Consider the following 57,671-nt stretch of genomic DNA (forward strand, 5'->3'; position numbering starts at 1 on the left):
GAGCTACGGCTATATGATCATGGCCGTCGGCATGGCGTTCTTCTTCATCAACGTCATCTGGTCGCTGGCCGCCGGCAAGAAGGCTCCGGCCAATCCCTGGGGCGAAGGCGCGACGACCTTGGAATGGACCCTGTCCTCGCCGCCGTCCTTCCACCAGTTCGAAACGCTGCCGAAGGTCGACTGATATCCTTCGGAGCGACGCTCGGCTCAGTCCCCTCCGCTCCGAATTTCGAGAATGAGCTGGTCCGTCTCGGCTATGTTCTCGACATGGCTGTCCGCCATCTCGCGCAGGTCCGCGCGGAGCACCTCATCCTTTACGCGCGGAATCATCGCGTCGAGCTTGCGGACGACCCAGCCCTGGCCGCGATTCAGCAGGGCCAGTCGTTCGACCGGCTCGTCGAGCGCCATGACCTTGTCGTAGAAGGCGCCGCACGCGCCGGACGGCGAGCCGCCGAGCCTTTTGATCTGGCCGGCAAGCATGGCGCACCAGCGCGCCTCATCGTCGCGGAGCCCGGTCATAAAGGCGCCCATCGTCTCCGTTTCGGCGGCCTTCCTGCCGGCGAGCGCGACCTTCACCCCGGCGCGCTCGGCTTCGAGCAAATCGTTGAGCGCGGCCAGCAGCTCGTCGGGGCTCATGAGGGCGTCATTCGTTTCCACGACAGGTCTTGTCCTCCGAGCATTGGGAGACGCTTTCAAGGAGGAGCTCGTCCTCCAGGTTTTCCCGGTCCCTCCCGATGGAGGCGGAGGCGCGGAGCTCGCCGGCCTCGAAATAGCGCGCCGTGAAGGCACCGCTCTGGACGTCCCCGTCGATGCGGATTTCGTCCCACCGGAGGGCGTGGCCGACATAGCGTATCGCGACGCCATACTGCTCGCTCCAGAAGAAGGGCAGATGGGTAAAACGTCTGCCGAGACCGAGCATGTTGGCGGCGGCGATCCGCCCCTGCTCGAGGGCTGTCACCCAATGCTCGACGCGGACAGGCCGGCCGGAGCGCGCATCCGGATAACGGGCGATGTCGCCGGCGGCGTAGATGCCGGGCACGCTTGTCTCCAGATATTCGTTAACCAGGAGGCCGTCTTCCACCGAAATATTGGCGGACTTCGCCAGCGACGTCCGCGGCCGCACGCCGATGCCGACGACGATCAAGTCGGCTTCGAGCGTGTCGCCGTTGTCGAGCGTCAGGGTGCGGCCGTCGAACTCGAACGCCGTCCGGGCGAGATGGAAGAGGACGCCGTTTTCTTCATGCAGCTTCTGGAGGAAGCCGCCCACTTCGGGACCGAACGTCCGTGCGAAGGGAATCACGTCGTTCGATATGACGGCGACTTCGACGCCGCGCGCGCGGAGAGCGGCCGCGGCTTCGAGGCCGATGAAGCTCGAGCCGATGACCACGGCGCGCGCACCTGACTGCGCCTGCGCGATGATCCGGCGGGCGTCCGCCAGCGAACGCAGCGTATGGACGTTGGGACGATCGAAACCCGGCGCGGCGAGCGTGACCGGTTCGGACCCCGTCGCCAGCAGCAGCCGGTCGAAGGGAAACGCTTCGCCGGAGCCGGAAATCGCCGTGCGCCGAGCCGCATCGATCGCCCGTATCTCGATGCCGAGCCGCAGGTCGATCGACTGGTCGCGATAATAGGCTTCGTCGCGCAGCGGTATCCATGCCTCCGGCGCGGTGCCGGCAAGATAGTCCTTGGAGAGGTTCGGGCGGTCGCAGGGCGGATCGCCGTCCTGGCTGACCACCGTCATTCGGCCGTCATAGCCCAGGCGGCGGAGCGAATGAGCGCAGGAGAAGGCGGCTCCGCCGCCGCCGACGAGGACGATCGAGCGCACGTCGGACGGCGCCGCCACGGCTTCCGTCGGCTCCGGCGCCTGGTCCCTCTCCCGCACGAAGACGAGGGGGCCCTCGACCTCCACCCGCCATCGGTCGAGCGGCTCCAGGGCAGGCGAGCGAAGCACCGCTCCGGTACGCAGATTGAAGCAGGCATGGTGCAGGGGGCAACGAACGGTCTCGCCTGCCACCAGGCCGGACGCGAGCTGGCCGCCATAATGGGTGCAGGTGCCGCCTATCGCGAAGAGCTCGCCGTCGATCCGGGACAGGAGCACGGCCTCATCCTTCACTCTTCCGCTCAGCGTGCCTTGGAGGGGAATGTCGGCAAGCCCTACGCCCTCCGAAAAATCCGGCCCCGATATGGCGGTTGTTTCACCCACGACTGTCTCCGTCCTGCCTTTATCGATTGGATGATCGGATCGGGCAAAGGTTCCCCGGCGCTGCGGGGCGGGGAACCGGCATTGGCATCCTCCCGTTCGGAGAACCGGAAGAACGGAGAATGTGATGGCCGGGCTCAAGCGGGGCGAGATCGTGGTGGTGACGGGAGGGTCGGCCGGGGTGGGCCGGGCCACCGTGCGGGAGTTCGCGCGCCACGGCGCGGACGTGGCGGTGCTGGCGCGCGGAAAGGCGCGGATCGATGCTGCTTGCGCGGAGGTCGAGGCGATGGGGGGCCGGACGGTCGGTATCTCGGTCGATGTCGCCGACGGAGGGGCGGTGGAGGCGGCGGCGGAGCGGATTGAGACCGAGCTGGGGCCGATCGATATCTGGGTCAACAACGCCTTCGCGGGCATCTTCTCCCCGTTCATGAAGATAGCGCCGGAGGAGTTCGTCCGCGTCACCGACGTCACCTATATGGGGCAGGTCCACGGCGCCCGTGCGGCGCTGAAGCGCATGCTGCCGCGCGACAGCGGCATGATCGTGCTGGTCGGCTCCGCCCTCGCCTATCGCGGCATCCCGCTCCAGTCGGCCTATTGCGGCGCCAAGCACGCCGTCCAGGGCTTCCTCGATTCGGTTCGGCCCGAGCTCGACCATCAGGACAGCAAGGTCAGGATGTGCATGGTCCAGCTTCCCGCGCTCAACACCCCCCAGTTCGATTGGGCGCGCACGCACATGGGCAAGAAGCCCCGGCCGGTCGGCAAGATCTACCAGCCCGAGGTCGCGGCGCGGGCGATCCATTTTGCGGCCCATTCCAACCGCAAGGAGATCTGGGTCGGATCGACGACGGTGGAAGCCATCCTAGGCGACGAAGCCGCCTCTTTCCTGCTCGACGAATACTTGGCCGAAACCGGTGTGGAGGGGCAATCCGCCAAGGCTGAGGTCTCGCCCGATCGCAAGGACAATCTATTCGAGCCGGTACCGGGCGATTTCGCCGCCCATGGCCGGTTCGACGACGTCGCCCACGACCGCAGCACCCAGATGTTGCTTAACCGCCATCGCGGGACGATCGCCGCATCCATCGCCACCGTCGCCGCCGGCGCCTGCCTGGGCTTCATACTGAAGCGAGACGCGGCCGGCTGAACGAAGAATCAGGAGAAAACGGACCGGAGCTGGGGAAGACCGCCGATCAGGATGCCATAAACGCCCTGCGCCGCCAGCATGGCCAGTGGCGTTCCGCTGCCATAATTCAGAGCCAGGAAGCCGGGTGGCTCCAGCACCGGCCTCGCGATCGGCGCGTCGAAGTCCGAAGCCATGCGAGGATGGATCAGAGGAAAGAGGGGCAGCGCGGCGACGAGCAGCACTAGCCCGTGCACCAGCCCGAGCAGGCCGCCGGCCCACCAGGTCAGCAGGTTCAGGCTGGTCAGCATGAGGAAATACAGGAACGCAAAGGCCCAGCCGCCCAGGATGTAGAGGGCCACGCCAACCACCGTCGCCATGCGCCTGTTCCCGCTGAACATCGCACCGACCATGAACGGGATGCTGAGACGCGACAGACCCAGGCCCAACGCGCCTTGCATCATGCCCGTCATCGCCGCCGTGGCGAGCGCGCCCCACAGGACCATCTCCAAAATGCCCGGCAGGTCAGACAGCGCCATCGCCGCGCTCCTTGCGCGCTTTGCCTATCGCCACCGCCGCATTGATGAGGCCGATATGTGTGAAGGCTTGGGGGAAATTGCCGAGAGCCTCGCCGTTTTCGGGATCGATCTCCTCCGCGAACAGGCCGACGTCGTTGGCGTGGCCCAGCATCCCTTCGAACAGGCGCTCGGCTCGACCCAAATCGCCGCGGCGCGCCAGGTTCTCGATCGCCCAGAAGCTGCAAATACCGAACGCCCCTTCGGGTGCTGCGACGGCGTCGAACTGGGGTTCGTATCGATAGAAGAGTCCGTCCCGCCCGAGGCGCGCCTCGATTCTCTCGAACGTAGTCCGCATCCTCGCATCCTCGGGATTGCCATAACCGAGGCAAGGCATGAGGAGCAGCGAGGCATCCATGCGGTCTCCATCCAGCTCACCGACGTAGGCGGCCAAGTCGCCATTGAACCCCCGCGCCTCGATCGCTTCCGCGATGGCCGAACGCTCCTCTTCGAACCGGTTTCGCGGGATGCCCAGGCCCTCAATTGGATCGATCTCGAGCAGGCGGTCGAGAGCGACCCAGCACATCAGCTTGGAAAAGGTATAGTGGCGCTTGCGATCCCTGATTTCCCAGATGCCATGATCCGGCTCCCGCCAATAGTCGCAGACCATTCGCCCGAAACCCGCGAGGAGCTTCTTTTGATCGTGCTGCAACGACCCGCCAGCCGCGACGAACTCCGCCGCCGCGGTGACGACGGCGCCATAAACGTCGAGCTGCATCTGCTTATGGGCCGCGTTGCCCACGCGCACGGGTTTCGAAGCGCGATAGCCCGATAGATTCTCCACCTCCCATTCCGATAGATTCGCGCGTCCGAAAACATCGTAGACGACACCGAGGCGCGGCTGCGTTAGCGCCGTCGCGTGCAACAGCCATCGAAGGAACGCCGCGGCTTCCCGTTGCCGGCCGAGGCCGGTGAATGCGCGCATCGTCAGCGCCGCGTCCCGCAGCCAGCAATAACGGTAATCCCAGTTCCGGCTTCCGCCGATCCATTCCGGCAGCGACGTCGTCGGAGCGGCGACCACGGCGCCCGAAAGCGCGAAGGTCAGCAGCTTCAGGGTGACCCCGCTCCGGAGCACCGCGTCCCGATAGGGTCCGTCGCAGCGGCAATCGTTCGCCCATTCCTCCCACCAGCCGGACGTACGGCGCAGCCGATCGAACGCGTCCTCTCCTAGGGGCAGGAGAATGGCGATGTCTCCCGTCTCGTAAGAGAGCGAGAAATACAGCTTTTCACCCGCCTTGATTTCAAGTTCCGCGCCGACCCCGCCGCCGCGCGGCTGAAGCTCGCGCTCGGATCGAAGCCGGATGATCTCGTTTCCCCAGGTGCAGACCCAATCGCGGCCGCGGGCGAACGTCCGCCCCGGAGTCCGCGCGTAATTTGGTCGGGGTTCGAAGGCCAGGTCGAAAAGAACCGTGCCGTCGAGGCCCTCCACGACGCGGATGATTTCGCGCATCGGCTCGAAATTCCGGGCGGATCGCCCGAGGATCATCCCGTCGGTCAGCCGTGCCGTTCCTTCCGCCGTCTCGAAAGTCGTCTCGAGGATGGCGGTCGTACCTGCGTAACGCCGTGTCGTCGAAAACTGGCCTCGCGGCGTGATCGAGAACCGCCCGCCGCGTTCCGGATCCAGTATCGATGCGAAGACGCTCGGGCCGGAGAAATTCGGCAGACACAGCCAGTCGATCGATCCGGCGTTCGACACGAGGGCAGCCGATCGGCAATCGCCGATAATCGCATAGTCGCCGATCGAAGGAGCCAGATCCTTCCGGTGCGATTCCTCCCCGCGTGCCGCGCTCGCGCTCACCCGTCGCGGCCGGAAACTCCGACCCCATTCCGAAGAAGATCGTGTCCGCGCAACGCGAGCGTCGTAGACCGAAGCCGCTGCCCGGAACGCATAGAGCGCCCGCCAGAAAACGATGGCGGATGATCGGCGATTCGGGCCGCACGCCGGGGGCGGATATGGTTCATGGCGATCTCCCAGACGTTGGACGCCATTGCCTCACGAAGGTTCCTGCGGGGCAGGTCGAAACTGGCCCACCGGCGCGGCAGGAGCACCCAGCCAGTCATCTTCGAAGCGGCCGGGGGCCCTCGCAGCCGCTGGTCCGGAAGCCTGCATTTCCCTCAGCGCGAACGCGGACCCGGTGGGGCGGTTCCGCCGAACAAGTCGTCGTGGCTAGCCGGCTGCTGGGGAATGAGGATCGCCGGCAGCCCCTGCCACAGCACGGCCAGGAACGAGAGCAGGCAGAGCAGCGCGCCGGCCTTGCGCCAGAGGCCGATGAGGTCCCTCTGCGGCGTCTCCCAGCGCGGCAGGCGCCCCGCCCAAAGGCTCCATCCGATCCAGGCCGTCGCGGCGAGACAGACCAAGGTCGCGAGGCCGATCAGGACACGCGAGACGAGTCCCGCCTCGCCGGTCAGGGTGATCGCGACCGTGGCGACGGCATAGACGAAGCCGAGATGGGCCGACCAGATCAGCGGCCCGCCCAGCAGCACGGCCCATTTCGCCAGGGTCGGAAGACTTCGCCGCGCCATGTCAGGACACCAGCCGGGGAAAGCCATGAGCGAAAACCACGCTCACCGCCGTCTGGCCGATCGTGTAGAGCCAGAGCAGCCGGGTCGTGTCGAAGCTCAGCCGCCGAACCGGATCGGTGCGCCCGACGAGGAGGCGCGCCGTGACGAAAAGCACCATCAGCGCGACGGTGAACAGATTGAGGCTGTTCAGGAAGCCCAAGGTGAAGACGCTCGCGCCATAGCTGCTCTCGCCGGGCCTCAGACCCGTCGCGGACCACTGCCAGATGTCGCCCGCAATGGCGAGGATGAGGAACATCAGCGCACCGAGAAAAGGCGTCAGGACGATCGCCTTGCCCCGCGCTCTCGTGAGCATCCAGTCGGCCACGGTCAGCAGGCCACCGCTGGCGGCGAGCAGGAGCAGCGTCGTGCCGGTATGGAGCGGGCTCGGCAGCGTCGTGCCCGCCGGCGGCCAGCGGTCCGGCTGGACGCTCCAGAGGTAGAGATAGCTGAACACCATGCAGGCGAAGATCATGCCTATGACGACGATCAGCACCCACACCGCCCAGATGGCGTGGCTACGGTTGCCGAGCATGTAGACCGGGAGCTTGAGACCACCGCCGACGTCGACGGGCTCGTGGTCCGGTCCCTTGTCCAGCTCCCATGCCCAGCGCAGCATGGCGCCGATGGCGATGACGCCGAATAGGGCGGCGGGGAGCGTCAGCTTGACGGTCAGCGACAGGAACAAGGCGGCAGTGAAGGCGGCGGCGATAACATGCCACCAGCTTGGGCCGGGGATAATGACGAGATATTGCGGGATGGCCTTAAGCGGCGAGGTGACGATCGTCTCGCGTCGGTGCGTGGGCGCGCCGGGAAGGAACCACTGCCCTTGCTCGACCTGGTCGCCGAGCTCCGGATTGTCCCACAGCGGCTCGCGGCTCTTGACGATGGGAATGCTGCGGGCGGCGTAGGAGCCGTTCGGGAGCCATTCGAGGGTGCCGCCGCCATAGACGTTGCCGGCATTCTCCTCCTGGGTCATGCGGAATTTACGCGCCATGTCGAACACAAACAGCGCCACGCCCGCGCCGATGGTGAAGGCGCCAATCGACGACAGGAGGTTGAAGCCGTCGAAACCCATGTTCGGCAGATAGGTATAAACGCGGCGCGGCATCCCCGCGAAGCCGGTCCAGTGCATCGGCAGGAAGGTGAGGTGCATGCCGGTGAACATCAGCCAGAACACCCATTTGCCGAGCCGCTCCGACAAGGCGAAGCGGCTCACCATCGGCACCCAATAGTAAATGGCCGCGAACAGCGGGAAAACCATGCCGCCGATGAGGACGTAATGGAGGTGGGCGACGACGAAATAGGTGTCGTGCGCCTGCCAATCGAACGGCACCATCGCCACCATCACGCCCGTGAGCCCGCCCATGGTGAAGATGATGAGGAAGCCGACGGTGAAAAGCGTCGGCACGTTCCAACGCGCCCGCTCCCCCGCCATGATCGTGGCGATCCAGGCGAAGACCTGGATGCCCGCCGGAATGGAGACCGCCATCGACGCGGCCGAGAAGAAGCCGGTCGAGATGGGCGGAAGGCCGGTGGTGAACATGTGGTGGACCCACAGGCCGAAGCTGATGAAGCCCGTCGCCACCAAGGCCGCCACCACCAGCCGGTAGCCCACCAGCCGCGCCCGCGCGACCACCGGCACGATCATCGACATGAACCCGGCGGCGGGGATGAAGATGATGTAGACCTCCGGATGGCCGAAGAACCAGAAGAGGTGCTGCCACAGCAAGGGATCGCCGCCTTTTTCCGCGACGAAGAAGGGCCAGTGGAAGGCGCGTTCCAGTTCCAGCAAAATGGTGCCGAGGATGATCGCCGGAAAGCCGACGATGATCATGCCGGCGAAGACCAGCATCGCCCAGCCGAACAAGGGCAGCTTGTCGAGGCTCATGCCCGGCGAGCGGGTCTTGAGCACGCCGACGACGATCTCGATGGCGCCGGCGATGGCGGAAATCTCTATGAAGCCGATGCCGAGCAGCCACCAGTCGGCGTTCGAGCCTGGCGAATAGACGTAGCTGGTGAGCGGCGGATACATGAACCAGCCGCCGTCCGGCGACGCGCCGAAAAAGATGGTCGTGAAGAAAACGAGCCCGCCGACCAGATAGGCCCAGAAGGCAAAGGCCGAAAGCCGCGGGAACGGCAGGTCCCTCGCCGCCAGCATCTGGGGGAGGAGAAGGACGCCCATCGCCTCCACCGCCGGCACGGCGAAGAGGAACATCATCACCGTGCCGTGCATGGTGAAAAGCTGGTTGTAGGTCTCCTGCCCGACGATCTCCGCCATCGGCGTCGCCAGCTGGCTGCGCATCAGCAGCGCGAGGCACCCCGCCAGCACGAAGAAGAGCAAAGCCGCCCCGACATAGGCGGAGCCCACGATATTGTTGTTGACCGCCGTCGGCAGCCTCCAGCCGGTGGGCTGGCGCCATACCTCCTCCAATATCTTCAGTTCCTCCTCCGGCCGCGGTCGCGGGTCGGGAAGGTTTTTCGCGGCGGCGTGAAAGGCGGCTTCTTCTTCGGTCATTCGAGACCGTCCATGTACGTGACGAGGGCCCTCAGTTCGCGGGCGGAGAGGGCGGAATAAGCGGGCATCTTCACGCCGGGCTTCAGGCGCTGCGGGTTGGCGACCCAGCCTCCCAGCGTTCCTTTGTTGTTGGGGAGGATTCCGGCTCCGAGGTGCAGGCGCGAGGCGACATGGGTGAGGTCGGGGCCGGCAAGGCCACGCGAGCGAGTACCGCGCACCTGGTGACAGCCACCGCAGCCCAAGGTCTGGAACAGCGCCGCGCCCTCGGCGGCGAGCGACTCCGAGGGCGGCATGGCTGACCCCGACTCCCGCCGCACCCAGCGCGCATAATCGGCCGGTGGCAGGGCGCGCACCCGGAACAGCATCAGCGCGTGGGGGCCGCCGCAATATTCGGCGCAGGCGCCGAAATAGACGCCGGGTTCCTCGGCGAGGAGGCGGATGCGGTTCGTCTTGCCGGGGATCATGTCGAGCTTGCCTGCCAGCTCCGGCACCCAGAAACTGTGGATGACATTGTCTGAAGCGAGGTCGATCAGCGCGGGCCGGCCGACCGGAATCACGATCTCGTTGGCCGAAGTGAAGCGCGCCGGCTCCAGATATTCGACGCGCCACCACCATTGTTCGCCCGTCACATGGATGCGGACGGGGTCGGCGTCCTCGGTCCCGACGAGGCCAGCGGTGAGGCCAAGGCCGTAGGTAAGCAGGCCGGTAAGGGTGACGACGGGAAACAGAATGCCGCCGATGATCACCATCCTCTCCCCCGCAAACTTGCGTCGCCACGCGCCGCCGAACAGGGCGATGCCGAGCGCGACGAGGATGATGAGGAGGATCACCCCCCCGCCGACGATGAGAACCCAGCTCAGGGTCGCGATCGGGTCTGCCTGCGGGCCGGCCGTGTCGAGCACCGGGGGAAGCCCCTTCCCGCTCATCCGCACGACATCCTGACCGGCAAGCTCGCCTCCCTCTGGCTCCGCCGTGTTCAACCGATGCCCTGCCGGGCCGTTCCACAGCCGTTTCGTGAGCGAGCGGAACGCCTCCGGAATGTCTTCGTTGGGAATCGGGAGCTGACGGCGATGGGCGAGGTATGGCGCAGATCTTCTCTGCACGAACGGACCGGCGCCTCAGGCGACTGCTCCTGGCCTTGCCGGTCCTGTTCATCGTCCTCCTGGCACTCGGATTCTATCAGTTCCGTTCCAGCGCCCATTGGGGCGTCGGCGGGACGGCCGACCAGCCGATCGGCTTTCGCCACGATATCCATGTCAGCGAGCTCGGGCTCGATTGCGGCTTCTGCCACACCGGCGCGGAGCACGAAGCGGCCGCCGGAATGCCGTCGGCGAGCACGTGCCTCGTCTGCCATTCGCAAGTCTGGCGCGGCGTCGAGGCGCTCCGACCGCTCTTCACCAGCATCGAGCTCGACCAGCCGATCGAATGGAAGTCGCTCTATCGCCTGCCCGGACACACCCGCTTCCACCACGGCGCCCATGCCGCCTCGGGCGTCGCCTGTGCCGCCTGCCACGGCGACGTCGCGACCATGGTGAAGACCGAAAAGGCCGAGCCCATGTCGATGGCCTGGTGCCTCGATTGTCACCGGCAGGTAGGGGAGCGCCGGCAGAGGAAGCGGATAGAGGCGCTCTTCTCTCTCGGTCATACCCGCGAAAGCGGGAGCCGAAGACGACCGCAGGTCAATCCCGCTTCTCCTCTTTTCGAGGCAAGGCAAGAACAGCGGGACTCCCGCTTTCGCGGGAGTGACGGATCAAAGGCTTTGGCGGCCGAGGATATCGCCTTCGCCAGTCCCCGTCTCACCGACTGCTCGACCTGTCACTACTGATGGGCGGCGACACCCCCGGAACGCTTTGGCGCGGCATCGAGGAACTGACGGCCGATCGCATCGAAGCCTTGCTCGAAGCCGAGTTTCCCGTCCTCCACCAGATGGGCACGATGGATCGGCGCGACCTGATACGGCTGATGGGCGCATCGCTGGCGCTGGCCGGGCTCACCGCCTGCGAGCAGCGAAAGCCGCCCCTGCTGTCGCAGCCGAGCAGTCCGGAGGGACAAGCCGCCGACAAGCCCCTTTATTTCGCCACGTCGCTTGGGCTCGACGGCTATGGCCGGGGCGTTCTCGTCAAGTCGCATGACGGGCGTCCGATCAAGGTCGAGGGCAATCCGCTCCACCCGGCGAGCCTAGGCGCGACCGATGTCTTCATGCAGGCGGAAATCCTGTCGATTTACGATCCGGACCGCTCGCGCACGCCCCGGCTAGGGAGCGAGCCGCGTCCGTGGAGCGCGCTCCGCCGCTTTCTGGCCGCCCAGCGTATGGAGATGACGGCGGACGGCGGAGAAGGCACGCATATCCTCATCGGCGCCACATCCTCTCCTACCGTCGCCGGCCTGATCGAGCGCCTGCGCGCCCGCTATCCGGCGATGCGCTTTCACAGCTATTCGCCCATCAGCGATCCGCTCGCGAGTCCGGAGTTGATCTACCGCTTCGATCACGTCGATACCGTTCTCAGCCTTGGCGCGGACTTCCTGGGAGCAGGTCCCGCCCAGGTCCGCTATGCACGCGACTGGAAGGCTGCCCGGCCCAGGCTCATCGTCGTGGAATCGAGTCCGACTCTCACCAGCGCCCGGGCCGACGAGCGGCTGCCCCTCGCACCGCACGAAATTGAGATGCTGGCTGCCGAGCTTGCGGCGGGCCAGGGACCGCCGAGCATCGTGCAAGCGCTCGCCGGAACGCCGGGCCGCGCGATGGTGATTGCCGGCCGCGACCAGCCGCCCGCCGTGCATGCGCTCGCCTATCGCATCAACGAACGTCTGGGCGCCTTCGGCAACGGCATCGTCGCCGTCGCGCCGGTACGAATTGCCGAAGGGATCGAACCCCTTGACGCCCTCGTGGCGGCCATGGCGGCAGGAAGGATGCGACGACTGGCCATCCTCGACTGCAACCCCGCTTATGATGCACCGGCCGACCTAGCCTTCGACACGCTGGCGGCCAGGGTGCCCGCCACGCTCCATCTCGGAATTTCCCATGACGAAACAGCACGCGTCTGCCGCTGGCATGCGCCTCAACGCCACGTCCTCGAAAGCTGGGGCGACCTTCGCGCCTATGACGGTACGGTCGGGCTCCAGCAGCCCGCCACCGTCCCGCTTGTCCCCGGCCTCTCCACGATAGAGCTGCTCGCCTTCTTCGCCGGCGAACGACCGGACGGGCGAGCGCTGGTGCGGCGACAATGGAACGGTCTTTCCGAGGCCGATTGGATGCGCGCCCTTGAGGCGGGCGTCGTTTCCGGCACCGAGGCAGAGGCGATCGACCCTGTTTCGCCATCCCCCACTCGTCCGATTCAATACGGCGCCATGACCCTCACCTTCCAGCCCGACGCGCGACTGTGGGATGGCCGCTTCGCCAACAATGCCTGGCTCCAGGAGTTGCCGAGCCCGCTCACCAAGCTCGTCTGGGGCAATGCCGCCCTCATCGCCCCCGCCACGGCCGCGAGCCTGGAGGTCGAGACCGGCGACATTGTCGAAATCGCCCATCGTGGGGCGACGGTGAAGGCGCCCGTGTGGGTGATGCCGGGCCAAGCCCCCGGCGTCGTTACGCTGTCCCTCGGCTACGGCCGTCCTTCCGCCGGCCGCGTGGGCTCGGAGATCGGCACCAACGCGTTTCGTCTGCGCGCAGCCGATACGCCTTGGGCGGCCCATGACGTTCAGGTCCGCAAGGTTCCGGGCAACGGACGCCTCATCAGCACCCAACGGCACCAGCCCATCGCCGATTCCGGCGCGATACGGACGGTCGAGGCCGACGCGCCCGAGGAGCAGCCGAGCCTCTATCCCGAATTTCCGTCGCTTGGCCACGCCTGGGGCATGGTCATCGACCTCGATGCCTGCATCGGCTGCGGCGCCTGCACCATCGCCTGTCAGGCAGAGAACAACATACCGGTCGTCGGCCCCGACGAGGTCGAGCGCGGGCGCGAGATGCACTGGATCCGTGTCGATCGCTACCATCAAGGACCGGCCGAAGCGCCGGAGACGCACTTCCAGCCCGTCCCCTGCATGCATTGCGAGAAGGCGCCGTGCGAAGTGGTCTGCCCGGTCGGCGCCACCGTGCATTCGGCCGAGGGCCTCAATCAGATGGTCTACAATCGCTGCATCGGCACGCGTACCTGCTCGAACAACTGCCCCTACAAGGTCCGCCGCTTCAACTGGTTCGATTACCAGTCAAAGGCGCCCGCCACTCCAGCCCCAGCCAACAACCCACGCGTCACGGTGCGCGACCGGGGCGTGATGGAAAAATGTACCTATTGCGTCCAGCGCATCAATGCCGCCCGCGCGGACGCGGCGGTGGAAGGGCGCGACATTCGCGAAAGCGACGTCCATACCGCCTGCCAGCAGGTTTGCCCGACCGACGCCATCGCCTTCGGCGACCTGAACGACCCAAACAGCAAAGTCAGTCGCCTGCGCCGAAGCGGCCGCAACTATGCGCTCCTCGGCAATCTCAATACCAGGCCGCGCACCACGTATCTGGCGCGAAGAAGGCGGCGGACGTGATTGAGCATGTCCACAACCCGCCGATCGATCATGTCATCGATCCGCCGCTGGCCGAGCGTTTCGGGCGAAGCTGGTGGGCTGGGATCGGTCTGTCGCTGCTGGGCGTCCTGCTCCTTCTCTACAGCCTCGGCGGGCCCGCCTTCACCGGCATCGGCGTCTGGGGCACGACCATCCCCTATGTCTGGGGTTTCGATCTTGCCAGCTATGCCTGGTGGATCGGCATCGCCAATGGCGCGGCCCTGTTCGCCGCCATCCTGGTCCTGATCGGCAACAGTCTCAGGACGGCGATCAACCGCTTCGCCATCGGCCTCGCCTTCGGCGCCGCCATCTGCGCCGCGATCTTCCCCGTCTTCCACCTGGGGCGTCCCTGGCTCGCTTACTGGATGATCCCCTATCCGACGGCGCAGGGCCTTTGGCCGCAGTTCCGAAGCCCTCTCACCTGGGATTTCTGGAACATCCTCATCTACGTCACCGTCATCGCCCTCCTCTGGTATGTCGGCCTCATCCCCGACCTCGCGACGTTGCGCGACCGGGCGACGAAACGTCGGCGGCAGCTTCTCTATGGCCTGTTCGCGCTCGGCTGGCGCGGGTCGGCGCGGCAATGGGCGCTACACCAGCGCGCCCACCGCATCGTCGCGCTCACTCTCATCCCGCTCCTCTTCGTCGCCCAGACCATCGTCTCGTTCGAGACCGTGGGCAGCCTTGTCCCCGCCTGGCACGAGACTCGCGAGCCGCTTCATTATGTCGCCTCCGGCTTCCTGTCCGGGCTGGCGATGGTGCTGCTGATCGCGCTGCTGCTGAGAACACGGCTCGGACTTCACCACCATATCGACGAACGCGATATCGATCTCCTCGGCAGGCTGCTTCTCGCCAGCGCGCTGATACTCGCCTACCTCCATGCCGCCGGCTGGTTCACCGCCTGGCTGGGCGAGGAAGGGCTTCGCGCCGCTCTGTGGACCCGGATGACGGGGTCCTACTGGCCGTTCTACTGGAGCGGCCTCGTTCTCGCGGTGCTGCCGCCGCAGCTTTTCTGGTGGAGAAGATTGCGGGGGAGCACCATCGCCGGCGTCGCAGCCGCCCTGCTGGTCCTCGCCGGTATCTATCTCGATCATCTGTCGATCATCGTCGCCGGGCTCCAGCGCGGCCATCTGGCGACCTCCGCCGCCCTCTATTCGCCCACGCTGGCCGAGGCTTCGCTGCTCGCGGGCACGATCGGGCTCTTCGCCCTGATGGTGCTCCTGTCGGTGCGCCGACTGCCTATCGTCAGCCTGTACGAGACACGTGCCGAAGGGCTGGGAAAGAGCTGATGCCGGGATTCATCGCCAGATTCGATACGCCCGAAAGGCTGGTGGCCGCGATCGGGCGCGTCCGAGACGAAGGTTATACCAAGCTCGACGCCTTCACGCCCTTCCCGCTGCCCGAAGTAACGAAGCGGCTCGGCGGCGGCACATGGACAATCGGCTGGATCGCGGCGGTGTTCGCCCTGATCGGCGGCGGCCTCACCTACGCCACGCTGTACTGGGTCGCCGCCGTCGACTATCCGCTCAATGTCGGCGGCCGTCCCCTCAACAGCTGGGCGGCCTTCATGCCGGTGGTTCTGGTTGCCACAGCTCTCTGGTCGGGCCTCGCGACACTGGTCGGCATGCTCTATCTGTGCGGCTTGCCACGCTGGCATCACCCCCTGTTCGACATCGGCCAGTTCGACCGCGCCTCCTATGACAGGTTCTTCCTGTTGATCGAGGGAGATGATCCCATCTTCTCCCCCGACGAGACCCGGCGCCTGCTCGCCAGCCTCGGGCCCGAGCATATCGACGAGGTCGGCCGATGAAGCCGTGGCCGGTGCTCATGCTCGCGCTCGCCGCCTGCGGAGACGGGCCGGATCGGGAACAGCATGCCGCCATTCCGCCGGACAGCGTCCCGCGCGGCACGACCGAGCGCCTCGCGAATCTCGCTGCGCCTGGTCCGCCCGTCACGTCGACTTTGCTCGCAGTGGGGCGCGACAGCTATGGTGGCTATTGCGCGCCCTGCCATGGCAAAAAAGGCCTCGGCGACGGGCCGGTGGTCGAGAAAGGTTTTCCGCGCCCGCCGGCACTGCTGCGCACGACCCGGTCGCCGGAGCGGATCGTCGCCATCATCGGCAATGGCACGGGCATGATGCCGCCGCTTGCCGGGCAGGTGCCGCCGCGGCGGCGCTGGGCGATCGCTCATTACCTGGTCCGGGAGGACGCGCGTGGCGACTAGCGCTTCCCTGCCCGAAGCCTGGTTCTTCGCGGTCCTCATCCTCGCCGGTCTTTCGGTGGGGAGCCTGGGTCTCTCGCTACTCGGCCGCCTGCTCGGGCGCAACTGGGTGACGCCGATGGACGATGAGCTCCGGCCCGCGGCGCTCCTTATCCCGCTGGTCGCCGTCCTGGCCCTGCCGCTGGCCTTCGGCGGCTTCCATTCCTGGGTCGACGCCAGGCCGCTTTCCGGCGTTTCTCCGAGGCTCGGCGAATGGTTCGAGGAGGACCTCATCCTGCTTCGATCGCTGGGCTATTTCATGCTCTGGTCCGCCATCGCCTGGATCATGGGGCAGACGGAGCGTCATCGCTGGAGCGCCCTCGGCCTGATGCTTCTTGGTCCCACCGTCGGACTCGCGGGGTTCGACTGGGTGCTGGCGCGCGAGCCGTTCTGGTGGAGCACATTGTTCGGCTTCGCCTTTGCCGTCAGCCAGCTCCCCGCCGCCCTGGCTCTCGCCTTCCTCGCCAACGCCCTTCAGCGCGAGCGTGTCGGCCGTCTCCACGACCGCAGCCTGACCAGCGCATTGCTGACACTCGCGCTGGTTACTTTATGGCTCTGGTTCACCCAATATCTCACCGCCTTCACGGGCAATCTACCGGCCGAAGCCGCCTGGTACGAGGCGCGAATGGAGGGGACGCGCTGGATCCCGCTTGGCGTGGCGGCAGCGACGCTCGGCGGCGCCATCCTCCTCCTCGTCCAGCGCCATCGTGGCCGGTGGGCCGTGCTGGGCGCCAGCGCGCTCATCCTCGTCCAGCATCTCCTTCACATAGGCTGGCTGCTCCGCCCGGCGGGCACGCCCGAGCTCGGCCTGCTCGACCTGCTGGCGCTGATCCTGCTCGGCGGAGCCTGGGGCCTGGCCTGGCTGCTGCTGATGCGCCGCCATGACGCACGGGCTCAGTCGGGTCGGTCGGGATCGTCGTAGCGTTCGCGATCGGGCGGCACTTCGGGCGGCCAGATCATCGCCTCGTCGGCCTGCAGGCTGTAGAGATAGGCGGCGATATCGCGCGCATCGCGGGGCGTCACGCCCATGTCCGGCATGCCGGTGCCGGGGATCAGCGCGGGCGGATCGACAAGCCACGCGATCAAGGTCGCCGGACGATTCGGAAGCTGCCCCGCGAGCAGCGCGCGTTCGCCGAAATGATCGAGCGGAGGCCCCACCAACCCCTTTGCCCCCGGAATGCCGGGGACGCGGTGGCAGGCGCCGCAGCCGTAACGCAGGATCGCTTCATGCCCTCGCTCCGCGTCGGCGCCGGCGATCCTGAGATGAGGGGGAGTCTCCGGCCTGTCGCACCCGGCGAGGATCGCGACCAGCAACGCCGCCGAAGCAGCCGGAATCCACGCATTTCGAGAGACGCCTTCGCTCACCTGTTCAGGAACCCTCCGACAGGACTATGGTTCACGCAGCGGGATATCGGAAGCAAGAGGGGCCAGCGCGGACGTGTCACGGATCGGCCGCAATATCGGTGCGCTTACGCCGCCCCTGGTGGTGGCGGCGATGACAGCCGCCTTCTGGACCGGGACCGCCGCCGCCCATGCCGATCACGGCATCCCGCCGGAGGAGGCCTGGAGCGCCTGGGTCTTCGATCCGATCATCATCGTTCCTCTCATGCTGGCGCTATGGCTCTATGCGCTCGGCCGAAGGCGGCTTTCGCCGACGCGGCGACGCCCCGCCGAGGCGTTAGCCTTCACGATCGGCGCCGCGATGCTCGTGCTGGCGCTCGTCTCTCCTGTCGACGCGCTCGGCGAGACACTGCTCAGCTTCCACATGGTCCAGCACATGCTGCTGGTCGCGGTCGCGCCGCCTTTACTCCTGCTTGGCCGTCCCGGGAGTGCCTTCCGCCTCGCCCTTCCCGAAGGCTCGATCTCCCGGCTGGCGAGCCATCCGGTCGGCCGTCCGCTCGTCCGCACTGCGATATTCCTCACCGGCCTCGTCCCCGCGACTGTCGTCCACGCCCTCGCCCTCTGGCTGTGGCACGCTCCGCCGCTCTTCGAGGCCGCGCTCGAGAACGAGTTCATCCATACGCTCGAACATATGAGCTTCTTCGGCGCCGCCCTCCTCTTCTGGTTCGCGGTGCTTGGCGCAGGCCGCGTACCACGCACCGCACTCTCCGGAGCATTGGCGAGCTTTATCACCTTTCTTCATAGCGGCATGCTCGGCGGCATCCTCAGCCTCGCCCCCGTTCCGCTCTACCCCGCTTACGGCGACCGCCCCACTCTGTGGCGTTTCGACCTCCTCACCGACCAGCAACTCGCCGGGGCCATCATGTGGGTACCGATCGGCCCCGCCTATCTCGCCGCCGCGTTGTGGCTGCTCTTCAAGGTTCTGAAGACGCGTGACGCTCCCGCCTGATACGTTGAAGCGGTCCTTCCCGCCCGTCGTCGACGAACGGACGCGGGCGCTGCTGCTGGGCAGTTTGCCCGGCGCGCAATCGCTGGCGCGCGGACAATATTACGCTCATCCGCGAAACCAGTTCTGGCGGCTGATCGGCGCCGTCATCGAAACCGATCTCGTCTTCCTCTCCTACGAGGCCCGGCTGGAGACTTTGCTCGCCGCCCGTGTCGGCCTCTGGGACGTGGTGGCGAGCGCGCGCCGCCAGGGCAGCCTCGACGCCGCCATCCGCGACCACAGCGCCAACGCCCTGCCGGACCTCGTCGCCGCCCTTCCCGCCCTGCGCGCCATCGGTTTCAATGGCGGCATCTCCGCTCGCCTCGGCCTGCCCATGTTGGAAGAGAGCGGCCTTGCCCTCCTCCCACTCCCATCGAGCAGCCCGACCTACACCCTTTCCTTCGAGCGCAAGCTGGAGGCCTGGATGGCGCTCCGGACCTACCTCGACTAAGGCTCGGCGGAACTCAGCAGGGATGCTCCATGGAAATATTAGTCACGACAAACGGTCCCGTGATGGAGGTCCGGCTCAACCGGCCGGACAAGAAGAACGCCATCACCGTCGCCATGTATTCCGCCCTCGCCGACGCGTTCGAACATGCGGCGGCCGACCCGGCCGTCCGCGTCGTCACCATAAACGGAAGCGGCGGCGTGTTCACCGCCGGCAACGATATCGGCGATTTCATCGCGGTCCGCCCCGGCGGCGAGGACATGCCCGTCTTCCGTTTCCTGCGCGCCATCGCCGCCTGCCCCAAGGTAGTGATCGCAGGCGTGGAAGGACTCGCCATCGGCATCGGCACCACCATGCTGCTCCACTGCGACCTGGTGCTCGCGGCCTCCGGCACGACATTCTCGATGCCCTTCGTCAATCTGGGCCTGGTGCCCGAGGCCGCAAGCTCGCTGCTCCTGCCCCGCCTCATCGGCCGCCAGCGCGCCGCGAAACACCTGCTCCTCGGCGATTCTTTCGACGCCGAGACGGCGCTCGAATATGGATTGGTGACCGGGATCGTCCCAGCCGAAGAGTTGGGTCGCCAACTTTGCGCCCTATCGGAACGCCTCGCCGCCAAGCCGCCGGAAGCCGTCCGCCTCACCAAAGCGCTCCTGATCGCGCCCGATTGCAGCGTCGCGGACCGCATAGCCGCCGAAGGCGCCTTGTTCGAGGAGCGCCTTGCTTCCGCCGAAGCCGCGGCCGCCTTCACGGCCTTTTTCGAACGCGGCCGCAAATCCGGCTGATCAACCCCGCGACCGCAGATCCTTCACGCGCACAGCCTTGCCCGCCGAGCGTTCCAGCGTGCCCGCTTCACACAGATCAACGCGAACGGAGAGGCCGATATTCACCTTCACGTGGTCCGAGAGTTTCGCGCACGACGCGGCCCCCTCCGCGTTGCCGCAACCGGGCCGCGCCTCGACATGGAGAATGACCTCGTCGAGCCGGTCCGGCCGGCTGATCTCGATCAGATAATGCGGTGCCAGCCCGGAGCATTTCAGGATCTGCTCCTCGATCTGGCTGGGGAAGAGGTTGACGCCGCGCACGATCAGCATGTCGTCGCAGCGCCCGGTGATCTTCGCCATGCGCCGCATTGGCCCGTTCGTGCCGGGAAGTAGCCTGGTCAGGTCGCGGGTCCGGTAGCGGACCACCGGCATCGCCTCCTTGGTGAGCGAGGTGAAGACGAGCTCCCCTTCCTGTCCGGCCGCCAGCGGCGCGCCCGTCTCGGGATCGACGATCTCCGGATAGAAATGGTCCTCCCAGATGGTCGGCCCGTCCTGGGTCGCGGCATATTCGGAGGCGACGCCTGGCCCCATCACTTCGGAAAGGCCGTAGATGTCGACCGCCTTGATCGCGAACGCGGTTTCGACCTCCGCGCGCATGGCCTCGGTCCAGGGCTCCGCGCCGAAGATGCCGATGCGAAGCGAGGTCGATGCGGGGTCGATGCCGCGAGCCCGGAATTCGTCGAGCAGGGCGAGCATGTAGCTCGGCGTCACCATGATGATGTCGGGCCGGAAATCCTGGATGAGCTGGATCTGCTTCGCGGTCTGCCCGCCCGACATGGGAATGACCGTGCAGCCCAGCGCCTCCGCGCCATAGTGGGCGCCCAGTCCGCCGGTGAAGAGGCCGTAGCCATAAGCGACGTGCACCTTCATGCCCGGCCCGCCGCCCGCCGCCCTGATCGACCGCGCCACCAGACCCGCCCAGGTGGCGATGTCCTCCGCCGTATAGCCGACGACCGTCGGCTGCCCGGTCGTGCCGGACGAGGCGTGGACGCGCGCCACCCGCTCCATCGGCACGGCGAAGAAGCCGAACGGATAGGCGGCGCGAAGGTCCGCCTTGGTGGTGAAGGGAAAGCGGGCGAGGTCGGCGAGCGAGCGAAGATCGTCCGGCGTCACGCCGGCTTCATCGAAGGCGCGGCGGTAGGCAGAGTTGCCCGAATAAGCGGCGGCAAGACTCGCCTTCATTCGCTCGATCTGCAAGGCCTCCAGCTGCGCGCGACTCAGCCGCTCATTGGCGTCGAGGTCGAACCCGTCTGCGAGGAGGCTGGCCATGGCTCATCCTATCGCCAAACCGTGGGCCGGTCATCCGCGACATCATAGGTCGGCCGAGTCGGCAATTCGTCTCGTCGCCGGTTCGAAACAGGTCCGAATCACTCATCCCTCCGTCGCCACTGTCCGACGCATCGTGCACGACATCGGGTGCGCTTCCGAAGAGGAGGCCGCAGTCGCAAACGTCCCCGACTCCCCGCGCGGAACGCCTGCGGCCGAAAGTGGAGGTCAGTATGAAAAGCGTACTCACAGGCTTACTCGCGGCGGCGGCGGTTTCCATAGTCGCAGCGCCGGCTTTGGCGAAAGCATCCGAAAAGGGAGCCGAGGCCCGCCCGGCGGCTCGACAGAACGAGGTCCCGCCCGGTCTTTTGAAAGCCGCCCTGCGAGCCTTCCCACAGGTCGGCCATGGCGACGACGTGCCGCGCGGCAACGGCCACGGCTGGGGACACTCGCTCCATGATCATGAGGAAACCCCCGTCAGCCCCTGACGCGATCGGGGCCCCGGCCAAAGGTGGTCGGGGCCCCTTTTCCTGACCGAAGCTAACGTCAGTCGACGGATGCCGTGCGCACGGGCTGGCGCGCCTCGGCGATCGCTACATTGCGCTGTGCCGCCACGCGGGCAGTCGTCTCGGCGCGGCAGCGCCGGACCTCGTTCCTGCCGGCGGGATCGGCGTTGGACGCGGGGCCGCAGGCCGCCTCGACCGCGGTGCGGATACGGCGATCCAATATCCTCACATCGGCCGCGTTCCCGAGATCGAGATCGTCGTAGCTGACGAACTCGGTTTGATCGGCAAGGGCCGCTTCCTGCGCCAAAGCAGGCGCGAGAAGAGGCGCCGCGACGAGCGCGGCCAGAATGATGATCCTGTTCATGACTGTCTCCGTGGGTCCGAGGGGCGTCGGCGCCGGACGTGGAGCCTGGATACGCTTTCGCGGCACCGCGCGGGAGCAACGATGTTGCGCGACCATTCTGCAAAGGTGCAGAATGTGGCGACGACCCGCCAGGTGCAGGATGACGCCATGTTCGACTGGAACGATCTTCGCTATTTCATCGCTGTCGCCGAGACCGGGAGCACTCTCGCCGCCGGACGGACGCTCAGGGTTAGCCAGACGACGGTGGCGCGGCGCGTGGCCGCGCTGGAGGAAGCGCTGGGGCTGACATTGTTCGAGCGCCGCCAGGCCGGCTACGCGCCGACTCCGGCGGGCGAAGCATTATTGGGGCAGGCACACCAGGTCGGGACGGCGGCTACCGCGCTGGAGGAAGCCGCTGCGGCGATGGGGCGCGACGCGAGCGGGACGGTGCGCATGACGGCGCTCGAAATCTATGCCGTGACCGTGCTCGCCCCGATCCTGCGCGACCTGCACGAGGCGCATCCCGCCGTCCGTATCGAGCTGGACACGACCGACGAACCGCGCGATCTCGCCGCCGGCGCCGCCGAAGTGGCGCTCCGCAACAGCGCCTCCCCGACCGGCGGGGGCCTCGTCGGACGACGTATCGCCCCCGATCCATGGACGCTCTATTGCAGCCGCTCCTACGGCGAGGCGCATGGCGTCCCCCACAGCCGCGCCGAGCTGGCCGGCCATCCGCTCATCGGCGGCGGCGGCGGGAAGGTCTGGCGCGCCTATCAGGCCTGGCTGAGGCTTCACGGCCTCGAAGGCAATGTCGCGATCCACCATGGCACCGTCACCGGCATGCTGGCGGCGGTCCGCTCCGGCTTCGGCCTCGCCGTGCTGCCCAGCTTCATCGCCGACCGAGACCCCGACCTCGTCCGCTGCCTCCCGCCTCTCGAAGGCGACCCGGCCTCGCTATGGCTGCTGACGCACGAGCGACTGAGGCATACGCCGAGGGTGCGCGTGGTGATGGATTTCCTCGGCGAAAGGCTGACCCGGCTGGCGCGCGAGAAACCGGCCGAGGTCGCCGCTCAATCCGGATAATGCGGTTCGGGACGCTCCCGCAGCGCCTCGTAATGAACGAGCGCCGGCTCGGGCCCGAACGGAACCGGCTCCCCGCCGCGGAAAGCCCATTCGCCCCGGTCGCAATCGCCGGCGCGCACATAGCCGTTGATGTAGAGGCGGCGGCGGTGTCCCGATCGGTTCGTGCCGGAACCGTGGACCAGATAGGAGCTCCAGAGCGCGAGGTCGCCCGGCTCCAACAGCAGGTCGACAGCGTCGGCGGCGGAGAGGCCCGCCGCCTCCAGCAGCGCATCGTTCATCGCCCGGCCCAGCACATCCGCCGGCCCCTCGAGATCGAGATGGCCGGGCAAATGGCTGCCCGGAATGAAACGCAGGCAGCCGGACCGGGGGTCGTGCCGATCGAGCGCGAGGCCGGTCTGCACATAGGCGGTGCCGAGGTTGCGGAACGCATGGGCGGGCCGGCGAAAGCGTGAATCCTGATGCCAGGCGAAGTCGCCTAGTGAGCCCGGCGCCTTCCAGTGGACCTGGTTGATGATCTGCTTGAGGTCCCGCCCGATCAACGGCTCCAGCAGCCGCGCGATGCGCCGGTCGAGCCGCATCGAATTGAGCAGCGGCTGGTGATAGGACGGCCACTGCACCATCCGGGTGAACCGGTCGCCCTCGCCGTCGGCCGCGACGTTGTAGAAGAGGTTGCCGTGCCGGAAACAGCGCCCGTGGCGCAGGCCTTCTTCGTAGACCTGATCGCTGGCTTCGGCGATCGCCTGGACCTCGGCGGCACTGAAGACGCCGCGAAGGACGACGAAGCCATCGCGCCAGTAGCGCGCGACATAATCGTCCTGGAAGCTGGCCTTCCGAATAGTCGAGGTTTGGTAATTCACGCACACCTCCCCACCCGTCGATCGGGATTATAGGGAAGTGCTTGAGATCACACCATCAATTCCGAAAGAGCCGCGGCGTTTCAGCCAAAGGTGTGGCCGGAAGGACTCGCCGGCGGCCGGGAGGAGCCTCCGAAGCTCCTCCCGCCCGACTTCAGAAGTTGCCCTGCCAGCGCAGCGTGAAGGCACGGCCGCGCCCGGAGACGAAATCGCGGTCCGAGACGAATGTCGCGGTTTGCGAGAAATAGCTGATATATTGCTCGTCGAAGAGGTTGCTGACGGCGAGGGTGAAGCGGCCGAGATCGTCGGCATCGTAGCCCAGCATCGCGTCGACCAAGGTATAGCCGTCGAAGTCGAAGCGCGGCAGCCCGCCGTCGAAATGACGGTCGAACAGATGCGACACCTGGACGCGGCCGCTTAGCGGCCCGGCAATCGGACCTTCGGCGAAGGCGTTCAGGCGGTCGGGCGCGATGTTGCGGCCGTCGAGATCCTTGTCGACCGTCCCGTCCTTGTCGCTGTCGAACCGGCCGTCGAGCGAGGCGAAAGCCGCGCCGATGCGGTGGCCGGTCGGGAAACGATAGCTCCCCGCCAGCTCGAAGCCCTTGATCTCGGTCCGCTCGCGCTGGACCACGCCCGCGCCGCCGATCACCTGGATGCGCGAGCCGAGGTTCGAATTGGACCAGAAATAGCTGGCCGAAAGATCGAAGCCGTCGCGCCGCCACGCCGTGCCGATCTCGATATTGTCGGCGATCACCGGCTGCAGATTGATGAGCCGTTCGACGTTCTGGCCCGGCACGTTGACGGCGCGGAGGATGAGGCCTGCGTCGGGCATGGTGAAGCCCTGGGCGTAGGAGCCGAACAGGGTGAAGCCGTCCAGCGGCTCGACCACGACGCCGCCGTTCAGCAGCACCTCGTCGAAGCTCGGCGATCCGCCCTCGACGAAGGTCGAATTGGCGCTGGCGATGGTGGTGAAATCGGGGACCTCCAGCGTCGCATTCTCCCAGCGCGCGCCGCCGGAGAGGCGAACGCGGTCGCCGAGCAGCTTCTGCTCGAGTTGCACGAACGGCGCCCAGCCCTTGTAGATCAACTCCGGCACCCAGAGCCGGTCCGTCTGGGCCAGTTCCTGGAAGCTGCTGTCATGCAGATAGTCGGCGCCGGCCACGACCTGCAGGCCGCGCCACAGCAGGTCCTGATGGGCGTAGGTCAGCTTGGCGCCATATTTCTCCGAGCTGAGCGCCGATTGCTCCAGGAGGGTCCCGGCCGGCGCGAGCGCCGGATCCTGGAAAACAGGGAGGATGTCGGCGCCGTAGAGCGCGTAGAAATCGTAATAGAAACCCTGCAGCGTCAGCGCGCCGCCGAAGAGACTGTCGTGGCTGTAGGTCAGCGTGACGTTCGTCGCCTCGTTGAAGGTCGGCTCGCCCGGCGGCGTGCCCTTGATCGAGGTGGCGGGAATGCCGGTCTCGGCATCGCCGAGGACCGTCACATAATCGCCGTCCGTCGAGACCTCGAACAGGTTCACCATCGCCTCGATGCGCTGGTCGGGAGCCGGCTCCACGCCGACCTTGCCGAACAGGCTCCAGCTCTGGCTGTCCATCAGCTCGCCCTGAATATTGTCGACGGCGATCGGCCGATCCGCCCCGTCGTAGAACAGGTCGTGCTTCTGATAGGCGCCGCCGACGACGAAATCGAAGGCGCCGACACGGCGGCCGGTGAGACCGGAGAGGCGATAGTGGAAGCCGTTATCCTCGAAATCGTCGGTGGAGACCTCCGCCGTGACTCGGTTCAGCCAATCCCCGTTCCGCGGCGCGTCGACGGTGACGTAATTGATCACGCCGCCGGTCGCGCCCACGCCCTGGATGGCGTTGGCGCCGTAGATCACCTCCACCCGCTCGACGAAGGCGGGATCGACGGTGAAGCCGCTGCGCTTGCCGTCCCGGAGCGGCGTCGACTGCGGGACGCCGTCGACCATGTAGAGCGGGGTTCGGCCGCGAAGGGATTCGCCGGTGCTGGTCAGCTTCTGGCGACCGGGTGCGAGGCTGGGGATGGAGAAGCTCAAGCTGTCCAGCAGGCTCGTGCTCACCGCCAGCTGCTGATCTAGCCCCTCGCGATCGATGACTCGCACGGTGTTCGGGATCGCCGTGATCGGCGTCGGCGTGCGCGTGGCGGTGACGATGATGGCCTCGCCTCCACTGCGCTGTTGATCCTCCGGCTCGGCCGCCACGGCCGCCAGCGGATACGAGGCCACGGCGCACACGGCCGTAGACACCAGAAAACGGACGAACATCAAACCCCCTTCGCTACTGCAAATCATTCGCAGGAGCTCTTAGCGGCAAATGTGCTTGGGTCAATCCGCCGCGCGCTCCGACCGGATGCGCGAGGATCGGCGCCGGATTTTGACTGGCCGGGTAGCGGAACGAGACGGGTGTAGCCAGAGAAAAAAGCTCCCTAGTCGAAACGGCGGAAAACCGCCAGCTTCGATGATGACGGTTGGCTAATAATCCGACTGCGAGCTTTTTCCAGGAGAAGAATAGAGTTGCCTAGTTATGTCAGCAAGGCCTCCACAAGAGAGGCCAGAGAACCATGCAGCTGAGTCCCGGTCAATAGCTGCCTCTAGGCCCGCTCTGGCCCTTTACAACTGACGTGATCACACCGCCCACGCTTTCATGAGACGCTCAGCGTCGGCGCCTGCTCGATGAACCACCGGCGTGGCATCCAACCAGCGGAACATTTGGGCTTGCTGAGAAGCGGTTAAAACGGCGCTGAGTGTTTTCCAGTTCCCCAAGCGAAAGCTGGCCGGGATATTTGCGGCCTGAGCGAGGTGAAGCAGCCATCGCAGGTCATGCTCCCCGCCTTCACAATATGCGGTATGCCCACCGATCAACTCGTTGGCCTTTGTCAAAGCCTCAAGAGGAGAGATGCCGCCCGCCAGTTCCTCACGGCTGATCCCGTGGACCGCCTCACCTTCTCGACTCCAGATCCGATGTTGCCCCCATGCCATCGGTGGACTGATCAATGAAGACCAGGTTTCGACGGGGAGGTTCGGCGCCCGCCAGGCAGCAATCCCGATCTCGATGGGATACGTAAACTCCCCCAGTCCGCTGGCCTCGAAGTCGATGGTGAAAAGCGGCCAAGGCACCTTGTCATTCGGCAAGTAAGATCACCCTAGTTCGGTGTGCCTAGATGGCCCTGCTTCGTACCCGCCAAAGGCTATCAACCTTCTTGGTGCAACTCCCCTTCAAACTCCAGACCGCATCCCGAGGAAGCGATTTCCTCATCCCGGTCGAGAGACCAGGCCGCGCCGATACGGCAGCAGCCCCGAAGAGCTGGCCCAATAAGCTCTCGGAGAGCCTGACGTGAAAGGATCGCGATGAAGGGTGAAGGTGCAGATTGCCCGTTATTACCTCTCATCTTCGGACCAAGCACCCTCGGGGAATCCACCTCCCTCTAGCTTCGCTACAAGGGTCTTTACTTGAAGCATTCCGTCGTGGGTTGCAGCAGCTTCGTAGATCGTGAGGCCGCCAAGGGCGGCATACGGCAGCCCCATCACGCGAGTGGCATTGTCATAATCGCCATTGAAAAGGTGATCGGCGATATGCTCTCGAAGGTGATCCCGACGTATGTCCGCGCCCGCCGGCCCACGCATTGTCTCCTGCAATTCCTTATCAAATCCGGCGACATCTCCCGCGAGCAATTTGGAGATTGCGTCTCCTTTCACGTCGTCTGCCGACTTCTCCTTCCCTCCCATGGTGCCTCCGAGCAACAACCAGCGCCGATCAATCGGGACGGCATTCCGCACGCGGACTCCGCGAAGTCCGCGCCTAGTTTTGCCGGATAGCGCCCGCTCCGTCCATCATGCCGAACGACCATTCCGCAGAACTGACACGATTTGACATCGAACCGGCTTTTTTTTCGATGGCGAAATCGCTGTTTCCGCTCAACGGCCGTTCGGCTGCACATTGCAATCGGCCGAGAGCTCAGGAATTGCGACGCCCCGCCGCCGGGATTTACCAGGGGTGGCGCGATCGTCGCAAAGCTGCCGAGCAGCACGAATGGCGCTAACAAGCCAGGTTGCCCGCCTCCTGCCGTGGCGCACGCAGCTGAGCTTGCGCGTAACGGGAGGGGCGCTAAGGTGCAGGTCTCCCGAAGGCGCGCGACTACGCCGCCTCCCTCCGATCTGATGCAATGGGCTTAGTTACGACCAATGAACCGACTTGGCCTCACCCTGATATCGGAAATCATGGGGTGGACCGATGGTGGCGTAGCAACCCGTGAATACGATTGGCTGCGCCTTATGGCGACCACAAAATACGACGGCTATAGCGACTTTCGTGCTGGCTCCCGCTTCATAGAGAATCTCGCCACTTGGCTGAAGCAGTTCGATCCAGGGGACCGGCAGATAGCCTATGATTTCATCAAGAACCGCCTCGTCTACATCTCGGCTTCGGAAATGCAGCGCATCATCGAAGCCTTCGTGCCGGAGACTGTCACACCTTATCTGCGCCGCTTGGCCGCCGACCAGGTCGGCATTGCGCCACACGAAGTTTGGGGCAACAGCACGGGCGCCGAAGCCTTTCGAAAGCTGCTGCGTCGCTGCCTTTTCGTGGGCCTGAGCGACGGCGCCCGGATCGATATCCTCCGTCGCGCGAACGCTGGCCGACTCTCGCAAGAGCAGATCGTCCCCATGATGAATGTCGACAAAAAGAAGTGGGAGGATCTCGGGGAAACGCTCCGCAAGGAAGAGGGCGAGGACGCCACCTTTGATCACATATATCTGATCGACGATTTTACCGCCTCCGGAACAACATTCATCCGTCAGGTGGACGGCGAATGGAAGGGAAAGCTCAAAAAGTTCAATGCGGTCGTTGTCGAAGCGAGAAAGGCCGCTGAAGCGGATGGAGTCCCCTTCCCTATCGCCAAGAATTATTCCGTCCACATCCATCACTACGTCTCGACCAACCAAGCACGAGTCGCCCTCGTGAATCGTATCAAGATCGCCGACCAAGAGTGGTCGGAAAAGGATTACGGCGCCATCGACATCAGCGAGGGACTGCTCTTGCCGCCGTCGCTGCGCATGCGGCCCAACACCGACGGCCCGATGCTCGCCCTCTGCGACAAATATTACGACCACGACCTCTATATCCGTCTTAAGAAGCATTGCGACGAGGCCGATCAGACAGACATGAAGCGGGGCTATGCCAAATGCGCGTTGCCTCTCGTCCTCGAGCATAACACGCCCAATAACAGCATTCCGCTCCTCTGGGCCGAGACGAAGGGCAAGGAAGGGCCGCCCATGCGTCCCCTTTTCCGGCGCCGGGACAGGCACGGCTAAGATGGCTAACCCTTTCCTGCGCAGGGCAACTGAATATATTCGCGACGACGCCGCCTTTCTCGCAGTCGTCAGCCCGCAGCCGCTCACTACCTTCCTGACCCGGCACCCGCGCCGGGACGATCTTTTTAATCTGCCCGTTCGCATCCTCGGGGCGCCCGGCAGCGGCAAGACCATGCTCGCGACGCTTGCTGAATTCCGGCTTATTGAAACGATATTACGGGACCAGACAAACGATACGAACCGTGAGCTTGCGGGTGCCCTCGCTGGCGCGGGATTTCTTCAAGACGGGTGCCCCCGTATCGCGGCTGTGCGCGTCCCCATGGAGTCAGAATATCGCGATTTTTGGGAACTGCCCTACGAGGACAACATCAAGACAAAGCTTGCGCTCTGGCTCGTGCAAGCGCGAACGATGCTCGCTCTGATAAGGAGCCTAACCGCCGGAGGAGCCCGCGAGCTAGACAGCATCCGATTCATCGCCCGAGACGCATCCGAGGCGCAGCTGGAGCAGATAGGCGGCCTCACTGCCAGGGGCATTCGTGACCGCGCGCTTGAGGTCCAAAAAGCAATCTATTCTGTTGGCGCCAGCCTTCTGCCACCCAAGCTCGCGCACCTGCCTCCAGAGGCGACGGAGCCATACCAGCCATTCGAAAGCATTCGCGAAATAGAAATCGACTGGATGGGTGAGCGCCACATCGTGTCGCCCTTAGCCATGCTCGACGACGTCCACGCCCTTCATCCCGATCAGTTCGAGCAGATGTTCGGAGCCCTCGCCAGACGTGAAATGAGGTTCGGTCGCTGGATGATGATGCGCCTTGATGCGCTGAGCCCCGGCGCAGTCTTCCGTTCGGCCGAAAGCCTCGAAACCCACAATCTCAAACCCGACCGCGATTTCATCAATGTGTTCATGCAAGGCCACGATGATCGAAACGCTGAGCGCCGGCAGTTTCGAACTATCGCCACCGACATGGCGAACCGATACCTTCCATTGGTCCCCGCGCTTCGAAGTCGCGGACAGACGCCGTTCTCCAGGCTCATCCCAACAGAGCCACCCCGCCTCACCCATGCGAAGCTGCGCGACCTTGCCGCGTCGGTGGATCGCGTCCAACGAAAGCTTGAGATAACCAAAGCTCGGCGAGAAAATATTGAGCAGCTGATCTCCACCCACCTTTCCGGCACCACGTCTGGTGACAAGGAGCCAGAGGTCGCTCTGGCAATGGCCCGTATCCTCATGCACCGCTACAGCAATCGGGTCGCCGGGATGGAACTCTCGCTATTCGAAGACTTTGATCCCGAGCCGAGGACACCTCTAAAAGCAGACGCCGGTGTAGCGGAGGGCGCGAGGCTTCACCTCAACGAGGAATTTGGGCGCCCTCTCCACTACGGTCTCGATAACCTTTGCGACGCCAGCAATGAGAATGCGGAGCTCTTCCTTCAGCTCGCCGGCGCGCTCGTCGCCCGCATGGAAACAAAAGCCATCCGTGGCCAATCTCCTGTCTTGCCACCCGCCGACCAACAGGCCGTGCTTACCGAAAAAGCCAAGGAGATCATGACAGGCTGGGCCTTCCCATTTGCACGGCACGTGCGCAACTTGGTCGACGGCATCGGAAGAGACTGTAGAGAGGTGTCCCTCGCTGAAAATGCACGCCTCGCTGCAGGGGCTAATGCCATCGGTGTTCCAGAAGCCGAGATTGAAGCCCTCCTCGATTCCGACGACGAACTGGCGTTAGTGCTCAAATATGCGATCGCTCATAAGGCCATAGAGATCCAGCGCGACTACGGCCAAGGCGGTAAACAATGGTGCCTGATCGAACTGAGCGGCATCGTCTGCCTGGCCCATGGCCTCACCCTGAGGCGTGGCGGCTTTCTCGAGCGCAATCTCGCCTACATCAGAGAGATGGCGGCATAATGGCCCGCGCGCACTGGGAAAACGCCATCGCTCATTACGACGAGGCCGTTCACACGTTCGTCAATGAGTATTTCGGCGGAACCGAACGCCGATGCCTCCTCGTCGCAGCGGCGGGGTTTGACCCACGGTCGAGACGCATTGCGGAAATTCTTGCCAGCGCCCTCGGAAATCGCCTCCAGGCTTTGTTCATCAGAGAAGAGCGAGGCAAGCCAGATGCCAGTCTTGTTGCCGCCGCTGACGAAAATGAAAACCAGCTCAAAGCCTTGGTGCCCGGCTGCCAGGTGGTCAAAATCGATGTGTTCGGGGACGACGACGCTCCGGTCGGAGGCGCCCGGATCGCGAAGGCCTGGGCTTCGTTCGGGATCGCGCCCGAGATCACCGACGTGGTTTTGGACATGACCGCCTTGTCCATCGGGATCGGATATCCTGCAGCCAAGCTCCTCCTTGAGCATTGTGAGGATAAGGAAGGCTTAGCATTCCACATCATGATTGCATCGAACCCAGAGCTCGATGACAAGATTACCAGCGAGCCAGGGGGCCGCCCTATGGCGGTGAAAGGCTTCACCGGCGCCGACACCTCGGCGAGTTCTCTAGACGTCGCACGGGTTTGGATTCCTCACCTGGCGAGAGGCAAAGCGGCTGCGCTGAACGAAATCGGCACCTCAGTAGGCGAGTGCTACAAAATCTGCCCGGTGCTACCATTTCCAGCGAGGGATCCACGTCGGGCCGATGCTCTCATTGCTGAATTCCGGAGCGCCATGGTCGATGAATGGCAGATCGACCCGCGCGACATCGTGTACGCCTCCGAGCGCAACCCCCTTGACTGCTATCGGACGCTGTCGACGCTCGCCGCCCGTTATCGACAGGCCGTTACCGACGTTTTCGCACCGTCGATCGTTATCTCACCGATTGGCAGCAAGGTGATGGCTGCAGGTGCGTTCATGGCAGCCTTGGAGCACAACCTGACGGTGCAATATATCGAGACCGTTCGCTACGACTTTGATCCTTCAACTCGTGAGGATGAAGAGGCGCCAGAAAACCTCGTGCACCTCCTGCTATCCGGCCCGGATTACGGCGACTATGGCAAGGCACTGGAAGACAGTGATGGATGAAGACGGCCTCCATGCGGATGTCCTCGACACACTCCTCTCTTTGCTGACCACACGATGACGCGCTTCGGCGAAAAGATAGGGGAACTGCCACAAACCCTGGATTTAGTGTTGGCCACCGACCTGTCGTCACTCGCCCAGGCCATAGGACGGACGACGACAGCGAAGAGTGTCATTGCCGTCGGCTCGGGCGGCTCCGCCATAGCGGCCACCTACTTTGCAAGATGCCGCGAAACCCTCTTCGGTGCATCGACAGAGACCATGACCCCGATGGACGTCGTGGTGGGCGTCGGCGACCTCCAGGATACGGACGTCTGGTTATTCAGCGCCGGCGCCGACAATCCGGACTTCCGAGCAGCCCTACACGCCGCTCGGGTCCGGCGAGCGAAGCGTATCAACCTTGTTACACGCCGACAGGACGCTGTCGAAGTGCTAGGCCTCGGCGGATCCGCAAACGTCGCCGTGCACGTTATTCCTGTCGCCAACGAGAAAGACAGTTTCCTCGCCACTCATTCACTGGTGAGTTCTGTGTCCGCGCTGCTGCTTGCTTCGAACATGACCTCAACCGATCCGGTCGAGAGTCTCGCTGATTCTTTTCAATCGGCCGCTATGGCCCAGCTTGATACGGTCAGCCGGCGACGCGCGGCGGAGTTGTTCTCCAACGTTCGCACGGAAGACACGCTTCTCATCATCGCAGACCCGCAACTCGCACCAGCCACGGCGCTCATCGAAACATCGCTTTGGGAAGCGGCCATCTGCACGGTCCAGCAAACGGATTTCCGAAATTTCGCCCACGGTCGCCACTCATGGCTGCACCACCGCCCTCATCATACCGTCGTGCTGGCGCTCACGGGCCATGACACGGCGGAACTTTGGGACCAGTACCAGCGCCTCCTCCCGCCCGAGATACGACAGATCACGATGGACTTTGGCAACTGCGGTCGCTTTCAGAACGCCGTTGGCATAATGCGAGGGCTCGTCTGGATCGAAGCCATGGGACGGGCTGTAGGCATTGACCCCGGAAAGCCAGGAATCGGGGAATTCGGTCGATCCCTCTACGGGGAAGCCTCGCTTGAGCAGCTTTCGGGAAAGCTCGGGCCTGCAGTGCGCCAGAAGCGTCGCGCGAGGCTCGAGCGGGACGATCCAGCATGCGGCGATGCAGGAATTCACGCAGCGGATCGCGAGCGCCTTGAACGCCTCGCGGCCGCCTCGATAGGCGGCATTGTCTTCGACTATGACGGGACTATTGTCCCAACGGATCAGCGTGAAACCGCGCCAGACCAAGAGCTGGTCGAAGAGCTAAAGCGTCTGCATCTGTTGGGCGTTCGCCTCGCTATAGCCACCGGTCGCGGCGGCTCGGCCGGCGAGAAGCTACGCGAAGTGCTGCCACCGGACATGCAGCAGCACGTCATCATGGGCTATTACAACGGCGGATACATCAAAAGCCTGGATGTCGACATTCGCTTGGAGCCGCCGCCGGTGACGCCGGAAATGAAGGAAACGGCAGCTTGGCTCACCAGCAGAAGCGATCTATTCATTGAGCCGGTGTCGGGGGAGAACAGCCGGGTGCAGATCACGATCCAGCTAGACAATATCCCTGACTTGCAGAGGTTTAATCACGAGATCGCCACGTGCGACTCTGTCAGATCAGGAGCCGTGCGAGTCACTCGCTCCGGCCACAGTGTCGATCTCATCCTCGCCCGAACGTCGAAAACGAACGTTGCCGAACGTCTGTCGGAAGGACTCGGGGCCGACATCGTCGTTCTAAGGGTCGGCGACCAAGGATCGCGAGTCGGCAACGATAACGAGCTTCTCACGCATCCCTACGGCGTCAGCGTCAACGAGGTTTGCGGCCGCGACGATGGCTGTTGGTCGCTCTTTGGAGCCGATCTAACCGGTCCGGATGCGCTACTGCGTCTCCTTAAGGCGATGAAACCCGATCTTCACGGGAATGTTCGTATCGATATTGAGGCGCTCCAGTTGGACGCCGACCCGAAAACGAGTACAAACAGAGAACATGCTTTGCGAGTCTGACCTTCTCGACGTGGACGTTGTTGGCACGGGCTTCACCGTGCTCGATCGTATATACGCGGACGGCGATTTCGCGGCAGAGGAGCTTGGCGGTTCCTGCGGCAACGTCCTGGTCTCGCTTGCGATGCTGCGCCGACAAGTCGCGCCGCTGCTTGCGCTGGGCATGGACGACATCGGAACTCGCTTGGTGGAGGAGTTCAGGCGGGCCGGCGCCGACACTCGCTTCATCCGACGGCGCTGGGATATCCTATCTCCGATCATCGCGCAGGAACTCGATACGGCATCCGGCCAGCACAGTTTCAGCTTCACCTGTCTGGAGACGAAGGCCGAGTTTCCCCGCTATCAACCGATCGACGATCTGGAAGTCGCATCGGCCGCATCGGCACTCGCCGCGTGCTCAGTCTTTTATGCGGACCGTCTCTCAAGCGGCATTCTGCGTGCAATGGAGGACGCGCACCTGGCAGGGGCGATTATCTATTTCGAGCCGTCTAACGTGCATGATGAGCTCTTCGACGACGCGCTCGAGCTTGCTGCTATCATAAAATATTCTTCTGACAGGCTCGGCCCCGAGCTGGACTACAAAATCGGCCAGAGCTCAGCGGTCGCGATCGTGACCCACGGTGCTGATGGCCTTGAGGTAAGACACGGACCGAAATCCGTCTGGTGCGAAGCCGTTTCCACCGCCCATGTCACGGATACATGCGGATCGGGTGATATGGTGAGCGTCGGCCTAATTGACTGGTTGCTTAATCGCCATGACCGCAGACAGACGCTGCAGATCGAAGACATGATCAACGGCGTGATCGCCGGTCAGCACCTCGCGGCTGCAAACTGCGGTTTTGCAGGCGCGAGAGGCCTCTTCCGGCAAAAGGGAGCTGCTTACGCTCGTCACGTGCTGAAGCACGGCGTTCACAGCCGCTGGTAAGCGGTTCGCTACTCGGCAGCGACGAGATAGGGCTCCGCGTCTTCTGAATTTGCCCGAAGTTCAGCGCGAATTTCCATGAGAAGCGTGCCCAACATGTTCCTGCCGACGCCGTTGACCTCGCCCCAGAGACGGTTGACCTCATTGTCGACCGTAGCAGACTCCACGAGCCTCGCGTCCCCGGTCGAGAGGAGCAACTCGCGCAGATCTTCGTGCTGTTCAAATTTGGCTCGCAGCACGTCGCGCATCCGGTCGAATTTCGTGGTCGACCAGCCCGGCGCCACATCCCAGTAGTAGAGTCCGTGCGCGGCCATCGCGAGCAAAGCTGGCGACGGTGCGCTCATTAGCCACTCGCGCACCTCCGGCTTCCTCGCCTTTCCCGCCTGATACGCGTGCTCGCTCGTCGGGAAAGTCTCCCCCTCGAAGACGACCGATCGCCGATAGAGGTTGCTGAAAGCGCCATAAGGCTTCTCGCTCGCTCGATAAAAACGGATTTCGTCAGCCACGCACGCTCTCCCTTGCAAATTCGCAATAGTTGTTACATGCAAATATGCATGAAAGCAACCGCTGAACAGCTTGCCAGCCTTAAGGTGAGAATTGCTGAAGCTGATGCGCGCGAAGGCCTGTCTCGCGCAGAAATCGGCCGATTATCGAAGGTGCACCCGAGCCAAGTGGGACGGATCTGCAGCGGCGAATTCAAGACGATCAGCAACAACGTCGTGCAAGTTTGCAAAGTGCTCGGGTTAAATCTCGAGACCGTGACAGCGCCGGCAACGAAGGCCGATGCCTCTTGGTCGAGGCTCGAAGCGAGCGTTCGGGGGATCTGGGACAACACTCCGGAAGGCGCAGAGAAGATTGCGAGGATGCTCGACACAATCGGACAGCTCAGGGCCGGCTGAGCGTGAGGCGGTCGGAGAGCTACTCGTGGAAGGCACACGAACCCTTCGTGGAAAATGAGACGAAAAGTGACTAGATTAGGTGACGAAACGGCTCTGCGTCCGTGCTTCTGGAGAATTCTAGAGATGAACCATAGTTGGCGCGCGGACTCCCAGTCCCTCAAGCGACCGCTCCGCTATGCGCTCGGGGCGACGGGTCATTGGCTGAGAACTGTGCTTCACGCCTCTCTCAGGATCGAGCGATGAACGAACTCTACGGTGCTTTCGCAGCCAGCAAGCCGGATGCGGCGTCGCTCGGTCGCCGTGCGGCAGAGCTACGCACTCAGCTGGAGAGGACAGCCGAAGATGTCGCGCGTCAGGTGGGCGTCCCCGTTTCCGAACTCCTACGCTTCGAACACACGGGAGAAGCGAGCGTAGAGCTCCTAATGGGGCTCCTTGAAGCGCTCACGCCCGGAGGTGATTTGGACCACGCGTTTGAGACGCCGCGCTTCGCCAGCATCAAGGAAGTCATTGCTTACGAGCAGCGACGAATGGCCCGCCGGTGAAGGAATGGACGCCCGTACTCCAGGTTGAGGTCGGCTTCGACTTCGGGGAAGGCTATCGCAAACTGGGCGATGCAGCCGCCACCGGCTCATACGTATTCTTTGAATTTGATACCGACTTTCTGGCTGGCGGTGTCAATCCCTCCCCCTTTCGTCTCAAGTTTGAGGGCGGTCCGCAGCGTGGCTCTGAGCAGTTAGGCGGGTTACCCGGCCTTCTTGACGACTCGCTACCCGATGGCTGGTCGAAGCTTGTCCTGGACCGTTTCATCCGTAGCCAAGGGTACAGCCCAGACGCCCTGCGCCCTCTCGATCGGATCGCTCTTGTCGGCACCGCAGGCCCCGGTGCGATCACCTACCAAAGCCCGATCACCCTACCCTTCACAGCTCCTGAAGTAGACTTTGATACTGCGGCGGATCTCGTCAGCAACGCTGACACGGACGAGGACGTTGACCGTCTAAACGCAGCCATGGCCCTCGCCGGCTCACTCGGAGGCGCCCGTCCAAAAGCTCATGTCTGGCTCTCGAACGGCAGGATTACCACCCGCCAGGCACCCGGGGCTCGCCAGTGGATTATCAAGTTCCCGGCCAAGACCGACCATCCCGAAGCCGGCGCGGTCGAGTTCGCCTATTCGTTGATGGCTCGGGCAGCGGGAATAGTCGTGCCCAGTACGGCGCTCCTCCCTTCCGCCCATAGCCCCGGATACTTCGCAGTGGAGCGCTTCGACCGCACTCAAACTGGAGGGCGTATCCACGTCCATTCTCTCGGGGGCCTCCTCCACGCCAGTTGCCGAGTGCCCTCACTCGGATACGAGGAGCTCTTGAGGGTGACGGGTGCCTTAGCCGGCGCGGAGGCCCTTGAGCAGCAGGTCCGGAGAATGGCCTTCAATGTGTTCGCTCGGAACAGAGATGATCATGTAAAGAATCATGCTTTTCTCATGGGTTCCGACGGAAAATGGCAAACAGCACCTGCTTTCGATCTCACCTACTGGGATGCTCGCGAACACGAGATGATCGTGGGATCTGAAGGCGCCGCCCCAAAGCTCGACCACATGCTCCAGGTGACCAGAGCTGTCCGAATGGAAGATGAGCAGGCCACCTGCATTATCAGTGAGGTCGAAGCGGTCGTGCGCGAGTGGCCTTCCTTTGCCAAGCAAGCCTCCGTCTCAAACGCACGGACCAAGGAAATCGGCGAAGCAATCCAAGCAGGGTTGCCCGATTTCGACATCTTGGCCTTTGCCGCATGCCAGCAATCTCAGGGGAAAAGTCGATAGGCCTCTTCGTATCTCTGAGTGCCTACGACGAAAGTCGCGGTTGAATCGCTTGCCTTGTTCAAAGCTCTGACGCACTCGAAATAGACGTTGACAGAGCCGCGTGCTGGCATAGTCTTATGGCGTGCCGAAGCTCATCTTGGCAATTTTGATCGCGCTGTCCTTCATTGGCGCCCCTGCTACAGCTGTGGCAGCTCCCACCAGTTCGTGCACGATGGGCGATTCCATGAACGATGACGCCCATCATTCGAAGATGGATTGCTGCACGCCGGCATGTGCCGTCTCCTGTCCTCCGGCTGTGGTGCCAAAGGGTGATATCCCCGCGCCCGATGACCATGTCGACTCCGCGTCCCTCTGGGTGCCCGCGAACAAAACTCTTCCGTCGGTCAGTCCGGCCGGTCTCGATCCACCTCCAAAATCCTTGCGCGCCTGATTTCGTAGAGCTCGGCTGCCGATGCAGCTGCGCGTCCATGGTGAGCTGTTGGTTCGCCTGGAAATCAGTCTCACGCGGTATTCCACAGCGGAGCTGCGCCTGAACGAGCAGCGTCGACCATTCCGCGTCGAACGAGGAAAATTTGATGAGGAAAATCTATCTCGCCGGTGCCGCCGCGCTGCTCGCCAGCGTCGCGGCCTGCGGCCAGCAACCTACCGCCACGTCCGAGCAATCCGGTGCCACGCAGGCACCATCCGATGCCATTTATTCTGCAGCGGGCTCAGTTACCGCCGTCTCTGGTGAGGGCGTAACGATCTCCCACGGCCCGGTGCCGGACCTGCAGTGGCCCGCGATGACGATGGAGTTCCGGGCGCCCAGCCCGGACATGCTCGCCACCGTCGCGGCCGGAGATCAGGTGTCCTTCGCCTTTCGCGAGGCCGATGGCGGCTATGTTCTGACGTCACTGACCAAGAACTGAGGACGAGGCGGGCGGAGGCCTTCACGCGCCTTCGCCTGCCCCGGCAGGAAAACACCCATGAAACCTTTCGCCTCTCCCTGGCGCGGATCGGTGACGACGGCGCTCGCGCTCGCCGTCGCCCAACCGCAGCCTGCGCTCGCCCAAGCCGCTCTCAGTCTCGATGAGGCGCTCGCGCTGTCGATCGAGCAGCAACCCGCGCTCAGCGCTTTCACACGCACGGCCAGAGCGGCCGAGGAGGCCGCCGTCGCCGCGCGCCAGCTCCCCGACCCGCAGCTGACGACCGGCATTCAGAACCTTCCTGTCACGGGATCCGAGGCCTTCGACATCAATGCCGACTTTATGACGATGAAGACGATCGGCATCATGCGCACCCAAGTGCGGGAAGCAAAGCGAGAGGCCGCGTCAGCCCGCTATTTGGCCGAAGCCGCCGTGTCCCTCGCCGAGCAGGATGTGCTCGCTCGCCGCATCCAGCGCGAGGTGATGCTGGGTTGGATCGAGGTCATCACGGCCCAGCAGAAGCGGGAGGTTCTAAGCTTTCTCATAGAGAAGCTCGAGGGACGTCAATCGCTCGTCGAAGACAGCATTCTCGATGGCACCGCTACACCGGCCGACGTCATCGCCATCAAAGCCGAGATATCGGCTGCCCGCGCCGAGCTTCTCGCGGCACAAGACGCCGAAGCTGCCGGACGCGCAATGCTCGCGAGGTGGATCGGCGATGCCGCCCAGCGGCCGCTCTCAACGAACCAGCTCCCCCTCTGCCGGCCCTCGAACAAGCAGCAGGCATTATCGGCGGTGGCCGAGCATCCGCTGATCGAGGTGGCCCATCGCCGCGAGACCGTGGCGGAACGCGCCATCGACGTTGCCCGTGCCGATCGAAAGCCCGACTGGGGCTGGTCGGCGATGTACGGCCAGCGCGGCGGCGGGCGCTCGGACATGGTGACGCTCCAGGTCACGATCGATCTGCCGCTCAACAGGTCGCGCCTTCAGAACCGGCGGATTGCCGAGGCCTCGGAACTAGCCGCCGCCGCCCGCGACAGGGCGGAGGACGCGCGCCGCGAAGTAGTATCGGACTTCGAACAGGCCTGGGCCCAATGGAGTGCCGCGAACGCCCGGCTCATCACCACCCTTGGCGACACCTTGCCGGCACTGGAGGCGGTCGAGCGCGCCCTGGAGGCAAGGGTCGCCGGCGGCCAGCCCGCGCTGACCGACGTCCAGGCTGCGAGCGAACGAACAACCCGAACCGCGCTTGAAGTCATCGAGCAACGCGCCGCGCTCGCCCGCGCCAGCGCTGATCTGAGCTTCTATGTCGAGGAGTGCGCCTGATGGTGGCTGACCGAATTCTCGGACCGTTCCGGTCCATGGACCGCCAGAAGCGAACGATGATGGTCGCCGGGCTGGCGCTCGCGATTTCGACCGCCGGCGTCGGGTATTGGGCCGGTTCATCCGGCGTGTTCACGGAGAACGGATCGTCCGCCGGCGCGCAAGAGGGCGAGACCGTCGATGGGGTGGTCCAGGACGGTTCGGGCCGGAAGGTGCTCTACTGGTACGATCCGATGATCCCGATGGAGCGCTATGACGCTCCGGGCAAATCGTCGATGAACATGGAGCTCATCCCCAAATATGCGGATGAGGCCGCTGACGGCGGCGTGAGAGTTTCGCCGGCCATGGCGCAGAGTCTCGGCGTTAGGATCGGCGAGGCGCAGGTTCGCGATCTTGCGCCGACGGTGCAGGGCGTCGGGCGAGTGCAGATCGACGAACGCCTGATCGAGGAGGTGCAGACCTTCGCTCCCGGCTTCATCGAGAGCCTGGCGGTGCGGGCCGAAGGAGAACCGGTGCGCGCGGGGACTAGGATCGCCAGCGTCTATTCGCCGGAGCTGCTGACCGCCCAGCATGAATATAAATCGCTGCTCGGCATGTCGCGAGACGTGGCGCCCCCGAGCCTGAGACAGGCCGCCCGTAGCCGGCTCCGGCTTCTTGGCCTCTCCAATGACGCCATCCAGCGTCTCGAAAACGGCGGCTCTCCGCAACGCACCTACGCCGTTACCGCACCCGCGTCCGGGATCGTGACGGAAATCGGCGCCCGCCCCGGCGCCAGGGTGGAGCCGGGTCAGTCGATCGTCACCATCGCCGGCCTATCGCGGGTCTGGGTGGTGGCGGAAATCCCTGAGGCCGCACTTGGCGAAGTGAATGTCGGCCAGCCGGTCCGGGTTACCTTCGCGGCCTATCCGGGAGAGGTCCGCGAGGGGAGTGTCGATTATATCTATCCGTCGCTCAATCCCGAGACCCGAACAGCGCGCGTCCGCGTCACGCTCGCCAACCCCGGGCTTCGGCTGAAGGAAGGTATGTTCGCCAACGTGACCGTGCAAGGAACCGGCGGCACGACCCTTACGGTGCCGAGCGAGGCGGTCATCGCAACCGGAGAGCGGACCGTCGTCATCACGCGGCGGAATGGAGCCTTCGTCCCGGTCGAGGTGCGGACGGGCACGGTGGCGAACGGCTTCACCGAAATTCTGGAGGGACTCAAGTCCGGCGACGAGGTTGTGCTCTCGGGTCAGTTCCTGATCGACTCGGAGGCCTCGCTCTCAGGCGTTGTCGACCGCCTCGATGCGGCGGCTCCGACGGCCGACGAAGCCGCCACGCGGCTAGCCCGGGGCACCGGAACCATCCAATCGCTCGATCCGACGCAGCGCCGGATAACCATCGCCCACGGTCCGATCCCGACAATGAATTGGCCGGCGATGACGATGACCTTCGGCGTCCGGCAAGCCGAGATGCTTCGCGGCTTCAAGCGGGGGGACCGCGTCGACTTCGCCTTTCCAAAGGAGCAGCAGGGCGGCGCCTATGTGATCGAGCAGCTGTCGCGGGATGCCGGCCAGTGATCGCAAGCATCATCCGCTGGTCGGCGGCGAACCGGCTGCTCGTCCTTCTTGGTGCGTTCTTCATCGCGGCAATAGGAATCTATTCGGTGTCACGGACGCCGCTTGACGCCATTCCCGACCTGTCGGACGTGCAGGTGATCGTCCGAACGCCCTATCCTGGCCAGGCGCCGGAGATCGTCGAGGCGCAGGTCACCTATCCGCTCACCACCACGATGCTGTCGGTGCCGAAGGTGAAGGCGGTGCGCGGCTTCTCCTTCTTCGGCGATTCCTATGTGACCGTCATTTTCGAGGACGGAACCGACCTCTATTGGGCGCGCTCCCGCACGCTCGAATATCTAAGCCAGGCAGGCGGGCTCCTGCCCGAAGGCGTGACGCCGGCGCTGGGACCGGACGCCACCGGCGTCGGCTGGGCCTTTCAATATGCGCTCGTCGACCGCACAGGTCAGCACGACCTCGGGCAGCTGCGCGCGCTTCAGGACTGGTTCCTCAAATATCAGCTGAAACAAATCCCCGGCGTGGCCGAGGTCGCATCGCTCGGCGGAATGGTCCGGGCCTACCAGATCCAGCTCGATCCCGAGCGTATGCAGATCTACGGCGTCTCCGTCCAAGAGGTAATCGAGGCCGTCCAGGAGGCGAATGACGAAGCCGGCGGCGCCGTCATCGAGCGCGCCGAAGCCGAATATATGGTCACCGTCGGCGGCTATCTCGAGGATCTCGACGACTTCCGTAATATCCCTCTGTCGACCGAAGGCGGGACACCGGTCACGGTCGGCGACGTGGCGCGGGTTCAGATTGTGCCCGACTTCAGGCGCGGCATCGCCGAGCTCAACGGCGAGGGCGAGGTTGTCGGCGGGATCATCGTTGTCAGGCAAGGCGCCGACACGCTCTCGGTGATCGAACGGACCAAGGAAAAGCTCGCGGAGATCAAGGACGGGCTGCCCCCGGGGGTCGAGGTGGTCACCACCTATGACCGCTCTTCGCTAATCGAGCGGGCGGTCGAGAATCTCTGGGAGAAGCTGTTTGAGGAATTCCTGGTCGTTGCGCTGGTGACGGCCCTGTTCCTCCTTCACCTCCGCTCCGCCCTGGTCGCCATCATCATGCTGCCGCTGGGCGTGCTGGCGGCGTTCACAGTGATGTATTTCCAGGGCGTCAACGCCAACATCATGTCCTTGGGCGGCATCGCGATCGCAATCGGAGCGATGGTCGATGCAGCGGTCGTCATGATCGAGAACGCGCACAAAAAGCTTGAACATGCCAAGGACGAAGAAGGAGAACTTACGGAGCAGCGGCGTCGCCAGGTGCTTACCGAGGCAGCTGTAGAGGTTGGCCCGGCCCTGTTCTTCTCGCTCCTGATCATCACCCTTTCTTTCCTCCCCGTCTTCACATTGGAGGCGCAGGAGGGTCGGCTGTTCAAGCCGCTCGCGTTCACCAAGACCTATGCGATGGCGGCGGCGGCTGGGCTTTCGATCACGCTCGTCCCCGTATTGATGCTGATGTTCATCAAGGGCCGCGTCCGGCCGGAGACCGACAATCCAGTAAACCGGGCGCTGATCGCCGCCTATCGTCCGACCCTCGTCTGGGTGCTGCGCCGGCCGAAGCTCACTCTCGGCATTGCGGCGGCTGCGCTGGCGCTGACCTTCATTCCGGCCAGCCAGCTCGGCGGCGAATTCATGCCCCCGATGAACGAGGGCGACATCCTCTACATGCCAACGGCCTTGCCCGGTCTCTCGGCGTCCAAGGCGTCACAGCTCCTGCAGGTGACCGGCCGGATCATCAAGACGGTGCCGGAGGTGAAGACGGTGTTCGGCAAGGCCGGCCGCGCCGACACCGCGACCGATCCCGCGCCCCTCGAGATGTTCGAGACGCTGATCCAGCTGAAGCCGAGGAGCGAGTGGCGGCCCGGCATGACGATGGACAAGATCATCGAGGAGCTGGATTCCAGGCTCAAGATTCCGGGGCTCGCCAATGTCTTCGTGCAGCCGATCCGAAACCGCATCGACATGCTGGCGACCGGCATCAAGACCCCGGTCGGTGTCAAGATTTCCGGGCCCGATCTCGCGACGCTGGACCGCCTGGGCCGCCAGGTTGCGCAGGCGGTGAAGCAAATTGAGGGAACGTCCTCGGCGGTATCGGACCGCATCTCTGGCGGCCGCTACATCAATGTCGAGATCGATCGTCTCGCCGCCGCCCGCTACGGCCTGTCGGTCGAGGACGTCCAGGCGACGGCCGCGACGGCCGTGGGCGGCGAGCAGATCGGCGAAAAAATTGAAGGACTCGCCCGTTTCCCAATCGAGGTCCGCTTCCCGCGCGAGACCCGCGATAGCGTCCAGGCGCTTCGCCAGTTGCCGATCATTGCGCCCTCGGGCGCGGTGGTGACGCTCGGCATGGTCGCGGACATCGCGATTGAGGACGGTCCAACGATGATCAAAAGCGAGAATGCCCAGCCGTCGGTCTGGGTCTATGTCGACGTCCGCGATCGTGACGTGGTTGGATATGTCAACGAGGCGCAAGAACGGGTCGCCGAAGCTATCGACCTCCCGCCCGGTTACTCAGTCGCCTGGTCCGGCCAGTTCGAATATGCCCAACGCGCCGCTCAACGGATGATGTGGGTGGTGCCGGCGACGATCGGCATCATCTTCCTGCTCTTGTTTCTCGCCTTCGGCAGGGTGCGACAACCGCTGATCATCCTGCTGACGTTGCCGTTCGCGCTCGTCGGCGGCGTATGGCTCATCTATCTCCTCGACCACGCCGTCTCCATCGCCACGGCGGTGGGCTTCATCGCCCTCGCCGGTCTCGCGGCGGAGTTCGGGGTGGTGATGCTCGTCTATCTCGACCGCGCCATCGAGGCGCGCGTGGAAGCGGGACGCTTCTCTAAACCGGAGCATCTGGACGAGGCGCTGATGGATGGTGCGGTGCTGCGGGTGCGGCCGAAGGCGATGACGGTGGCGGTCATACTCGCCGGCCTGTTTCCGCTGCTCATCGGCACCGGTACCGGCTCGGAAGTCATGCAGCGGCTAGCGGCGCCCATGGTGGGGGGTATGGTCACCGCCCCGCTGCTATCGCTGTTCGTGCTGCCGGCAATCTATAAGCTGCTTGGTCCCAAGCACTTCATAAGGAGGGCAGACGATGTGGGTGAGCCTTCTGTCGCGTTAGGGGCAAGACCAGAGCCTGCGTAATAGAAAGAGATGAGAAGGAGGCTTCGACGATGAAGCTCGGATCACTCGTCACGACAGTCACGATGGCTACGCTCATGACAGCGTGCTCGCCCGGCGAGACGCAGAATTCCGGCCAGACGACGATCATGGGTTCTGACATGCCGATGATGGGCAAACAATTCGAGATGCCGTCCCAAGGTGGCATGATGAGCGGAAGCATGATGGAGGACATGCGCTCTATCCGCAGCCTGCTCGCCAATCATGAGAAGGTGGAGCGCCGGGTCGAGGATATTCCGAATGGCGTTCGCACTGTCACCACCAGTGATGATCCGGAGGTCGCCGCCCTCATTCGCCGGCACGTGCGACAAATGGCTGCCCGATATGATCGCGATCGGCCCATTCGCATGATGGACCCGGTGTTCAGAGAGCTTTTCCGTAACCGAGACCGGGCTTCGCTGGAATATAAGGATATCCCAGGTGCATCCGCGTTACCCACACGTCCGATGACCCCAACGTAGTGCTCCTGATCCGGCAGCACGCGCACCGCTTCGTGAGCGAAGCCGCCGAGGAGGGAATGAGCAGAGCCATGCGGCCGACGCCGCTTCCGAACGGCTATAGCCCCCCGCCTCCTAAAAGTGGCCAACAAAGGAGCGAACGATGACCTGTGGAGACATGATGATGCAAGGTGGTGGAATGATGATGATCGGAATGGGCTTGGTTTGGCTGCTCACTATTGTGGCGCTGCTGCTTGGGATCGCGGCGCTCATTAAGTATCTTCGCGCAAAGTGACGGCAGCTCGGATGCTCGGTTTCAGAGGCGTCGGAGCGCAGGCGTCGGCGGAGCAATGCTCAATTGCGTGAACCGTTGACCGTTTGGCTTATTCCCCCGACCCCCTGCTATCCTGATCATGATCAATCCATTTTGCCGCAACTCGACCCCCCACTTCACCAGCCACGAGAAAAGCCACGAGCCAGAGGTCGGCGAGTAGCACGTCTTCCGTCGTAAGGAAGAACCAGGCAGCCCCCGCCACTCCCGCGACCCCCACCCCGAAGCGAACTATCTCTGCCCGCGAGGCGTGAGGCCTATTCTCGTTCCCCATATCGACAGGGCTCCTTCGCCCCTCTACGACCGCCCTTCACTTGTACGAAATCCGACGCAGACGCGCAGAGGCGTGCGGCTCATCCGTCTCAATGAACTATACGCGTCTATACGCACGGTCCCTCATGGCAAACGCTGTAGAAAGACGGAGAACCTCGCTGTCCCTTCGGAATTTCCACCACCAGTAGCTCGTAGGGCTACTCTCTATGAAGTGGGTGGAAGGGCGACGAACTCGACTACGGCCACGGCGTAGAGGTGCTCGATTGGCATTCCGGCTGAAACGTTCTCGGAGTGCATGTGGCCAAATCAGGGCCGGACGGTCGATAAGGTTCGACCGCCGTAGTCAATGCTGCCGAAGGAGACTGCTGCTCAACATCGAATGTCGAGCTTTGGAAGCTGCGGACATCAGCGGTCTGGCTCCACGCCTCGACGTCGCACAACAGCCTGGCTGGGTGTCCGGTTCGGGTCATGGCGGCAGATGCGCTGAATGAGGAAAACGCAGGCGGCTTGTGACCCGATCTAAACATTCGCTGCTACTGCTCAGCACGAACAGGCGACCATTCGAATGTCTGCCTGTGGAGAAGCACCTATACTCCCTGGTTGGGGATCCCGACACGATGGCGGTAGACAAGATCGCCGCCTCGCCAGCCGGTGAATAGGAGGAGAATCCCGACGGCCGCTGAAATGATAAGACCGACCGGCACGATCGCACCTTCCGGATCCCCGAGCCGGATCAGAAGGTTTACGATCGTCAGCAGGACCGCGATCACGTTCCCGATCATATGCTGCCAGGCATGCGACAATCCCCTGATCCGGCGGTCGCCGAAGAAGTCGATAAATCCAGCTACCGCCGCGAGTGCGGCCGCGATGATCGCCGCCACCAGCAGGTAAACGGAGGCCGTAGCCCAGAACGCGTCCGTGGTTTGCCAGTAGATAAGGTCGCTCACCAAGGTTCCGACGAGGAAGGCGATCGGAAACGGTATCAGCATCGGATGGATCGGGTGGTCCGCGATTCTTGCGGTGCTCTTCGGGTTTTCGAGCATTAACAACTCCTCTCAAAGCGGACCGGGCCCACCTAGCCGCGCCCCCGCATATGCTCCAGATATTCCACGATCGCATCGAGCTCCTCGGGACTGACATGCTCCTCGGAGAAGGAGAGCATGGCGCCGAGGCCGTTGCGGACCTGGAACTTGATCAGGAATTCCGGCAGCGGCTTGTTGTTGATGCCGGGCGCGAGCCCCGCCTCGCCGCGCGGATGGCAGACGCTGCACTCGCGCATGAAGACGCGCTCGCCGAGCGCCACCTGCGGGTCGGCGATCGCCATCGGCCCCGCGACCGGCACGCTGCGCCGGGCACTGCCGCAGGCGGAAAGGGCGAGCAAGGCCAGCGCGAGCGCCGGGAGGGCGGTGATGCACTTCATCGTGCGGTCCCCGTCCGGGTGATCCGCCAGACCGCACCGGTGCCGGGCCGTGGATAATTGCCGCGCTCGTCGGAGGTCAGTACGCCGAAGTCGACGACGTAGAGCGCCGTCCCGGCGGGATCGAAGCGGACCGCCACCGGCCGCTCCAAGCCGCCGTGGTTGCCCCAGGAAGCCGGGCCCTGCAACTCGCCGCGATTGACGGCGAAATCATGGACCACGCCCGTGGCGACATCAACCTTCACCACCTTGAAGCCGACCGGCGCCAATGTCTTGCCGACGCCGGGCACCATGTCCCCGAGCTGCGCGACGAAGGCCTGGCCGACATTGCCGAAGGCGGGATTGCGCGAGAAATCAAAGCCGTCGGCGGAGGCATGGACGCCGAAGGCGGCGACCGGCTCGGGCGGCTGGCTAGGATGGCGGGCGAGGAGCGGACGCATCGGCGGCCCCGGGTGGGACTTGCCCCTATTCTCCTCGTCGAGCAGATGGCCGGCATAGAAATCGGGCCAGCCGTACCAGCGGCCCGGCTCAATGACGTACATCAGATCGCCGGTGCCGAACACCGGTCGGCTGCCGCGTTCGTCAAAGCCATTGTCGGTCACGTAGAGACGGCCGTCGGACGAGAAAGCCAGGCCGAAGGGGTTGCGGAAGCCCCACGCCACCAGCTCGGGCGGGCCGCCGCTCGGCCGGACGCGCATGATCGCGCCGGTGCAGGGCACCTGACCGCCCACGACCTGTCCCGGCGTGGTGACCGTGCCGAATGGAACGTAAGCGCCGGTCGTGACCTGCTCCGGATCACCCGGAAGCGGGGAATCGGGCGCGCCCCTGAATGGATTGTCGCTGGTGAAGTTCTCACCGGCGAGCACGATCTCCTCGCATGGGATGTCGTGGTGGCGGGGCGCGCGCTTCAGCCACCCGAACTCGTAATTGTCGGGCCCAACCACGCCCGAGTTGGTGGCCGTCCCCTGACCGAAATAGAGCCAACCATCGGGGCCGATCGCCGGTCCATTGGTATGGTGGTCGCCTTCGGAAGGAAGGCCTTCGAGGACGGTCGAAATGCTTCCATTTAGATCGACCCGGAGGATGGCGCCGAAGCTGGCGACGTAAAAAGCGCCGTCGTCGAAAACCACGCCGGTCCACGGCCCGCCCTCGCCGCTAGCGACGACGGTCGTCGCGCCGCCAGGCTCAAGCCGCAGCAGGCGCGGCGTCGTGAATACCTCGCCATAGGAATAGCCAGCTTCGAGCACGTAGGGCCGGCCGCTTGCGTCGAACGCGATTCCGGTGGGGAAGGTAAGGCCGCTCGTGACGAGCTCGATCTCATAGCCGGGCTCGAGCAGGACGTCGGCCGTATTGAAGCGGCGTTCGCCACTGAATTCGGTGTAGGCGCCGCCCTGGGTCGGGAGCATGGCGAAGCAGCCCGAGAGGCCGCCCGCGAGAAGCGCCAAAAGTGCCAGGCGGCTTATTCCGGCTTTCATCAGCTCGACCCCTGTCGGCGGGGAGCGCACGAACTCCGTTCCACCGCAGAAACCAAATGCCTTGCCTGCTTGATAGTTCCCACTTAGCCACCGAGCATGACGCCGGGCACAGTTCAGCGGGCGAGGTGCCGCATCGGCGGCCTGATCTTCCTGCTCGCCGCCGCGCCTGCCGGGGCCCAGGAGGCTATCATCGTCACCGGCTCCCGGACCGGGCCCGATGAGACGAGCACGGCCGTTGTCACGGCCGAGGATATCGAGCGCACGCAGCCGGTGACCGCGCTGGAGCCGCTCGACCGCGTCGCCGGCGTGCGCGCCTTCAGCAAGGGCGGCCTTTCCTATCTGTCGGTTCGCGGCGGCGAGCCCAACTTCACGCTCGTCCTGCTCGACGGGATCAGGGTCAACGACCCGACGAACAGTCGTGGCGGCGCCTACGATTTCGAGCAGATCGACCCGTTCGCGCTCGAGCGGATCGAAGTTGCGCGCTCGTCCCTGTCGGCTGTGCATGGCGCCGATGCCTTGTCCGGTGTCGTGCACCTGCGGCTGAAAAGCCCTTCCCCCGGCGAGAGCTTCGGCTCCGCCCGTATGATGGCCGACACGCAGGGCTCTATCGGGCTTACCGGCACCGCCGCCTACGGCTGGGCGGACGGCGGCCTGCTCGTCAGCGGCAGCCGGTTCGACAGCGGCGATTTGTTCGAGGGTGTGGATCTTAGGCGCTGGCAGGCTTTCGGTCGGGTGACCCAGCGGCTGGGGGACGTGGCTCTCAGAGGCTTGGCGCTCCATGGTCGCAGCGAACGGACCGCCTTTCCGGAGGACAGCGGCGGACCGCGATTGGCCGTCGTCCGCGAGCGGGAGAGGCGCGATGCGCGCCTGACGGTGGTCAGCCTTGAAGCGTCACGCGCAACGCAAGCGGCGGTCCAGCCGAGACTGACGCTGAACTGGTCGAGGCAGCGGAGCGACGCTAATACACCGCCGATCGCGCCGGGCGTGCTTCCAGGCGTTCCCCGGATCATCGCCGATAGCCGGTTCGACCGACTGGAGGCCATTGCAGACGTGCGGCTCCGTCCGTCCGACATCCTGACTCTCGCCGCCGGAGCGAGCTACATTCGGGAGAAAGGTGAAAGCGATGGCTTCATCGACATCGGCTTTCCCATTCCAGCCGACTTCTCCATTGCGCGGTCGGTCCGCAGTCTATTCGCAGAGGCGACGGTCGCCTCGGGGCCGGTCAGCCTGACCGCCGGACTGCGCTACGACCACGCCTCCAGGGAGGGCGGCGCCCTCACCACGCGGACCGGCGTCCGCGTCTTTCTGGCCCCCGCGACTGCGGTATTCGCGGACTTTTCGGAAGGCTACAAGCTGCCCAGCCTGTTCGCTCTCGCCTATCCGGTCATCGCCAATCCTGATCTCGAGCCGGAGCGCGGCCGAACTCTCACCATCGGCGTGGAGCAAAGCGTCGGTGCCGGCCAGCTTCGGGCCGCGTTCTTCCAGAGCCGGTTCAAAAACCTCATCGATTTCGATGTCGAACGCTTCACCAACGTCAACCGTGCCCGCGTCAGGAGCCGAGGGATCGAGGTGGAAGCGTCGGCCCCGATCTCCACCCGGCTCAACGTCCAATCTGCCCTCACCTACATGGACGTAGACAATCAACCCGGTGCGCCGCATCTCCGCTCACGACCGGATTGGCAAGGCTCGGTAGCGCTCGACTGGCGCGCCAGGGATCGCCTGACCCTCTCCTTCGCCGGGAGGTTCAATAGCCGATTTTTCGACTCCTCCGTGCCGACCGGCCTGGTCGTGCAGCCGGGGCATGTGGAAGTGGACGTCACCGCAGCTTATCAGTTCACGGACGAGCTCGCCGTGCGGGTCACCGGTCGGAATCTAACGTCCGCCAATTATCAAGACGCGGTAGGTTTTCCCGCGCCGGGCAGGCTGATCCGGATCGGGATCAGTGGTCGATTCTAATCCTCATGGGATTGTTCGCGAGCCGTGAGCTGGGACTGCAATTCGCCGATCCGCCGATCAAGCGTCTCTACGTCCGCCGGATTCGCGTGCCTCTTTTCCGCTCTCGCCTGAGTCAGCAATTCACGCCAAAACTGTAGAGTGTCTTGATGGACAGGATAGCCCCGGAGCCGTTCGGCGCTCGCGATGGCGGCTCTGAGATCGTCGATAATATTGCCGTGTACCTTCAAAATGGAGCGCCGTCAGCCCTTTGGAGTCTTACCAAAGACCGGCTTTAGCGTCTGGCCCTTCGCCGTTCCAGCTCGCATCATGCGGTCGTACCTCGAGGCGAGCTCTTGGTGGCTCTCCCTGGCTTCCGATGACACGGCGGTGTCTGCGGCTTCGCGTTCTTCCCGAGCGCGCCGCGTATAGAACTCCAGGTCCGTTTCCATCGCGCCCTCCCGAGTCGACCGTGGATGAGAGCACATCCTTCTACTCCTGCGCTCAAATGCAGTTAACGTCCAAATCGGCTCTCTTATGCCTGGGTGGCAGCTCCCGTGGCGGGGTTCTTCTCTCCGTAAACCAGATTCAGATAGATGCCGGCGAGGGGGTAATGCGCCTTGACGGCCTCCGGGTGCTCCGACCTTTGAGCGCTCTCCAACTCTTCTTCCGCTCGGCTTAAGTAGTATGATCGATCTTCAGGAGACATGGTTAACCTCAGGTGCTGATTATGAACGGGTTGACAGAATTGAGGTTCCGGACGCCTGATATCGTGGACAGGCTCCCAGCGCCACGGGCGCACTCGCCGAGCATCAAGATGTGCAGTCCGATATCGCGCGGTACTAGGCAGGCGAGCACCTCGCTCGAGCCATAGCCGGTATCGGCATTCAGCTTGCCGGGCTATAGCCCGAGATCGTCTTAGGTATCACCGCCGCCTGTCGGCTTACGGATAAACTCACCTTCCGGGTCACCGGCCGGAATCTCACGTCCTTGAGCTATCAAGAGGCAGTGGGCCTTCCTGCATTTGGCAGGCTGATCCGAGTGGGATCACTAGTCGGCTCTAAGCACTCGCGACCGCGATGGGAGTGCCACTGCCGTTATCGCGCCGGATGCGGCGAAGCGCCTTCAAGCATCTTGGGCTTCGTCAGCAGTCCGCTCAAGAAAACGCCTGCCAGACCAAAAGCGAGTCCTACTGCAGCGGTCCTCCAGGGCCGCGTCTGCATCGCTGTGTACAAGCTAACCTTGCGGAGATAGCCGCTCTGGTCGCCGTAGACATGTCCGTAGCTTCCCGGACCGTGGAGGCCCTCAGAGTTGCGCTTCTGCCGCTTTGGGTCGCGTGCGGTCTTGAAGAAAGCAAAGGCATAGAGCCGGTCAGATAAGCGAGGGGCCAGCCGCGCGAAAAGTGTCATCGCTCGTCCCGCTCCACCAACGAGGACAGAGCGGGTCGGATTTTCGGCTGCGTGAAGGATCGCATCAGCCACGATTTCGGGCGCGTATACCGGCGGGGGCACGCGTGAAGCAGCATCCATATAGTTCTCAGCATGATCGCCGAAGGGCGTGTGAATGCCGCTCGGCTTGATCAGCGTCACTGAAACGGGGGCCTTGTCATGCATGAGCTCTAGGCGCAGCGAGTCCGTGAAACCCTTCACCGCGAACTTGCTGGCTGTATAAGCGCTGAGGATCGGCGCCGGCATCTCCGAGGAGATCGAGCCGATATTGATTAGAGCGCCGCCACGCTCCCGCAGATGCTTCAGCGCCTCGGTCGATCCGTGGACCACGCCCCAGTAGTTCGTCTGGAAAAGACGATGATGGTCTTCATCGCTGATCTCCTCCAGCTTCGCGTAGGCACCTACGCCAGCATCATTTACCCAAGTATCGAACCCGCCGAAACGGTCCACGACGGTGTCCACAACATGGCGGACCTCTTCGCGAACCCCGACGTCGGCCGCCACGTAGTCGGCTCTGCCGCCATCAGCCCGGATCTCGCTACAGACGTTATCCAGCGCTTCCTCGTCGCGCGCGACCAGAACCACCTGGGCGCCCTCCTCCGCAGCGCGTCTGGCCGTCGCCAAACCGATACCGGAAGTGCCGCCGGTGATGACGATAGTTTGCTGATCGATCGGCTTGAGTTTCATTATACTTTCCTCTGGCCTGTGAAGACTGGGGAGGCGGAAGATCTCGCGCGGCAGGGTGGTCTCAGTGGGTGTGGGATCTGCTCCCTTCACTTCCACCTCCCGCCCCTTCCGGAAAAGCTCGGTATTGTCCTGGCCGCATCGCCGGCAGACGTTCGACGAATGCCACGATGTTCCATATCTCTTCGTCAGAATGGCTAGCGCCGAAAGACGGCATTCCAGTCATCTTGATGCCATACTTCACAATCCAAAAGACCTCGCTCGGGGTCCAATGTTCGAGTTCCGGACCCAGTTCCGGCGGACGCGGCCGCAAGCCTCGAGCGAACTCGGCACGCTGAGTGCCGGGGCCACCGTGACACTGCTCGCACATCGATTTGTAGTGCTCAGCTCCCGCCATAACATTCGCTTCGGTGAAGCGGGTGGGAGCCTCGATATCTGCTGCTCTCGCGGCAACGGAGTTCTTCATGTTAGTCTCGAGAATCCAGTTACCCAGGCCCGTGTGCGGCGCGGATGCCGCAACGTTATAGGCGCCAGTGAAAATCGTGATCAGCACTACAAGAGCAAATAGAACCAGGGCGCCAACACCGCCGAGAAGAAGAAGGCTAAGAGGCCGCCTAAACTGCGCCATATCGTTTACCCACCTCTACCGTCGGCTGATTCGGGATAAAGCCGTTCCTCGGAGGAGCGGCCCCGTTCGCCCAACCACGGCGCCACTTCTCCCTTCTTCAAATGCTCTACCGCATGGTCGACCGCATCAGAGGCATTGCGAATCGCAGTGAGCCCAGCGCGCCCAAGAGAATGGAATTGGATTGGCGGCGCTTTCTCTTCTCGCAGACCCTTGGCAGGTTCAACGCCAACCCCGTGTTGATAAACCATCTTACCTCCGAGCGAGGCGGTATAAGCGTCACAGCCAATCCCGGCTGGAACCTTCGTTGCATCACGTGCTCGACCAACTCGTTCAGAGCAGCAGCCGGAACCTACCCAAGGTACGTTCGAACTAACCGAACATGTTGTCGGTGGCTTGAATGAACTCCGAACCCTCAGTGCTTATGCCAGGCACGAACTGAGGGCCGCTGTTGAACATGAAGTCATCCTGGACGAGGTCATTCTTGAAAACACCTTTCAAAAGGATCGAATCCTCGCCGCCGTCCCAGGCGATCAGGACGCCCTCGTCCGTATCGTTGATGATAAGCTCATCAGCGCTGATATCCAGAAGAGCAACGTGGTCAAAAGATCCTGGCCCGGCGGTAAAATCGAGCACGACATCATCGCCGCTGTTTCGATCGACAATGAACGCGTCGGCGCCCGTGCCACCGACGTATATGTCGTTCCCCTCGGCACCTTCGAGCATGTCGTGCCCGGCACCGGCGTCGAGATAATCACGCCCTCGCCCCCCGTGCAGGGCATCGGCCATTAGGCCGCCGCTCAGACGGTCATTTCCGTCGCCGCCATCGATCCAGTCTGAACCATCGTCGCCCCGCAGGACATCGTTCCCTGCATCTCCCTGGATGACGTCATTTCCCTGCCGCCCGTCAAAGCGATCATTGCCGCCGCGTCCGATGAAATGGTCCAACCGGGAGGTGCCACGAGGCGCGTCGGCTCGGTCACCGCCGATGATGACGTTGTAGCGGTCGAAGTCGAAGCTGATGCCGCCGTCATCGAGGAGGCTGTCCATCTGCGCGTCGAACGAACGAGCCGTGCCTCTGTTTATTGTGGCACCGCCGATGTCGGGCGGATTCTCGCTGGCGTTCCGCTCCAGTCGGAAGAAATCCGCCCGTATCGGCTCACGCCCCTCCGGAAGGAGATCCCCGCCTTCCACGTCGGTGAACATGAAGTCATCGCGAGACATCTCAGAGACGTTCACGCCCTCAAGAAGGATGGAGCCCTGCCCAGCCGAAACGTCCCAACTCACAAGGGCGCCCGACTCCGTCTGGGTGATGCGAAGATCTCCAGCCGTCATTCCTCGCACGACAACGTGGTCGAAAAGCGCCGGCCCAGCGGTAAAATCCCTAACTACGTCATTGCCGCTCATAGGGTCGATGGCGAACGCATCGGCTCCCAAGCCGCCCACGTAGATGTCGTGGCCAGCACCTCCTTCGAGGTCGTCATGACCGGCACCGGCATCCAGATAATCGTCGCCTTCGTCGCCCGCGAGATCGTCACCTAATTCACCGCCGTACAAGCGGTCGCGTCCGGTTCCGCCGGTCAAACGATCTTGATCGCCGGCGCCGACTAAGAGATCGTTGCCAGCGTCACCGTAAAGGAAATCGTCCTCGCTTCCTCCACTAAGACGATCATTCCCAGCCAAGCCGAAGCTGTAATCTCGGAGTCTTGTCCCAGGAATCCGGTCGCCGTGGTCGCTGCCAATGGTTAGACGGTAGCGATCGAAATCGAACTGAAGTCCGCCGCGATCCTCAATGTATCTATCTGCTCGGTGGTCCACATCCCGGATTTCATACCGATCGCGACCCTTCGAATGTTCTCTACTCATGGGGCTCTCCTGATCTCGCTTTCTCCGTCCCCGCTCGGCAGCTTGCTCGAGTTGCCCTCCCCGTTAGCTACGCAGGGCTCCGCCCTCCCCCTCGGCATGTGGCGAGAAGCAGGATCAGCCGTTCGTGAGTTGCGTTAGAATGCTCTTAGATCCGCTCTCTGGATGAGGAGCAGAACTGTGCGTGTGGCTGGTGCATCCGACGGCCGGCGCGCTTCGCCGCAGCGCCTAATCGACTTTTACTCAAGAATGAGCGCGAACTTTGGAAGCTTGCCGTTTCGACCGTGCCGATGCCTTCTACAGGGCTACGTCCCGCAACAGACGTGGCTCGTGCCCGCCTTCCCTACTTCTTGAACTGGAGGACATGGTATGTCCCCATAGGAGCAAAAGACACAGCAGTCGCCTTTCAATGGACGAAGCAAAACGTCGCAGTGCCTACAGTCGTAGAAAAACTGGCAGGCGTCGGTGGGCATCGTTTCCACGGCGACGCCGCCGCATTTGGGGCAGGTGATAGTCGAAGTAAGTAGCATTACGCGCCTCCAAGAGCCCGCATCAGCGGCGCCTCAATGTAGCCCCAGAAAGCGGAGACCGTCACAAAGGCAGTCGAAAGGCATAGAAGAACGAACGTGCTTCGCCTCGGCGACTCCGTGGTGCAAGTATCGCTTCCGCAGGCCCGCCGCCTGCGGACATAAAAAAACCAACCGACCCCAACGGCAACTATAGCCACGATCGTGACAGGCCAGTGGAAAGGCACCACAGCCGATAGGCCCGCCGATCCCACGCCCAGCACGGCGAGAGCCAGCGGCAGGACGCAGCAGGCGGCTGCTGAGAACAACGCGGTAACGCTCGCTACTGTCCCCAATGTAGCAACGCCTCGCTCAGCAGCCCCCGGCACGCGAGAAGCCTCTGAGGTGAACACAGCCATGGTGTCTTCCGTACGCAAACCTTGCCTCCAACCTTTTCTGCTATATGCAACCTGTAGTCACTACAGGATCAAGACAAATCTGATGGCGAGCTTCACGATCGGTCAACTCTCACGGGAGACCGGCGTCAATACCGAGACAATCCGATATTTCGAAAAGGTCGGTCTACTCTCCTCGCCGCCTCGGACAGGAGGCGGGCACCGCATTTATGGAGAGGACCATCGTCGGACTGTAGGCTTCATCCGGCGAGCTCGGGAGTTGGGCTTCACGCCCGAAGAGGTTCGCGGCATCCTGGCCCTTGGCGGCCCTGCTGACGCCTGCTGCGACGAAGTCCGCGAGATCGCGTCGCGTCACCTCCAAAAAGTCCAGAGCAAGATGGCCGATCTGGCCCGCATGGAGAGACTTCTAGCCTCAACGATCGAACGCTGCTCTGGTGACCATGCTCCGAAGTGCGCAGTAATCAGCATGATTGAAGATGAGCCGGTCGGGCGTCAGCACCGCCGTAGCGAACTGGGGGACAGGCTGGCCTAGCCGACGGCACCCGCCAGCGGGCATACTCGTACAGCTCGTACAGCCCTCTTGCCAATCAGATCACATATTTGTCCCAACCAGCATAGTGCTCAGCGCTCCGCCTACCTCGCGGGAGGCTTAAAACGCTCAGCCCCACACCCACCACGACGCTGGCGACGGTCGCGGTGCCGCTGGCACCCACGAGCAGGAACGGCGCCGCCACCAACCATGCGCCGAACGCCACGTTGACGAAGCGCAGCACTCTCGCGACCTCGGCTGTCGCGATGATCGCGACCGTGATCACAAGCGCGCCCACGAGATGGTCGCTGTTTGCCATGGCGCCTGTCGTTCCGAATATAAGCCGTGTGAACATGAGGAAGCCGCCCAGCATGACGCTCACCGCAAAGGTCCAAGGGAGGGTGATGCCTCGGGTCGTGTCCGCCCAGAAGGTGCCGGGGCTGGCCATCACGTCCGCACTGTCCTCGCGCCCGCCTTCCACGGCGTCGCCGTGGAAGAAAGTCGGGATCAGCGGTTTTCCACGACAGTGGGACCAATAAAGGAACTGGCCCATCGCAATGACCTCATCGAGGGCGAAGGGAATCATGATCACCATCGCTAGGGCAGCAATCAACGCCGGCGTGCTCCAGGTGCCGATCATGATGGGCTGAATGATGATGAAATAGATAGAGATGACCCCGAGCGGAATCACCAATATGCCGAAGAAGGTCACCATCCAGGGCATCGTCCGCCACCGGTCACGAGTGCCCATCACCGCCATCAATATCTCGAAGATATAGCTCACGGCACCGAGTCCAGCGTCGGGGATCGGCCACGCCTTCGAAACGTCAGACGTGATGATCTCCTCGGTCCCGTTCCGGGGATCGGCAGGTGAGCCCATGAAAAACGGCTCCCAGGCTGAATCGATATGACCCAGCTGATAGGCAGTCAGCATCCGCGAGATGAGAAGGCCGACGAGGCCCAAAGCCGCGATGGGAAGCCGCTGTGCGTCGGTGGAGGGGCCATAGGTCCAGCCCGGCGGGATGGACTTGGGGTCCATCATTCCCGCCATGCTCATTCCCGGCATCATCGGCACGAGGACGGAGAAAGCGATCGCCAGCACTCCCACCAGCGTGTCATTAAGGTACTGGGCCGCGCTAGGGCTCCAGAAAATGAGCGGGGCGAACAGCAGCCATATGCCAGTGAAACAGGCCGCCCACTGACCGAACCAAGCGGTGCGCTTTGACAGCGACATGGCG

At 63.9% G+C, this 57,671-nt stretch carries 50 protein-coding genes and 1 pseudogene (1 of these 51 running past the window's edge); 28 read left to right on the forward strand and 23 right to left on the reverse strand.

What is annotated here, in order from left to right; all coding sequences use genetic code 11:
• A pseudogene (locus tag VIR62_RS04205) lies at positions 1–184 on the forward strand (cytochrome c oxidase subunit I); the annotation flags it as partial.
• Between the two features lie 23 nt (positions 185–207).
• Here the strand turns inward: VIR62_RS04205 and VIR62_RS04210 are convergent.
• A complete protein-coding gene (locus VIR62_RS04210) occupies positions 208–657 on the reverse strand; it encodes a DUF6306 domain-containing protein (RefSeq protein ID WP_431868961.1) in 450 nt (149 codons plus the stop codon).
• Positions 644–2,203 (reverse strand): FAD-dependent oxidoreductase, encoded by a 1,560-nt coding sequence (locus VIR62_RS04215; RefSeq protein ID WP_431868963.1) that lies wholly within the window; start codon positions 2,201–2,203, stop codon positions 644–646. Before VIR62_RS04215 ends, VIR62_RS04210 begins: the two co-directional genes overlap by 14 nt.
• A gap of 124 nt (positions 2,204–2,327) precedes the next feature.
• On the opposite strand from VIR62_RS04215, the gene VIR62_RS04220 reads away from it, so the two are divergent.
• Complete coding sequence (locus tag VIR62_RS04220) at positions 2,328–3,341, forward strand: SDR family oxidoreductase (protein WP_431868965.1); 1,014 nt, start codon at positions 2,328–2,330, stop codon at positions 3,339–3,341.
• 8 nt (positions 3,342–3,349) lie between these two features.
• Here VIR62_RS04220 and VIR62_RS04225 read toward each other — a convergent pair whose 3' ends face one another.
• The 5 genes from VIR62_RS04225 to VIR62_RS04245 all read right to left on the reverse strand — a co-directional run bounded on the left by VIR62_RS04225 (position 3,350) and on the right by VIR62_RS04245 (position 9,895).
• Positions 3,350–3,856, reverse strand: a complete 507-nt coding sequence (locus VIR62_RS04225) for a hypothetical protein (RefSeq protein ID WP_431868966.1) — start codon at positions 3,854–3,856, stop codon at positions 3,350–3,352.
• Entirely contained in the window at positions 3,843–5,690 is a 1,848-nt protein-coding gene (locus tag VIR62_RS04230; protein ID WP_431868967.1) for a glycoside hydrolase family 15 protein, read from the reverse strand. The genes VIR62_RS04225 and VIR62_RS04230 overlap by 14 nt, the downstream gene beginning before the upstream one ends.
• Positions 5,691–6,007: 317 nt before the next feature.
• The gene (locus VIR62_RS04235; protein ID WP_431868968.1) at positions 6,008–6,415 is read right to left on the reverse strand and encodes a hypothetical protein; all 408 of its coding nucleotides are present in this window, start codon (positions 6,413–6,415) and stop codon (positions 6,008–6,010) included.
• 1 nt (position 6,416) lies between these two features.
• The gene (locus VIR62_RS04240; RefSeq protein WP_431868970.1) at positions 6,417–8,969 is read right to left on the reverse strand and encodes a cbb3-type cytochrome c oxidase subunit I; all 2,553 of its coding nucleotides are present in this window, start codon (positions 8,967–8,969) and stop codon (positions 6,417–6,419) included.
• Positions 8,966–9,895 carry a cytochrome c oxidase subunit II gene (locus VIR62_RS04245; RefSeq protein WP_431868971.1) on the reverse strand — a complete coding sequence of 310 codons (930 nt, stop codon included), beginning with the start codon at positions 9,893–9,895 and terminating at the stop codon, positions 8,966–8,968. Before VIR62_RS04245 ends, VIR62_RS04240 begins: the two co-directional genes overlap by 4 nt.
• Before the next feature lie 155 nt (positions 9,896–10,050).
• Here VIR62_RS04245 and VIR62_RS04250 point away from each other — a divergent pair, with 155 nt between their 5' ends.
• Genes VIR62_RS04250 through VIR62_RS04275 form a run of 6 tightly spaced genes read left to right on the forward strand, consistent with a single transcriptional unit; the run spans position 10,051 to position 16,707 of the window.
• Positions 10,051–10,794: a cytochrome c3 family protein gene (locus VIR62_RS04250; RefSeq protein WP_431868974.1), complete on the forward strand. Its 744-nt coding sequence runs from the start codon at positions 10,051–10,053 to the stop codon at positions 10,792–10,794.
• A complete protein-coding gene (locus VIR62_RS04255; RefSeq protein WP_431868975.1) occupies positions 10,794–13,508 on the forward strand; it encodes a Fe-S-cluster-containing hydrogenase in 2,715 nt (904 codons plus the stop codon). Before VIR62_RS04250 ends, VIR62_RS04255 begins: the two co-directional genes overlap by 1 nt.
• Positions 13,505–14,815 (forward strand): NrfD/PsrC family molybdoenzyme membrane anchor subunit, encoded by a 1,311-nt coding sequence (nrfD, locus tag VIR62_RS04260; protein WP_431868977.1) that lies wholly within the window; start codon positions 13,505–13,507, stop codon positions 14,813–14,815. The genes VIR62_RS04255 and nrfD overlap by 4 nt, the downstream gene beginning before the upstream one ends.
• Entirely contained in the window at positions 14,815–15,336 is a 522-nt protein-coding gene (locus tag VIR62_RS04265) for a DUF3341 domain-containing protein (protein WP_431868979.1), read from the forward strand. The genes nrfD and VIR62_RS04265 overlap by 1 nt, the downstream gene beginning before the upstream one ends.
• On the forward strand, positions 15,333–15,749 hold the full coding sequence (locus tag VIR62_RS04270) for a c-type cytochrome (protein WP_431868981.1): 417 nt from the start codon (positions 15,333–15,335) through the stop codon (positions 15,747–15,749). Before VIR62_RS04265 ends, VIR62_RS04270 begins: the two co-directional genes overlap by 4 nt.
• On the forward strand, positions 15,739–16,707 hold the full coding sequence (locus VIR62_RS04275; protein ID WP_431868983.1) for a hypothetical protein: 969 nt from the start codon (positions 15,739–15,741) through the stop codon (positions 16,705–16,707). The genes VIR62_RS04270 and VIR62_RS04275 overlap by 11 nt, the downstream gene beginning before the upstream one ends.
• Here the strand turns inward: VIR62_RS04275 and VIR62_RS04280 are convergent.
• Complete coding sequence (locus VIR62_RS04280) at positions 16,680–17,150, reverse strand: c-type cytochrome (protein WP_431868985.1); 471 nt, start codon at positions 17,148–17,150, stop codon at positions 16,680–16,682. The two genes, VIR62_RS04275 and VIR62_RS04280, sit on opposite strands and share 28 nt — an antisense overlap.
• A gap of 73 nt (positions 17,151–17,223) precedes the next feature.
• Here VIR62_RS04280 and VIR62_RS04285 point away from each other — a divergent pair, with 73 nt between their 5' ends.
• The 3 genes from VIR62_RS04285 to VIR62_RS04295 are packed head-to-tail and all read left to right on the forward strand — an operon-like array spanning position 17,224 to position 19,401.
• Positions 17,224–18,135: a cytochrome c oxidase assembly protein gene (locus tag VIR62_RS04285; RefSeq protein WP_431868986.1), complete on the forward strand. Its 912-nt coding sequence runs from the start codon at positions 17,224–17,226 to the stop codon at positions 18,133–18,135.
• Complete coding sequence (locus VIR62_RS04290; protein ID WP_431868988.1) at positions 18,119–18,622, forward strand: DNA-deoxyinosine glycosylase; 504 nt, start codon at positions 18,119–18,121, stop codon at positions 18,620–18,622. Before VIR62_RS04285 ends, VIR62_RS04290 begins: the two co-directional genes overlap by 17 nt.
• Positions 18,623–18,651: 29 nt before the next feature.
• Positions 18,652–19,401, forward strand: coding sequence for an enoyl-CoA hydratase (locus VIR62_RS04295; protein ID WP_431868990.1), 750 nt, complete (start codon positions 18,652–18,654; stop codon positions 19,399–19,401).
• Here the strand turns inward: VIR62_RS04295 and paaK are convergent, their stop codons facing one another.
• Both paaK and VIR62_RS04305 read right to left on the reverse strand, forming a co-directional pair.
• Positions 19,402–20,709, reverse strand: a complete 1,308-nt coding sequence (gene paaK / locus VIR62_RS04300) for a phenylacetate--CoA ligase PaaK (protein WP_431868991.1) — start codon at positions 20,707–20,709, stop codon at positions 19,402–19,404.
• Between the two features lie 543 nt (positions 20,710–21,252).
• On the reverse strand, positions 21,253–21,576 hold the full coding sequence (locus VIR62_RS04305; RefSeq protein WP_431868992.1) for a UrcA family protein: 324 nt from the start codon (positions 21,574–21,576) through the stop codon (positions 21,253–21,255).
• Between the two features lie 81 nt (positions 21,577–21,657).
• Between VIR62_RS04305 and VIR62_RS04310 the strand changes: the two genes are divergently transcribed.
• A complete protein-coding gene (locus tag VIR62_RS04310; protein ID WP_431868994.1) occupies positions 21,658–22,638 on the forward strand; it encodes a LysR family transcriptional regulator in 981 nt (326 codons plus the stop codon).
• Here VIR62_RS04310 and VIR62_RS04315 read toward each other — a convergent pair.
• The 4 genes from VIR62_RS04315 to VIR62_RS04330 form a co-directional block, all read right to left on the reverse strand.
• A complete protein-coding gene (locus tag VIR62_RS04315; RefSeq protein ID WP_431868996.1) occupies positions 22,626–23,495 on the reverse strand; it encodes a phytanoyl-CoA dioxygenase family protein in 870 nt (289 codons plus the stop codon). The two genes, VIR62_RS04310 and VIR62_RS04315, sit on opposite strands and share 13 nt — an antisense overlap.
• 151 nt (positions 23,496–23,646) lie before the next feature.
• Complete coding sequence (locus VIR62_RS04320) at positions 23,647–25,776, reverse strand: TonB-dependent receptor (RefSeq protein WP_431868998.1); 2,130 nt, start codon at positions 25,774–25,776, stop codon at positions 23,647–23,649.
• Positions 25,777–26,136: 360 nt separating this feature from the next.
• Entirely contained in the window at positions 26,137–26,643 is a 507-nt protein-coding gene (locus tag VIR62_RS04325; RefSeq protein ID WP_431868999.1) for a hypothetical protein, read from the reverse strand.
• Between the two features lie 246 nt (positions 26,644–26,889).
• Positions 26,890–27,288: a hypothetical protein gene (locus VIR62_RS04330; protein ID WP_431869000.1), complete on the reverse strand. Its 399-nt coding sequence runs from the start codon at positions 27,286–27,288 to the stop codon at positions 26,890–26,892.
• A 495-nt stretch (positions 27,289–27,783) separates the two neighbouring features.
• Between VIR62_RS04330 and VIR62_RS04335 the strand changes: the two genes are divergently transcribed.
• Genes VIR62_RS04335 through VIR62_RS04355 form a run of 5 tightly spaced genes read left to right on the forward strand, consistent with a single transcriptional unit; the run spans position 27,784 to position 34,792 of the window.
• Entirely contained in the window at positions 27,784–28,821 is a 1,038-nt protein-coding gene (locus VIR62_RS04335; protein WP_431869002.1) for a phosphoribosyltransferase-like protein, read from the forward strand.
• A gap of 1 nt (position 28,822) precedes the next feature.
• Positions 28,823–30,727, forward strand: coding sequence for a hypothetical protein (locus tag VIR62_RS04340; RefSeq protein WP_431869004.1), 1,905 nt, complete (start codon positions 28,823–28,825; stop codon positions 30,725–30,727).
• Positions 30,727–31,839, forward strand: a complete 1,113-nt coding sequence (locus tag VIR62_RS04345; protein ID WP_431869005.1) for a hypothetical protein — start codon at positions 30,727–30,729, stop codon at positions 31,837–31,839. Before VIR62_RS04340 ends, VIR62_RS04345 begins: the two co-directional genes overlap by 1 nt.
• Before the next feature lie 54 nt (positions 31,840–31,893).
• Positions 31,894–33,870 (forward strand): HAD hydrolase family protein, encoded by a 1,977-nt coding sequence (locus VIR62_RS04350; RefSeq protein WP_431869007.1) that lies wholly within the window; start codon positions 31,894–31,896, stop codon positions 33,868–33,870.
• The gene (locus VIR62_RS04355; RefSeq protein WP_431869009.1) at positions 33,854–34,792 is read left to right on the forward strand and encodes a PfkB family carbohydrate kinase; all 939 of its coding nucleotides are present in this window, start codon (positions 33,854–33,856) and stop codon (positions 34,790–34,792) included. Before VIR62_RS04350 ends, VIR62_RS04355 begins: the two co-directional genes overlap by 17 nt.
• An 8-nt stretch (positions 34,793–34,800) precedes the next feature.
• Here the strand turns inward: VIR62_RS04355 and VIR62_RS04360 are convergent, their stop codons facing one another.
• Positions 34,801–35,295 (reverse strand): NADAR family protein, encoded by a 495-nt coding sequence (locus VIR62_RS04360; protein ID WP_431869010.1) that lies wholly within the window; start codon positions 35,293–35,295, stop codon positions 34,801–34,803.
• A gap of 48 nt (positions 35,296–35,343) precedes the next feature.
• Between VIR62_RS04360 and VIR62_RS04365 the strand changes: the two genes are divergently transcribed.
• From VIR62_RS04365 to VIR62_RS04405, 9 genes are all read left to right on the forward strand, one after another.
• Complete coding sequence (locus tag VIR62_RS04365; protein WP_431869012.1) at positions 35,344–35,688, forward strand: hypothetical protein; 345 nt, start codon at positions 35,344–35,346, stop codon at positions 35,686–35,688.
• Positions 35,689–35,927: 239 nt separating this feature from the next.
• Positions 35,928–36,230 (forward strand): helix-turn-helix domain-containing protein, encoded by a 303-nt coding sequence (locus VIR62_RS04370; RefSeq protein ID WP_431869013.1) that lies wholly within the window; start codon positions 35,928–35,930, stop codon positions 36,228–36,230.
• Positions 36,227–37,498 carry a type II toxin-antitoxin system HipA family toxin gene (locus VIR62_RS04375; protein WP_431869015.1) on the forward strand — a complete coding sequence of 424 codons (1,272 nt, stop codon included), beginning with the start codon at positions 36,227–36,229 and terminating at the stop codon, positions 37,496–37,498. The genes VIR62_RS04370 and VIR62_RS04375 overlap by 4 nt, the downstream gene beginning before the upstream one ends.
• Positions 37,499–38,073: 575 nt before the next feature.
• On the forward strand, positions 38,074–38,406 hold the full coding sequence (locus VIR62_RS04380) for a copper-binding protein (protein ID WP_431869017.1): 333 nt from the start codon (positions 38,074–38,076) through the stop codon (positions 38,404–38,406).
• Positions 38,407–38,463: 57 nt separating this feature from the next.
• Positions 38,464–39,729 (forward strand): TolC family protein, encoded by a 1,266-nt coding sequence (locus VIR62_RS04385; protein ID WP_431869018.1) that lies wholly within the window; start codon positions 38,464–38,466, stop codon positions 39,727–39,729.
• Complete coding sequence (locus VIR62_RS04390) at positions 39,729–41,285, forward strand: efflux RND transporter periplasmic adaptor subunit (protein WP_431869020.1); 1,557 nt, start codon at positions 39,729–39,731, stop codon at positions 41,283–41,285. The genes VIR62_RS04385 and VIR62_RS04390 overlap by 1 nt, the downstream gene beginning before the upstream one ends.
• On the forward strand, positions 41,282–44,461 hold the full coding sequence (locus tag VIR62_RS04395) for an efflux RND transporter permease subunit (RefSeq protein WP_431869021.1): 3,180 nt from the start codon (positions 41,282–41,284) through the stop codon (positions 44,459–44,461). The genes VIR62_RS04390 and VIR62_RS04395 overlap by 4 nt, the downstream gene beginning before the upstream one ends.
• A gap of 29 nt (positions 44,462–44,490) precedes the next feature.
• Positions 44,491–44,958 carry a hypothetical protein gene (locus tag VIR62_RS04400; protein ID WP_431869022.1) on the forward strand — a complete coding sequence of 156 codons (468 nt, stop codon included), beginning with the start codon at positions 44,491–44,493 and terminating at the stop codon, positions 44,956–44,958.
• Positions 44,959–45,097: 139 nt separating this feature from the next.
• On the forward strand, positions 45,098–45,229 hold the full coding sequence (locus VIR62_RS04405; protein ID WP_431869024.1) for a hypothetical protein: 132 nt from the start codon (positions 45,098–45,100) through the stop codon (positions 45,227–45,229).
• An 896-nt stretch (positions 45,230–46,125) separates the two neighbouring features.
• Here VIR62_RS04405 and VIR62_RS04410 read toward each other — a convergent pair.
• Genes VIR62_RS04410 through VIR62_RS04420 form a run of 3 tightly spaced genes read right to left on the reverse strand, consistent with a single transcriptional unit; the run spans position 46,126 to position 48,430 of the window.
• Positions 46,126–46,581, reverse strand: a complete 456-nt coding sequence (locus VIR62_RS04410) for a DUF2231 domain-containing protein (protein ID WP_431869025.1) — start codon at positions 46,579–46,581, stop codon at positions 46,126–46,128.
• Between the two features lie 32 nt (positions 46,582–46,613).
• The gene (locus VIR62_RS04415; protein WP_431869027.1) at positions 46,614–46,958 is read right to left on the reverse strand and encodes a c-type cytochrome; all 345 of its coding nucleotides are present in this window, start codon (positions 46,956–46,958) and stop codon (positions 46,614–46,616) included.
• Positions 46,955–48,430, reverse strand: coding sequence for a PQQ-dependent sugar dehydrogenase (locus VIR62_RS04420; RefSeq protein WP_431869028.1), 1,476 nt, complete (start codon positions 48,428–48,430; stop codon positions 46,955–46,957). The genes VIR62_RS04415 and VIR62_RS04420 overlap by 4 nt, the downstream gene beginning before the upstream one ends.
• Before the next feature lie 96 nt (positions 48,431–48,526).
• Between VIR62_RS04420 and VIR62_RS04425 the strand changes: the two genes are divergently transcribed.
• A complete protein-coding gene (locus tag VIR62_RS04425; RefSeq protein ID WP_431869030.1) occupies positions 48,527–50,386 on the forward strand; it encodes a TonB-dependent receptor plug domain-containing protein in 1,860 nt (619 codons plus the stop codon).
• A gap of 1,073 nt (positions 50,387–51,459) precedes the next feature.
• On the opposite strand, the gene VIR62_RS04430 is transcribed toward VIR62_RS04425, so the two are convergent.
• The 4 genes from VIR62_RS04430 to VIR62_RS04445 form a co-directional block, all read right to left on the reverse strand.
• On the reverse strand, positions 51,460–52,497 hold the full coding sequence (locus tag VIR62_RS04430; RefSeq protein ID WP_431869032.1) for an SDR family oxidoreductase: 1,038 nt from the start codon (positions 52,495–52,497) through the stop codon (positions 51,460–51,462).
• A gap of 61 nt (positions 52,498–52,558) precedes the next feature.
• Positions 52,559–53,122: a c-type cytochrome gene (locus VIR62_RS04435; RefSeq protein WP_431869034.1), complete on the reverse strand. Its 564-nt coding sequence runs from the start codon at positions 53,120–53,122 to the stop codon at positions 52,559–52,561.
• Between the two features lie 369 nt (positions 53,123–53,491).
• Positions 53,492–54,985 carry a calcium-binding protein gene (locus VIR62_RS04440; RefSeq protein ID WP_431869036.1) on the reverse strand — a complete coding sequence of 498 codons (1,494 nt, stop codon included), beginning with the start codon at positions 54,983–54,985 and terminating at the stop codon, positions 53,492–53,494.
• A 302-nt stretch (positions 54,986–55,287) separates the two neighbouring features.
• Positions 55,288–55,512 (reverse strand): GDCCVxC domain-containing (seleno)protein, encoded by a 225-nt coding sequence (locus VIR62_RS04445; protein WP_431869037.1) that lies wholly within the window; start codon positions 55,510–55,512, stop codon positions 55,288–55,290.
• Between the two features lie 477 nt (positions 55,513–55,989).
• Here VIR62_RS04445 and VIR62_RS04450 point away from each other — a divergent pair, with 477 nt between their 5' ends.
• A complete protein-coding gene (locus tag VIR62_RS04450) occupies positions 55,990–56,436 on the forward strand; it encodes a MerR family transcriptional regulator (protein ID WP_431869039.1) in 447 nt (148 codons plus the stop codon).
• A 55-nt stretch (positions 56,437–56,491) separates the two neighbouring features.
• Here VIR62_RS04450 and VIR62_RS04455 read toward each other — a convergent pair.
• On the reverse strand, positions 56,492–57,671 hold part of the coding region annotated (locus VIR62_RS04455) for an NAD-dependent epimerase/dehydratase family protein (protein WP_431869040.1) (this coding region is incomplete at its 5' end). 1,464 nt of the annotated region lie beyond the right edge of the window; 1,180 of 2,644 annotated nt are visible.

The organism is Allosphingosinicella sp., assembly GCF_036570505.1.
Taxonomy (GTDB): domain Bacteria; phylum Pseudomonadota; class Alphaproteobacteria; order Sphingomonadales; family Sphingomonadaceae; genus Allosphingosinicella.

Coding starts and splice junctions, on each gene's coding strand:
- VIR62_RS04220 (WP_431868965.1), top strand. CDS start 2,328: ATGGCCGGGCTCAAGCGGGGCGAGATCGTGGTGGTGACGGGAGGGTCG.
- VIR62_RS04225 (WP_431868966.1), bottom strand. CDS start 3,856: ATGGCGCTGTCTGACCTGCCGGGCATTTTGGAGATGGTCCTGTGGGGC.
- VIR62_RS04235 (WP_431868968.1), bottom strand. CDS start 6,415: ATGGCGCGGCGAAGTCTTCCGACCCTGGCGAAATGGGCCGTGCTGCTG.
- VIR62_RS04240 (WP_431868970.1), bottom strand. CDS start 8,969: ATGACCGAAGAAGAAGCCGCCTTTCACGCCGCCGCGAAAAACCTTCCC.
- VIR62_RS04245 (WP_431868971.1), bottom strand. CDS start 9,895: ATGAGCGGGAAGGGGCTTCCCCCGGTGCTCGACACGGCCGGCCCGCAG.
- VIR62_RS04250 (WP_431868974.1), top strand. CDS start 10,051: ATGGCGCAGATCTTCTCTGCACGAACGGACCGGCGCCTCAGGCGACTG.
- VIR62_RS04255 (WP_431868975.1), top strand. CDS start 10,794: ATGGGCGGCGACACCCCCGGAACGCTTTGGCGCGGCATCGAGGAACTG.
- VIR62_RS04265 (WP_431868979.1), top strand. CDS start 14,815: ATGCCGGGATTCATCGCCAGATTCGATACGCCCGAAAGGCTGGTGGCC.
- VIR62_RS04270 (WP_431868981.1), top strand. CDS start 15,333: ATGAAGCCGTGGCCGGTGCTCATGCTCGCGCTCGCCGCCTGCGGAGAC.
- VIR62_RS04295 (WP_431868990.1), top strand. CDS start 18,652: ATGGAAATATTAGTCACGACAAACGGTCCCGTGATGGAGGTCCGGCTC.
- paaK (WP_431868991.1), bottom strand. CDS start 20,709: ATGGCCAGCCTCCTCGCAGACGGGTTCGACCTCGACGCCAATGAGCGG.
- VIR62_RS04305 (WP_431868992.1), bottom strand. CDS start 21,576: ATGAACAGGATCATCATTCTGGCCGCGCTCGTCGCGGCGCCTCTTCTC.
- VIR62_RS04310 (WP_431868994.1), top strand. CDS start 21,658: ATGTTGCGCGACCATTCTGCAAAGGTGCAGAATGTGGCGACGACCCGC.
- VIR62_RS04320 (WP_431868998.1), bottom strand. CDS start 25,776: ATGTTCGTCCGTTTTCTGGTGTCTACGGCCGTGTGCGCCGTGGCCTCG.
- VIR62_RS04335 (WP_431869002.1), top strand. CDS start 27,784: ATGGCGACCACAAAATACGACGGCTATAGCGACTTTCGTGCTGGCTCC.
- VIR62_RS04340 (WP_431869004.1), top strand. CDS start 28,823: ATGGCTAACCCTTTCCTGCGCAGGGCAACTGAATATATTCGCGACGAC.
- VIR62_RS04345 (WP_431869005.1), top strand. CDS start 30,727: ATGGCCCGCGCGCACTGGGAAAACGCCATCGCTCATTACGACGAGGCC.
- VIR62_RS04350 (WP_431869007.1), top strand. CDS start 31,894: ATGACGCGCTTCGGCGAAAAGATAGGGGAACTGCCACAAACCCTGGAT.
- VIR62_RS04355 (WP_431869009.1), top strand. CDS start 33,854: ATGCTTTGCGAGTCTGACCTTCTCGACGTGGACGTTGTTGGCACGGGC.
- VIR62_RS04365 (WP_431869012.1), top strand. CDS start 35,344: ATGAAAGCAACCGCTGAACAGCTTGCCAGCCTTAAGGTGAGAATTGCT.
- VIR62_RS04370 (WP_431869013.1), top strand. CDS start 35,928: ATGAACGAACTCTACGGTGCTTTCGCAGCCAGCAAGCCGGATGCGGCG.
- VIR62_RS04380 (WP_431869017.1), top strand. CDS start 38,074: ATGAGGAAAATCTATCTCGCCGGTGCCGCCGCGCTGCTCGCCAGCGTC.
- VIR62_RS04385 (WP_431869018.1), top strand. CDS start 38,464: ATGAAACCTTTCGCCTCTCCCTGGCGCGGATCGGTGACGACGGCGCTC.
- VIR62_RS04390 (WP_431869020.1), top strand. CDS start 39,729: ATGGTGGCTGACCGAATTCTCGGACCGTTCCGGTCCATGGACCGCCAG.
- VIR62_RS04400 (WP_431869022.1), top strand. CDS start 44,491: ATGAAGCTCGGATCACTCGTCACGACAGTCACGATGGCTACGCTCATG.
- VIR62_RS04405 (WP_431869024.1), top strand. CDS start 45,098: ATGACCTGTGGAGACATGATGATGCAAGGTGGTGGAATGATGATGATC.
- VIR62_RS04410 (WP_431869025.1), bottom strand. CDS start 46,581: ATGCTCGAAAACCCGAAGAGCACCGCAAGAATCGCGGACCACCCGATC.
- VIR62_RS04415 (WP_431869027.1), bottom strand. CDS start 46,958: ATGAAGTGCATCACCGCCCTCCCGGCGCTCGCGCTGGCCTTGCTCGCC.
- VIR62_RS04420 (WP_431869028.1), bottom strand. CDS start 48,430: ATGAAAGCCGGAATAAGCCGCCTGGCACTTTTGGCGCTTCTCGCGGGC.
- VIR62_RS04425 (WP_431869030.1), top strand. CDS start 48,527: ATGACGCCGGGCACAGTTCAGCGGGCGAGGTGCCGCATCGGCGGCCTG.
- VIR62_RS04430 (WP_431869032.1), bottom strand. CDS start 52,497: ATGAAACTCAAGCCGATCGATCAGCAAACTATCGTCATCACCGGCGGC.
- VIR62_RS04435 (WP_431869034.1), bottom strand. CDS start 53,122: ATGGCGCAGTTTAGGCGGCCTCTTAGCCTTCTTCTTCTCGGCGGTGTT.
- VIR62_RS04440 (WP_431869036.1), bottom strand. CDS start 54,985: ATGAGTAGAGAACATTCGAAGGGTCGCGATCGGTATGAAATCCGGGAT.
- VIR62_RS04445 (WP_431869037.1), bottom strand. CDS start 55,512: ATGCTACTTACTTCGACTATCACCTGCCCCAAATGCGGCGGCGTCGCC.
- VIR62_RS04450 (WP_431869039.1), top strand. CDS start 55,990: ATGGCGAGCTTCACGATCGGTCAACTCTCACGGGAGACCGGCGTCAAT.